Here is a 57,671-nt window from a genome sequence, read left to right as displayed (position 1 = left end):
GAAATGCAATATATATCAGGATGAAAATTAGTATGGGTTGTAAAACTGGTTTAGGATAATAGTCATTATCAGGAAAGTATCTTTTAAAAAAGTATTGGGTAAGAACGAGACCACCTATAATGTTTATAACAATAGATATAGCTGATAGTATCAGTATGGATCGTAGTACTTGGGGAGGGACCTGAACTCCTGTCCCTAGCATCTTAATGGCCGACATATCAACCTTAATATTTAATGCTACCACAATTAAAACCGATAATATATAATAGGATATTATAAAAGCCGCTACCTGCAGAACGGCTTTTTTGTATCCGGCGGCTCTTAAGTTAATAGTAAGCAGAATTCCCCCGTATATAAAACTAAATACAGAAAACCAGAATATGGCTCGTTTGGAGTATATTTCAACGTAGTCTCCTTCTGTTTCTTCTACTTTATCTTCATCAAATTCCATGGTCAAATTTATAAAAATGATGATAACTAATTTACTAATCATCATTTTTGTAAAGTGACTGAATTTGATCATATACGTAAAGCCTTTCCGCATCAGCCAACCGGGCAGCAACTGGAACTATTTAATCGCCTGCATGAATTTTTGCTAAGCGACGATGGGGATGAGTGTTTTATACTAAAGGGTTACGCTGGTACAGGTAAAACCACGATATTGGGCGCTTTAGTAAAAGCATTGCGGGAGTATAAGTATAAAGCTGTTTTGCTAGCACCAACAGGGCGTGCCGCTAAAGTGATCACTAATTATTCGGGTCGCAAGGCGTTTACCATACATAAACGCATCTACCGAAAAAAATCGGCTTTGAATCTGGATGATGGATTTGCTATAGCCGATAACCTGGCCAGTGATACGCTGTTTATTGTAGACGAGGCATCTATGATATCTGATGAGCCTGGTGGCTTGAACCGGGCATCGTTGCTGTACGACTTATTAAAGTACGTGTACAACGACAAAAACTGTAAGCTGGTATTGGTAGGTGATACCGCCCAATTACCACCTGTAGGCTCTGAAAATAGCCCTGCGCTCGACGCTGGTTTGATGAAAGATAAGTTCGGGCTAACCGTATTTAGCTACGAACTCACCGATGTACTTCGGCAGGGGAAAGATTCGGGCATCCTGTACAATGCTACCAGGATACGTGATATTATCCGAACGAAGGACATAAACACGCCCAAGGTAGTCACCAAAGGGTATAAAGATGTATTCCGGATGACAGGTGAGCGGCTTTCTGAGGGGTTGGAATACGCTTACCGGAAATATGGTTATGATCGTACCCTGATCATCTGTCGTTCCAATAAAAATGCCAACCTGTACAATGGGCAGATCAGGAACCGGATATTATACCGCGAAGAAGAGCTTACTGGCGGAGACCAGATCATGGTGGTAAAAAATAATTATTTCTGGCTGCAGGAGCAGGACGAAAGCAGTACCAATTTTATTGCCAATGGCGATATTGCCCGCATCAGAAAGGTACGCCGGATAGAAGATATGTATGGTTTCAGGTTTGCCGATGTGCAAATTGAGTTTATTGATTATGCCGAGGACCCGGTGCTGGATTGTAAAATATTGCTGGACACGCTGTACGCAGATTCGCCGGCTTTATCCCAGGCCGATCAGAAACGATTTTATGAGGAAGTGATGAAGGATTATGAGGGTATGGCCAACAAGCGCGCTATGCACAATGAATTGAAGCAAAATCCATATTACAACGCATTACAGATCAAGTTTGCTTATGCCATAACCTGCCACAAGGCGCAAGGCGGGCAGTGGGATGCGGTGTTTGTTGATCAGGGCTATGTAACCGACGAAATGATCAATATGGATTTTCTGCGCTGGTTTTATACCGCCGTAACCCGTGCCACCACAGAGCTTTTCCTGGTTAATTTTGACGGTCGGTTTTATGCTGCACCGGCAGAAGAGTAGGTAAAAGTGGGTTTACATGGTTTACACTTTTTATGGTTTACATTTATTTAATTAATTGAAAATCAATTAATTAAATATAAAATCGCCATGATAATATAAGATTTATGTTAACCGACTTTAAGCAAAGGAATTGCTAATATTTGAATGGCTCCCATTTTATCTCTATATAGAAAATATTGCTATCTTTATTTCATAATTACTTTTACAACATATCAAATCAGGATTGCCAAAAATCCGGCCTGCTAAACAGGTTATCAAAAATGCTGAGCTTCTAGCGTCAGTGTTTCGCACGAACTAATTTTTACAATATTTATTTTATTTAATCGGTAATGAAAATTACACATCTGTTAGCATGGAGCTTTTGCTGCATTTATATCTGCGCGTGCTCCAGTACCAAAGCAAATACAATTATGGATACTATAACCAATAAACAAAGAATACTTTCATTTTATAAATTAATTGTTGGCCAGCGCAAGGTTGAGCTAATCCCGGAATTTATTTGCGAAGATTATATCCAACACAATCCCACAGTTAAACAGGGGAGGGCTGGTATTATCGAAATGATCAATTATTTAAAAACCTTGCCGCCGCCGCCAGTAGGGGCAAAATCACCGATCATCAGAGCTATACAAGAAGGCGATTTGGTGGTTACGCATCTGGACATTACGTTTATGGGCAAGCGCATGGCCGTTATTGATCTATTTAAATTGAAGGATGGCATGCTTGCCGAACACTGGGATGTGATACAGGAGATGCCTGATCAAACGGGTATGGCCATCACCGCTACCAATGGTACTGCTGAAATTAATGAAAGTGCCTCTGCTATAAAAAGTAAAGAGATAGTTGAGCGGTTTTATAAGGCTGTGATCCAAAAAGTACCTGTAATTAATCTGGTAAAGCCTGACTACATAGAACATGATGCCACGGTAATTGAAAGTGGTAAAAGCCTGGATGCTTATTGGAGTGATGATAACAGTCGCCAAATTAAAATACACCGCATTATTGGCGAGGGTAATTTTGTAGTTGTTCAATCAGAATTTAAAAGAGCAGATAAGGCTTTTGTATTTTATGAAATATTTCGGGTTGAACAGGAGAAAATAGCAGAACACTGGAGCGTGAGGCAGGCCATCCCGGATGGGATAAAGCCAGCTGCGATGTTTTGATGCACTCCTGGTTGTGGATTCTGAGCGTAGCGAAGAACTATCTCTTGAATGCAGTGAAAACTATCTCTCGATCGGAGGGAGAAATCTATTCTACTATTTACACGGCTTACAAATAGATCCTTCGTTCCTCAGGATGAAAAACTTAAAAATACCCAAAAAAAAGAGGCACCCATTGGGTGCCTCTTTTTTATATTGTGGGATATTAAATTATACAGAGAAGCTTTCGCCGCAACCGCAGGTACGACTGGCGTTAGGGTTATTGAATGCAAAGCCCTTTCCGTTCAAACCGTCAGAAAAATCGAGCTCTGTACCGGCAAGGTATAGGAATGATTTCATGTCAAGTGCAAAACGGATACCCTGGTCTTCAAAAAACTGGTCGCCTTTTTTCTCTTCATTATCAAAATCAAGATTATAAGATAAACCTGAGCAGCCACCACCCTGAACAGATACACGCAGAAAATAAGAGGCATCAAGTCCTCCATCCTGCATCAGGTGATCTATTTTGCTTTTTGCTTTTTCAGTTATTGTTACCATTTTATTTTAGATTTGAGATATGAGATTTGAGACATGAGATAAACTCCCATCCAAAACTTCAAATCGATAATACATTATAGAATCAGATGTAAGTCTCAAATCTCACATCTAATATCTCACATCAAATTAATGATGTACTTTTTCGCTTTCAATTGGCGCTAAGCCGTTTTTTACGCGGAAATCATTAATAGCTGCCTTAATAGCATCCTCTGCCAAAACTGAGCAGTGAATTTTTACCGGGGGTAAAGCCAATTCTTCAACGATATCCATGTTGTCGATCTTCATGGCATCGTCAATGCTTTTGCCTTTTAACCACTCTGTAGCTAATGATGAAGAAGCGATAGCCGAACCACATCCGAAAGTTTTAAATTTTGCATCGGTGATAACATTGTTATCATCAACCTGTATTTGCAGGCGCATTACGTCGCCGCACTCAGGTGCACCTACTAAACCGGTACCAACCTTGTGGCTGCTTTTATCCAAAGTGCCCACGTTGCGGGGATTAGTATAGTGATCGATTACTTTATCTGAATATGCCATTTTCTTAGTTCTAAGTTGTTAGTTATAAGTTCTGAGTCAGGGAAATTCTAAACTCTAATTACTAAATTCTAATATATTATGTCTGTCTAGATCCGAAATCGAAATTCCAAAATCCGACATCAAAAAATTAATGTTCTGCCCACTCAATAGAGTTAAGGTCGATACCTTCTTTAAACATTTCCCAAAGTGGTGATAGTTCGCGCAGGTGAGTAACCGCTTTTTTGGTTACTTCAATAGCGTAATCAACTTCTTCTTCAGTAGTAAATCTGCCTAAACCAAAACGGATAGACGAGTGTGCCAGATCATCTGATAAACCTAAACTTTTCAATACATATGATGGCTCCAGTGAAGCCGATGTACAAGCTGATCCTGATGATACAGCAAGATCTTTCATGGCCATCATTAAGCCTTCGCCTTCTACATATTTAAAGGAGATGTTAGCTACGTGAGGTAAGCGATGTTCTTCATTACCGTTTACATAGCTTTCTTCCAATACAGTTAGTTCTTTTTGCAATTTATCGCGTAAAGCCGAAAGACGTTTTGCCTCGCTTTCCATTTCTAAACCACAAAGCTCACAAGCTTTACCTAAACCAACAATACCAGGAACGTTTAATGTACCTGAACGCATACCGCGTTCGTGACCTCCGCCGTCCATTTGAGCAGTAACTTTAACACGGGGACCTTTACGGCGTACGTATAAAGCTCCAACACCCTTAGGGCCGTATATTTTGTGTGCCGATAAAGCCAGCAGGTCAATACCATCGGCATTTACGTCAACAGGTATTTTACCAACAGCCTGTGTAGCATCTGTCATGAACAAAGCGCCATGTTTGTGGGCAATAGCAGCAATTTCTTTAACCGGCTGAATGACGCCGATCTCGTTATTACCATACATGATCGATACCAGGATAGTTTCTGGTGTCATATGGCTTTCTAATTCGGCCAGATCAATCAATCCGTCTTCTTTTACTGGCAGATAAGTAACTTTTCCTCCCAATTTTTCTACGTGTTTGCAGGCATCAAGCACAGCTTTATGTTCTGTAACCGTAGTGATAATGTGGTTACCTTTATCTTTATACATTTCAAATACACCTTTAATGGCAAGGTTATCTGATTCAGTAGCGCCCGATGTGAAAATGATCTCCTTGTCTGATGCGCCAATTAATTTGGCCACCTGCTCACGTGCATAATCAACACCCTCTTCAGCCACCCATCCAAAAGCATGGTTACGGCTTGCTGCATTACCGAATTTTTCGTTAAAATAAGGTAACATAGCTTCCAGGACCCGAGGATCCATCGGAGTTGTTGCATTATTATCTAAATAAATTGGGATATTCATATCTTAAGTATATTAACAGGAACAAAGATACGCAAGTTTTTATTTAAATTCATTCAAAACAAACGGCAAAATATTAATCCTGACTATTAATTTACAATATTTGGACATGAACAAAGTGTAGTATATAGGTATTGCTGTAAATGATATTAAAATAACGGGGAATATATATGAAAAGCTGCTAAAAGCGAAGATTTGTATTGCCAAAAGGCGAATCAAAACCAGGTATCGATAACAAACAGGTGTGTTTTGTATTGCTCAAAAGTACCGGTACTTTGCTTGTTAGCTTATGTTAGAAAATTAGCTGATGCTGAATCAAGCATTGTTTTGCGCTCAATAACAGATAGTTCTCCAATTTTGTTAGCTGATTCTCGTATCAAATAAAACTTTTAGCTTTTTGACTTTTTAATTTTGATTTTTTAATTATATTTGCGCCTCTTTTAAAAAGTACAGAAGGTATAAGTTTATATATAATGAAAAAAGATCTGCATCCATCAAACTATAGATTAGTTGTATTCAAAGACATGTCAAACGACTATTCTTTCATAACTAAATCTTGCATCGATACCCGTGAATCCGTAAAATGGGAAGACGGTAACGAGTATCCATTAGTGAAATTAGAAATTTCTCACACTTCGCACCCTTTCTACACCGGTAAAATGAAACTGGTTGATACTGCAGGTCGTATTGATAAATTCCGCACACGTTACAACAAGAAATAATTACTTGTTGAATTAAATATTTAAAAGTCGTCCGATACATCGGGCGACTTTTTTTATTTTTGCTCCATGTCTATTATCCTTTTTGACGATAACGCACGCCAAACACTACTGCCCCTTACTTATACCCGGCCCGTGGCCGACTTGCGGATAGGTATACTAACCATAGCCGAAAAATGGGCCAAGTATTTGAATACACATCATTCTTTTTATACCGCTGATTATTTGCAGACCAAGTATCCTGCTAAGATCGGTACTGATAATTTATTTATAAACGGAGCTGTTTGTCCGGACGATAACCTGCTGGAAGCTATTGATAAACTACAAACAGGCCAGGCGCTTAAATACAACGGGCAATTATTGGCTGTAAGGCTAAATCAAACAGATGCGGTTAATTTTAAGCCAGAGACTGAATTTCACAATGTTGTCAATTATTCCAATCTTTTTGTCGCTATTCGTTATCCAGAGGATATTTTCAGGAAGAACGATATTGAATTGCGTAAAGATTTTCGACTGCTTACCAAAGGTCGTTCCAGTGCAGCTGTAAGCCCCACAAACGTCATTATTGGCAACGATTTTTTCGCCGAAGAAGGCGCCGTTGCCGAATGTTCTACATTTAATACCACTAACGGGCCTATATATTTATCAAATAATACCGAGGTATGGGAAGGTACCCACATCCGCGGAGCTTTTGCTATTTGCGAACATTCGCAAGTGAAGATGGGCACAAAGATATATGGGGCTACAACGGTGGGGCCATACTCACGTGTAGGTGGCGAAATAAATAATGCGGTTATATGGGGTTATTCGTCCAAAGGACACGAGGGCTACCTAGGTAACTCTGTGCTGGGTGAATGGTGTAATATCGGAGCCGATTCCAATAACTCCAACCTGAAAAACAACTATGCCGAGGTTAAACTGTGGGATTATACTTCGCAAGATTTCCGTAAAACAGGTCTGCAATTTTGTGGTTTAATTATGGCCGACCATGCTAAATGCAGTATCAATACCATGTTCAATACGGGTAGTGTAGTAGGTGTAGGGGCCAACGTTTTTGGCGCAGGTTTTCCGCGTAACTTTGTGCCCGATTTTTCATGGGGTGGAGCAGCGGGTTTGGAGGTTTATGTTCTTAACAAAATGCTCGAAACTGCTCAGAAGGTTTTTGAACGCCGTGAACACCGTCAGTTTAATCAGATGGAGCAAGACCTACTGAAGCAAATATTTGAATTAACCGAAGAATACAGGAAATTTTAAGAGGATCCATTTGTAAAGATGCATATTTGCGTCTTTTATTTATGTTAAACTCTGCCAACTCAATTCAATAAAAACAATCAAAAAAACACCATCATGAGAAAAAAAATTGTTGCCGGTAACTGGAAAATGAATCTTGACTATAACGAAGGTTTAGGCGTATTTTCTGAAATCATCAACATGGTAAAAGATGAAGTAACCGGTACACAGGAAGCGGTTATCTGTAGTCCTTTTATTCACTTACATAGCCTGGTACAATTGGCGAAAGGATATAGTAAAGTTTCTTTAGGCGCTCAAAATGCACACCAGGCAGAATCCGGAGCTTATACCGGTGAGATATCAGCCAAAATGATCAAATCAATAGGCGCAGCTTATGTGATCCTGGGGCACTCAGAACGTCGCCAGTATTTTGGTGAAACTAATGAATTGTTAGCTAAAAAAACCGATACAGCGCTGGCAAATGACCTTCGCCCGATATTTTGTATTGGCGAAACTTTGCAGGAACGCGAAGCTAATCAGTATTTTAATATCATCAAAAGCCAGCTTGTTGAAGGTGTATTCCACCTGGATGCTGCGCATTTTTCAAAGTTAGTGATAGCTTACGAACCGGTTTGGGCTATTGGTACAGGTGTAACCGCGTCATCAGAACAAGCGCAGGAAATTCACGCGTTTATCCGCAAAGAAATTGCCACTAAATACAGCCAGGAAGTAGCCGATAATACCACTATTTTGTATGGCGGTAGCTGTAACCCTAAAAATGCGCCCGAATTATTTGCTCAGCCAGATATCGATGGTGGTTTGATAGGAGGAGCTTCTCTTAAATCGCGCGATTTTGTGGATATTGTAAAAGTATTTAATTAATTAAATTAGATATGAGATGTGAGATATGGGTATTGAGATAACAATGCACATATCAAACAGAAACAGATTTGTGATGTTAGATAAAAATAATCTCAAATCTCATATCTCCATACTCATATCTAACCATGAGGAAGCTGTTAAAAGTTATTTTACCAATCTTTATTGATTTCGGCATCTATTGGGCCGTGGTGGAGTATAATCTGCCCAGTCACCCCATGAAATTGATCGAAATAGGCGATGGTAATTTATACAGTTTAATGGCTTACTTTCACCTTTTTTGGCCCTTATTACTTGTGGTTGGTATTTTGACCCAGTACCTGATTGTAGTGCCATTATGGGATAACTATGCTGTAAAAAGCTTTAAGGCGCGATTAATTATCGGGATATGTATTGCGGCGGTTTGTATTGCTTTTGCAGGTTCCATCAGTTATATCATATGGGATCAGGCGGATGGAACTGCGCCGTTTTATAGCTTTTGGTGGTATCTTTCAGAAATTCAACTTTTTTACTGGGTGTTTACCTTTGTTATCCTGTTTTTGATCGACAGGCGTAAGTTTGTTAAGCCATCGGCTCCGGCAGAGGTTGAAGTTGCGGCATAGGGCCCGTCGCTATAATGATTTATCAATTATTAATAATGAACTATTACGAATTACTTTTTACCACCATCACTACCGAAGATTATCAGCAGGATTTATTGATTAATGCCTTGGGTGAGATTGGTTTTGATACTTTTGAAGAGCTGGAATTTGGTTTCAAGGCATACATCCCTACCGATGATTTTAATGAGGAACAACTCAATGAGCAATTACTGCCATACCGCGAGATGTTCACTTTTAGCTATGAGATAGTGTTTATCCCGCAGAAAAATTGGAACGAAGTATGGGAGAGTAATTTTGAACCCATAGAAATAGGGGATAAGATATATGTAAGGGCTACTTTTCACCCTGCCAGGCCCGAGTTTCCTTATGAGATTGTGATCGACCCAAAGATGGCATTTGGTACAGGGCATCATCAAACCACTTCGATGATGCTGGAGTTGATATTGGAAAATGATTTTGCCGGTAAAAAAGTACTGGATATGGGCTGCGGAACAGGTATTCTGGCTATTATGGCTGCCAAACTAAATGCTGCCGAAATTACTGCAATTGATTATGATCCGGTATGTTATGACAGTACTATCGAAAACTCAGCCCTTAATCACACTGTTAATATCATCCCATTATGTGGGTCAAAAGAAGCAATCCCTGATGAACAATATGATATTATCCTGGCTAATATAAACCGGAATATCCTTCTGGATCAAATGGAACGTTACGCTCAGGTATTAAAGCAGGGAGGAGAGATCTATTTCAGCGGATTTTATGAATCGCCTGATTTGGAGATTATTACTGATGAAGCCAGGAAGCATGGCCTGAAATATATTACCCATAAAAAAACAAATGATTGGGTAGCTGCTAAATTTGTAAAGTAGTTATTTAAAATGCCGCTGTTACTCGAATAATAACAGCGGCATTTTTATTAATACCCCAAAGTAAATCTGCGTTTTATAAACTGGTTGTTTTCCAGCTCGTCGATAACGGCTACTGCCAGATCCTCAATAAGAATATTGTTTTCACCCTTTTCATTAAACACCGGCTGATCGGTACCTAAACGGAATTTCCTGGTGGGTTCGCCATGTGCATCAGGGTGCATGTTGATAGCCGGACTTAAAAATGTCCAATCCAGATTTTCTTCCTTACGCAGGATATTCAAATAATCTCGGGCTGCCGAAGCGCCGGGTTTGTATGCTGCCGGAAAGTTAGGAGAGTCGACCAATTGAACACCAGGAGCAATTTCCAGGCTTCCGGCCCCGCCAATAACCAATAAACGTTTAACACCAGATTGCTTTACCGCTTGTTGGATAGCTTCGGAACCTGCAATAAAATCATCATAAATATTAGGGTTTGCCCATCCTGAATTGTAAGCGCTTACTACGGCATCATGGCCTTTAAGTGCTTCGGCTAAGCTATCTATATTGAATATATCAACTGCCTTTAATGTTAGTTTATCATTGGTTATATCCAACTTTTTTGGATCACGGGCAATAGCGGTTACTTCATAACCACGTAATAATGCTTCATTTAAAATGGTTTGGCCAACATTACCAGTGGCGCCTATTAGTGCTATTTTCATAATGGAATTGTTTTTATATGTAATTAAATTTGTTACAGTTTTGTTTAAAAAAAGTTATTTAAATTTTTGACTGAAGTCAGCCAGTGTAATTTTTGTTAATTTACTAATGATAGCTGTATCTACTTCAGCAGCTAAATCATCCAGATGTTGATTGATTTGTCGGCCAACAGCACAGGCAGGATTAGGTAGATTTTTAGCTTGGCCTAATGCCGGATGGCTTTTTACTGCCTTATATACATCGGATAAGGCAATATTATTCGGCGCTTTCCCGAGGCTATAACCACCTGTTTTTCCTTCTTTACTATTAATCAATCCGTAATTGCGCAGGTTACGTATCTCTTTACGTACCAATGCCGGATTAATGTTAATGCTGCCAGCAATATATTCAGACGATAAAAGTTCATCATTAGCCTGGTCAAGTAGGGTAAGAATGTGAATTGCTATCTGAAATTGCCCGTTCATCTGTAATTAAAAAAGTTACAGTACAAAAGTAGAATTTATATTTTTATAACCTCTGAAATTTTCATTATATTATCATTAAATTACATTTTAATGATAATCAATAACTTAATTAAGAATTAATGTGCTGATTTAATGATTGTTAAGAATACACTTTTGCAAAAAGAGATACCCTTAAACGAATATTGTTTAAAAAAGTTTCACTTTTAAATAAAAAAAAATGCAAATTAGTTGATAATTAGCGTAATAATAAATACTATTGCAAAGTAATTAACTTTCGCGAAACCTAACTATTACTATTATTAAACTCACATGAAAACACTTGGGAAAAAAATCAGACTGTTACGTCATCAAAAGGGGTGGAGCCAGGAAGATGTTGCCAAACGATTGGATATCTCTATTCCAGCCTTTTCAAAGATTGAAACTGGAATAACTGATATCAATTTATCGAGGCTTGAACAAATTGCAACTTTGTTCGAAATGTCTGTAGTTCAACTTCTTACATTTAATGATGCCGAGCAGGATCAAAAATTTGTCAATGAACTTGAAACCGTTAACAAACGGTTGATGGATCGGGAAACAGAAGTTATTGATCTGCAAAAAAAGGTAATCGAGCTATTTGAAGAGCTGCGGCATTCAAAAGCTACTGCATAATCTAAGGCCCGGTGTAATGCCGGGCTTAGTTAAAAAATGTAACGCATTGTTAAATGCTTTTTGCCAAATGTAGCCCCAACTGCACTGTGTATGGCAATCATTTTCTCATTAAAATCGCCAACCCACGATAATTCCAGTTCGTCATATTGCTTTAAAGGCAAAACGTATTCCTTTAATTTAATAAATATGGCCGACTCTAAGCCATGCTTCTGAAATTTCTGTTTAGTACCCATAACAATAGCCCGCATCCGCGACACTCCTTTCCAGCGATAATACAGAAATTTGAGTTTGCCTATCAAATTTAACTTTCCGTTAAGTGGTTTAAGCATTTGATTGGCGTCCGGTAAAATGATAATAAATGAAGCCGGTTCGTCGTCGATATAGGCAAACCATATTAGCTTTTCGTCCATCAACGGCTTCATTTTCTCAAAGCTTTCGGCTATAGTAGCATGCGTTATGGGGACAAAATTATCAAAATCGCGCCAGGCATCATTGTATATATCTATAAAATCGGCTGCAAACTTTTCCATTTCCTTTACCTTGAAATGCCTGAAATCATATCCTGGTTTCTGAATTACCCAATTGGCAATTTTAGTGAACCTTTCTGAAAATGGCTTATGCACATCCAGGTGGTTGGTGATCTGTTCATAGAGTGTTTTAAAACCATATGATTCAAAAAAGGCTTTATAATAGATAGGATTATAATTCATCCCATAGGAAGGATGGGTAAAGCCCTCCACCAGTAAGCCCCAGAAGTTATCATTTTCACCAAAATTAATAGGGCCATCCATAGCTTGCATACCATTATCCTGTAACCATTTTTTAGCAGTATCAAACAATAAGAAAGCAGCATCCTGGTTATCAATACATTCAAAAAAGCCCATACCGCCAGTTGGCTGCTCATAATGATATGCTTTTTTGTTATTGATAAATGCGGCAACACGACCAATTAACTGGTTATTATGATCGGTCAATATCCAGCGTGTGCATTTTCCATCCTGATGAAAATTGTTTTTTGCCGGATCAAATACGGCCTCAATATCGTTATCAAGCGGACAAACCCATGTTTTATCATTTTTATAGATAATACGGGCTATGTTTAAGAAGGCTTTTTTTGAGGTTTTGTCTTTTACTTCTGTAATGGTCATAGGATGTTGCTGGAGGGCAAATATAAAAAAAGCATTCAGGGCATGCCACTGAACGCTTTTGTAACTGGGTATGTATCTTAATAATTAAAAGTCGTCGTCGTCGTCATCGTCAAATGATTCGTATCCTCCTCGGCCCAAATCATCATCTAATGGCTGATCATAGTCATCCTCATCTTCGTCAATCTCTTTTTTCTTTTTCGGAGTAAGCGATTGATCATCATCGTCATCATTTTCGTCTTCTGAGTTGTCGATCTTTTTAGTGCTCGGTTTTTTTGGCGTTCCCATTGTAACGGATTTTTTTAGTAAAACTTTATCAATATAATTTAAATCGGCCTTAGGTTGTTTTCTTACTTCTGGCGACTAATTCAGTAGTAAAAATAATTAAAATCATTTTTATTAAAAATATCTTTTAAAATTATTCTGTTTGTTCGCCTATGGTTGCGGTATTAGTTGTAAAATCCTTAATTTGAGGTAATTCATCTATACTATTTATACCAAAATAGTCCATAAACATGTTGCTGGTACCATATAGAATAGGTTTTCCAACACCTTCCGACTTTCCAATGATGGCAATCAATTCTTTTTCCAATAATTTTTGTATCGAGTAATCGCAATTTACACCGCGTATCTGCTCAACATCAGTTTTGGTTACCGGCTGCTTGTAAGCAATAATGGCCAGGGTTTCTAAAGCTGCCTGGCTTAACCTTTTTTTAGAACGCTGCAGCTGCAATAAATTAATAACCGGATGATACTGCTTCTTGGTCAGAAACTGGTAACTATTGTTGATTTTGACCAGCTCAATAGCCAGACTATCATCATTGTATTTGCTTTTGATAGCGATTAAACTTTCATTTACCTCATCAACAGTGAAATCACGTTCAAACGCAGCTTGCAGGCAGTACATGATCTCCTCCATGCGAATGCCCTGTTCCGACGCGAAAATTAATGCCTCTATATGATGCTCCATTTGTTCAGTTACGTGTTTTGAGGTTCGTGTTGCGTGTTGAAATAAAAGAAATCAAGTTATAAAATTTAAAAGATTGATCCAGTCCCCGAGCCTCGTAACTCACAACCCGAACCCGGTATTAATAATTTATAACCTGTTCTTCAATTTCGGCGGGAATATCGCGCCAATCGTATTTTTGTGTACGCAGTTGTGGTTCAAAACCAGCTTCTTTGATAGAATCCTGGATACCTTTAGCAGTAAACCGGTGAGGTGCACCTGCAGCAGATACTACATTTTCTTCGATCATGATAGATCCAAAGTCATTGGCGCCGGCATGTAAACATATTTGTGCCACTTGTTTACCCACAGTAAGCCAGGAGGCCTGTATATTCTTGATATTAGGCAGCATAATGCGGCTTAGGGCTATCATGCGGATATATTCGTCGCCGGTTACGTTGTTGGTGATACCGCGTACTTTACGTAGCAGCGTGCCATCGTCCTGGAACGGCCAGGGGATAAAGGCCACAAAACCATGGGCGCCTTCAGGTTTTTCTGATTGTACCTCCCGAATCCAAACCAGGTGCTCAAATCGCTCTTCTATAGTTTCAATGTGCCCAAACATCATAGTAGCCGATGTAGGCAGATTAAGCTGGTGGGCCGCACGCATCACATCCAACCATTCTTTACCACCGCATTTACCTTTCGATATCAAGCGGCGAACGCGGTCATTCAGGATCTCGGCACCTGCACCAGGCAATGAATCCAGGCCGGCTTCTTGCATAGCTCTCAGCACATCAACATGAGCCATGCCTTCCAGTTTAGCTACGTGTGCTATTTCCGGCGGACCTAATGAGTGTAGTTTTAGCTTAGGGTACAGCTGTTTCAATTCCCTGAACAGGTCAGTATAAAACTGAAGACTAAGATCGGGATGATGCCCACCCTGCAGCAGCAATTGATCGCCACCATAACGAAAAGTTTCCTCGATCTTCTTTTTATAAGTCTCTATATCAGTAATGTAGCTATCCTCATGCCCGGGCCTGCGGAAAAAGTTACAGAACTTGCAATTGGCTATACAAACATTGGTGGTATTTACATTACGGTCTATCTGCCAGGTAACCTTGCCATGCGGAACCTGCTTTTTACGCAGCTCGTTGGCAGTATACATCAAATCGGCAGTAGAGGCATTGTTATATAAGTAAACTCCCTCGTCCTGGGTTAAAAAATCAAATCGCAAAGCGCGTTGCAACAGATCGGCTGTGTTCATTTAACAAAGATAAAGCTTTAGATGATGAATAGTTTCATGTGGCGGATAAGATTGACAAATTAATGAGTTTGCCTTTTTTGAAACTTATTTTTATAATACCAGTCATCTTAGAAAACTTTCCATAAGAGAAACCTTTTTAAACCTCTAATTTTAACACTTTTCGACTCTAAAACGGTGTAAAAAATGCTTAAAATTCATTCAAAACCATCGATTTTAACACTTTTTAACAAATTTTAACACGGTTTTAACGTGTTTTAGAAATTTTAAAAAGTATTAATTTACTGATTATCAAATAGCTATGCATAAGGCGGTCGATTTTTATTGCCTTTTTATCCTTAACTAAACAGCCCGGTTCTCTTGGAGTAGAGAACCGGGCTGTTGTTTTATACAATATACCAAAAATTTATCAGATAACTGTAATTAAGCTACGAGCAGGATACTTGCAGTAGCAAGTGTCTGATTATTATTTGTAATTTAAGAATTTTGATAACCCATTTATATATACTTCACGTACTTTAGTGTTTGGTTATGATTAAGTCATGAATAATGAAAGAACTTATAAACTGTTTATCAAAATACAGTACACTTAGTGGGCAGCATATGGAATTGATAACCAATAAGGCTAAGTTATTAAGCTTAAAAAAGGGCGATTGTTTTTTAGAAGTTGGCCGGGTAGCTAAACAACTTGGGTTTGTAATGGAAGGAGTTTTAAGGGTTTGTTGGTATAACAACAGTGGCGAAGATATTACAAGAGCATTTATTCCGGAGCATCATTTCGCACTAAACATTTCAAGTTTTAATAATGAAACGCCGTCTGAAGTTTGTTTTGAGGCTATTTCCAATTGCAAATTGCTGGTTTTTTCCAAAAAAGACTTGACCGAACTGTCCAATACAATTCCTGATTGGAATGGTATTCTTTTAAAAATTACCGCTACTGCATTAACCAATAAATCAAAAATAAGCCAAAATATGCTTACGCAGGATGCAACAACACGATACCTGGAATTTTTGAAGATTTATCCAGGCCTGACAAACCGAATACCGTTATCGGCTCTTGCTTCTTATCTGGGAATTAAGCAATCTTCTTTAAGTCGCATCAGAAAAAATATCACTTAATTTTTTGCCATTTGGCAAAAAAAATGCCCTGAGGTAGTCTCAATTTTGGTGTTTCTAAAACTAATGAAATGCTAAAGAACTTCACGACAGCCACAGAAGAAAATCAGGCTAACATCAATAACTGGAAAACCAGGCCATTTAACCGCTGGTCTTTTCATCATGTTAAAAAGTTTATTCCATCAATAGCCATCGCGAATGATATTCACCATCAAAATTTGCTGGAAAATGCTCCCGTATCCATAAAGGGATTTATACTTAAACAACTGTTGAAGGCTACGGCAACTGACGCCATAGTTATTCTTCATAAAGGTAAAATTGTATATGAAACCTACGCGAATGGGAATGATGAACATACCCCGCATATCCTGATGTCTGCTACTAAGGCGGTGGTTGGGCTTGTTGCAGGTATCCTGGAACATAAAGGCGAAATCGACCTGAACGCTCCCGTTTCCGCATATATTCCACAAACTATTGGAACAGTTTATCAGCAGGTAACCCTGCGTCAACTATTGGATATGCGTGCAGGGATAATATTGGATGAAGATCAGCAAAAGCAATATGATGTCGCGACAAATTGGGAGCCGATAGCTGAAGGAAATGAACCTTTGGGTTTGCACGATTTTTTTACCCGGTTGAAGCCATCCGGAAAATCAACAGATCACAATTTTAGTTATGTATCCGCCAATACCGATCTGTTAGGCTGGGCCATTGAATGTGCTACCGGACGCTCATTTAATACACTGTTGAGCGATCTGATCTGGAAGCCAATGGGGGCTGAAAATGAGGCCTATATAACGGTTGATAAAGACGGGGCACCAAGATGTACAGGAGGGCTTTGCACAACTGCCCGCGATTTTGCCCGTATAGGCCAACTTATTATAAACGGGGGGATGCATAATTCGACGGAAATTATACCCCCATCATTAATAAATGATATTGTAAGCAATGGTGATGGTGATGCCTGGGCCAGTGGCCAATGGGGTAAAGCTTTTGCACCTATCAGCAAAAATATGAGCTATCGTAATGGTTGGTATATGATTAATGATGAGCCACAAATGATGTTTGCTATGGGTATTTATGGACAAAACCTTTTTATTGACCGGGCTAACGATATGGTTATTGCCAAGTTCTCGTCATGGAAAGAACCAATAGATTATATAGCGTTGCCTTTAACGCATCAACTGGTTAAAATCGTCAGAAGCTCTTTAATGATTTAAGATATTTGTCCGCTCTTGCGCTCGTTTGCAACGAGTGCTTAACCTGGGTTTGCGTTTTAAACGCAAGGGCGATGTAATCGCTCCTCCACAATAAGCACTCGTTGCAAACGAGCGCAAGTAGAAGGCCCTCACTCCCGATAGCTATCGGGAGTGAGGGTGGGATGAGGTTTACTTCACCTTCAACGTATTATTACTCCTGTTCAAATCAGGCAGCGCGTTGTCCGGGTCAACCGTTACGCTTTCGGCTTCCTGGGTGCCGGGCAGTGTAAGGGTGATTTGTTTGTTTTGGAGCCAGGTCTCAACCGGCAGGTAGGTGCGTTTTTTGCTGCCGTCTTTATATTTTACTTCGATGGTGAAGGGCATGGGTAGTTTTTCTTTGTTTACTACGGTAATGCTTACACCTTTGTTATCTACCTGTTTGGCATCAATCAGAGCCAGGTCGAGTGTCCAGTTGTTGTAGAACCAGCCTTTCCAAAACCAGCTCAGGTCTTCGCCGGCGCCGTTTTCCATCGAGCGGAAAAAATCATCGGGTTGCGGGTGTTTGTAGGCCCATTGGTGGATATAATTGCGGAAAGCATAATCAAATCTATCTTTCCCCAGGATCTGCTCGCGCAGCAAAACCAAGCCAAAAGCCGGTTTAAAATAGGTGAGGGGATGACGGTATTTTTCGGCAAGACCATCAGCCGCGGTCATGATGGTTGGTGAGCCGGGAGCGGTGATGAATGGAATGATCTCATCGGCTGGATTGCCGCCTTTTTCTGCATACTCGCTGTCGCGTTTAGGGGCAAACTCACCTTTATTAAAAGCGTCGGAAGCGTAAACATCGATGAAAGTGTTAAATCCTTCATCCATCCAGGCAAAACGGCGCTCGTCTGATCCTACGATCATCGGGAACCAGTTGTGGCCTATCTCGTGTGCGGTTACCCAGTACAGTACAGCGCCTTTGTCGGTAATGCCATCAAACACAATACCCGGATATTCCATACCACCGGCAATACCGGCCTCGTTAACGGCAACGGGATAGGGGTACACAAACCATTTTTCGGAGAAATACTCGATGGATTTTTTGAGGTATTCGGTTGCACGGCCCCAGGCATCGTTACCATAGCTTTCGGCCGGATAAACGCTCATCGCCAGCGATTTTTTACCCTCGGGTAAGTTCACCCTTGCAGCATCCCAAATAAAAGCTTTGGATGCGCCAAAGGCTACATCGCGGGTGTTGAGCATTTTAAAATGCCAGGTAAGCGTACCCTTTTGCACCGGGCGACTTGTCGGATCGTTCACCTCGGCCAAATCACGGATCATGATGGTTTTGTCGCTGTTGCGGGCGGTTTCCAATCGTGCTATTTGTTTAGCGGTCAATACTTCCTTAGGATTCTGTAATTCGCCAGAGCCGGCTACAATCATATCCCAGGGAACGTTTACGCTGTAATCGATGTCGCCATAATCCAGGTAAAACTCCCCACTGCCCAAAAATGGCAGGGTATCCCAGCCGCGGCTGTCGTCATACACGCACATGCGCGGGAACCACTGGGCAATTTCGTAGATCTTGCCGTTTTTGGTGTCGGTATAATCGGTACGGGCACCAAAAGCACCGGGAATGGTATAATGGTATTTGATTTTGAGGCGGATGCTGCTTTTGCTAGATACGGCTTTTGGCAGGCGGATCTGCATACGGGTATCGCTGATCATGTATTTTACTTCTTTGCTCACACCAGCTTCTTCTATGGCAACAGATTCAATCTGGTAACCATCGGTATGATCGGCTAGCTTGGGTGCAAAACCGGTTACAAAGTTGGAGCGTGCATCTTTTTTATAGGTATTCTGATCCAGCTGTACCCACAGAAAAGGTAAAGCGTCCGGACTGTTGTTAATATAGTCGATAGTTTCGGTACCGCCGATGGTTTTGGCTGCGGTATCCAGTTTAACGTTCAGCGTATAGTTAGCCCGGTTTTGCCAGTATCGTGGCCCTGGATTGCCATTGGCCGAATGAAAGTCATTACCCTTATCGGTATAAAACTGTGGCGAAAAAGCTTCGGCAGGATTATAGTTGGAGGTAGTATCGTCGGGATTGATCTTTCTTTTCTGCGCCTGTGCCGAAACAGCAAACAGGGCCAATAAGGCAAAGCAGGTAAATTTTAATTTCATGTAGGGATTTTAAGGCCACAATATACAAAGGATGGAGGTATTTTTTTGCGGAAGTTTTAAAATGATGGTGAAGACTTACCCGATATGCGCTTACCGGGATCAGTCTGTTCTATTCACGCAAATTCATTTTTTTAATTCTAGTTTATGGAAATGCCTATCAAATTGCATCATAGTATAAAATAAATACCATGACACCAATTCAAAATATCAGCATACCGGAAGCCTGCCACGAATCATGGCTGCAAATGACCCCGGTTACCCAAGGCAGGCATTGTCAGCAATGCTGCAAAACAGTTACCGATTTCACGGTGATGAGCAATCAGGAGATCATCAATTACTTATCAACAAGCCATGATGTTTGCGGCAGGTTTGGCCAGGAGCAATTGGGCAGTCTTAATAACCGGCTTGATATAGAAAATCTACAGCCTAACAGGTGGCGAAGATGGATAATGCTCGTTGGATTGCTCGGGCAAACCATGGTATATAAGGCCGTAGCACAAACCAAGGCTCCGCAGATGGTTACTCAACAGACTAAGCCGGCATCAAACAACATCATACTGGGCAAAGTAGCCGCGCCAGACACCAGTAAAAAGGTGAGGGTAAGCGGACAAATTACAGATGAAAATCATAGGCCGTTGTCAGACGTAACGGTAAGGATTAAGGGATCGAATACTAGTGTGCTAACCACCGCAGATGGTAAATTTGTTTTGTTTGGAGTTAAGGTAGCTGATGTATTAAATGTTTCCTATATTGGATTTATTACACAGGATATTACCCTTAACCCGGCAACAAAGCAAACCCATAATATTGTGATGAAAGAGGACTCTCATCTCATGGGTGAGGTTATTGTTACAAATCGCCCATCGTTCACTAAAAGAACATGGAATAAAATAAAACATATCTTTTAATCAATCCAGCATCCCGGCCAAAACACCTTCCTTTAGCGAATTGGTACACATCAAAACTTTTGAGATAGCCAGTTTGTGTATAATAAACCGGGTAATAAGTGATGCCACTACGATCATATCTACCCGTACGGGAATAATATTCTCATTCGCTGCCCTTTGCAGGTGAGTGCTTTGTACAATTTTATTGGTTTCGATCAGGAGTTCTTCATGGTCAAAGCTATAGGTTGGGGTGGTTTTGAGATTGAAGGAATGACCTTTCTCTGTTTCGATGAGCGTGGCAAAGGATTCAAATACGCCAGAGGAACCGATCAGCGTATCCAGGTCGTGGCCTTCAATCGCACTAAACAGATCGGTGAGGTTATCCTGCAGGTAAACATCCAATGCTTCGATAGATGCAGGCGGGATAGGATCTGTACGATGGAAAAGATCCATGAGGCGGGCCGCGCCAATTTCAAAGCTTTGTTTCCAGGTGATATGATCGGCATTACCCAGTATAAATTCCACGCTGCCGCCACCGATATCCATGATGAGTGAATTTTGGGTCGATAAGCAACCGCTGATCTTTACCCCATCATAAATAAAACCTGCTTCCTGATCGCCATTGATAATCTCGATGCTGATGCCGGTTTTTGCTTTTACCTCGTTGATAAAATCCCTGCCGTTTGATGCGCTGCGCAGGGCTGATGTAGCCATCGCCCGCACCTGTTGTACACCGTTAACACTAATCTGCTCCTGAAACTGTTGCATGGTTTTTATACCGCGCTCAAATGCTTCGGGTAAAATATAGCCTTTGTTAATGCCGCCTTCGCCCAGTTTTACGGGCTCTTGGTCATGTGCAATTTCGTGATAATTGTTTATCATACCCTCGGCAATTAACAGGTGGAAGGTATTGGTACCCAAATCCATTACAGCAACGCGTTTACTCATGAGGCTAAGATAAGGCTGAAAGCCCAAAGCTCAAAGCCTTTTGAGCTCAAAGCAAAAAGCCGAAGGCTTAAAGCTTTTTTGAAATGCTTTTTGCTTTGAGCTTTCCGCTTCCTTATTCTTTATAAAAAAACCATTTGCCCAGTTCTTTAAAGTTTACTTTTTTGCCGTACATCAGAATACCAACACGGTATATGCGGGCCGCTACATAGGTAGTGAACAGGAAACCAACAACCATTAAACTCATGGATAAGGCTAATTGCCATACGGGCGGATCAAAGGGTAAACGTACCATCATGGCCACAGGGGCAGTAAATGGTATAATAGAAAGCCAAACCGCCAACGCGCTATCAGGGGCCCTGAACAAAACAGATACCGATAAAATATAGGTGAATAATAGCGGCATAGTGATTGGGAACATAAACTGCTGTGTTTCTGTTTCGCTATCTACCGCCGAACCTACCGCTGCAAATAAAGCGCTGTATAGCAGGTATCCTGTTAAAAAGTAAAACAGGAAGCAACCCAGTATATACCCAAAAGGAATGGTTTGAATTACGGCCATGGCGCTCACCATAGGGCTTTGCGGGGTATTAAAAACATGTCCTGCTATTTTTGATGATATAACTGATAAAATAATCCAGGCGCTAAATTGCGTTAAGCCTACCAGGCCTACACCAATAATTTTACCCAGCATCAGTTGAAATGGCTTCACTGACGATATAATCACTTCGATGATACGACTGGTTTTTTCTTCTATTACCCCACGCATTACCTGGCTGCCATAAATAAAAAGTGCCAGGTAAATGAATATGGCACAGGCTATACTGATGGCTATGTTAGGGCCTATGTTGGCATCTTTGTCGCCTTTGTCGGTAATTTCCACAGCGTTAACAGAAATATCGGCTTTCTTAATAGAATGGATCACTGCCGTATCTATATGATGCTGGATCATGCTGTTATTGAAATCAATATCGTTCATCTGTTTCTGGATCTCATCGGTAAGCTGCAGCGGCGATTTCTTTTTGGCAAATATTTGAATAGCCCCTTGCTTGTTATAATCTGCCGGGATGTATAAAGTAGAGATGTTCTCATCTTTTTTCGACATCGCTTTGGCCTCATTAATATCCTGATGAACAAGCGTGAATTTTATATTGGGTACATCCTGCAGCTTTTTGGCGAAAATACCGCTGTTGTCGACCACGTTAACCACCTGCAAATTGGTTAATTGAGTGCTGTTTTTAGCTATGAGGGCAATAGCGCCACCCATCACCAAAATGAGCAGGGGCACCACGAATATCATAATAATGAACGATTTTTTCCTTACCCTGGTGAGGTATTCTCTTTGTATAATGAGCAAAACTTTATTCATGGTTAAGGTTTTAAGTTTACTTTTTCAATAAATATCTCGTTCATGCTGGGTATTACTTCCTGCAGCATGTTGATGTGGGTTTGAGGGATGAGGTATTGCAGTACATCATTGGAGGTGCGGCCACCATGAAGTTTGATGCGGATGGTATGTCTGTCTTCATCACTGATGGTTTCGCCGATGATGTCGAATGGTTGTGCGCCGTTAAAGCTTAATGGATTGCCCGAATACTCCACCAGGTATACCTCATTACGATACGAATTACGGATGTGTTTAACCTTGCCATCCAATATTTTATGTGATTTATGGATAAGCGCTATCGAGTCGCAAAGTTCCTCTACCGATTCCATACGGTGGGTAGAGAACAGGATGGTAGCGCCCTTACGGTTTAGCTCCAGGATTTCATCCTTGATCACTTCGGCATTTACGGGGTCGAAACCGCTGAAGGGTTCATCCAGGATGATCAGGTCTGGCTCATGCAGTACAGTTGCCACAAACTGGGCCTTTTGCTGCATGCCTTTGGATAGCTCTTCTATTTTCTTTTTCCACCAGCTCTCCATATCCAGTTTTTTGAACCAGAACTTGAGGCGCTTATTGGCTTCATCGCGACTTAAGCCTTTCAAGCGAGCCAGGTAGATCATCTGCTCGCCAATTTCCATTTTTTTATACAAACCGCGCTCTTCGGGCAGGTAACCGATGCGTTCGATGTGCGATTGATTGAGTTTTTGCCCATCAAAATACACCTCACCAGAATCGGGTGCCGTGATCTGATTTACAATGCGGATGAGGGAGGTTTTACCTGCACCGTTCGGTCCCAAAAGCCCGAATATTTGTCCGCTTTCCACTTCCAGACTTACATCGTCCAGAGCCCGGTGACCAGCGTACTGTTTAACAATATGGCGTATGCTTAACATTTAATTGGTTTATGATGTTAATAGTACGCTTTAGATACAGGCAGTTTCAAAATGTTACAGCAATGCAGGCAATGGGAAATTTATGCTGCATAAATGGCCAAAAGTTTATTTCTTTTCTGAATTGTCTTCGTATCCGGTAAAAAAAGGACCTTTCTTAATTGTTTCTTCTACATAGTTAAGCCGATCCTTCATTTGATTTAGGATAATAAGTACCGCTATTAACGGAAGTATGTTGGCCATGCCAGCATAGCTATATATATGGCGCATAATATTCGTTGTATGAGGCCCGGCACCCATATAATTTATCATATATGAAGCATAAAATGGCGCAATTATAACGATGATACATGCGGCCAGTGATGCTACTCCGAAAAATACAAATGAAGATTTAAGGACAGGATCTTGCATTCTGGTTAACTGGATAGATAAATATACTAATATGACAAAGCGGATGATCTCTATGATTCCATAGTAATATCCTACATACAAATAGCTGTGATGAAGTTTAGAGAATACGAGCATGGACAGCGCCATATTCAGTACAAAATTAATCAGTTCAAAACCGATAAAGACTTTAAATGCTATGAGTATATCATTTTCCTCCCTTAAAAATTTCAGAATGCCGAGCAGGTAGATGACAATAATAGTAAAAGTAGCTATGAATAAAATAGTGAACAGGTATCGTATATAAGCGGCAGTTGCTATACCTGTTGCATCTAAAAAGGGATTGAGTAATAGAAGAACAATCTTTAAAAAAACAATGAAGATAATAAAGCGGATTGATTTAAGGCTGATCATAAGGCGATGGTTTAAACGGCAATTTATAAACTAAATGTTTGCTAAACAAAACCATCAACTATTATTAAAATTGGTTTAAGCTGAATTTCAATATTTCAATAGCTTCTTTTTGCCTTGAAATGATCACATACATATAGCCATTATAAACAATGGTGTGCGGATAACCATACTGACCACCTTTCCATAAACCTTCTTTTTTCAGGTGATAAGGTTCATCGGCAATAATGTAATTTTTATCAAAAGTTTCACCGTTTTGGGAGAGTGACAATACCAGCGGGTTACGGGCGTAGTGGTGCAGCGTATCCGGGATGCCTACGTAATAAAAACGCTTATTTGACAGGCGACCGAAATGAAATTTGCTATCGTTATCAGAAAATGCGGTTTCCACCGGTCGCGACCAGCTTTGGCCCTTATCCTTGCTTTCGGTAAGCCACAGGTGGCCCTTCCAGCCCTTACCGGTAACGCGCAGCAGCATGTGCAGTATATGGTCGTCGGTTTCAAAAAAGGAGCCCTCACATAGCGGGGGCAGGCCCAGTTTGGTGGCTGGGGCATAAAAGGCAGCAGAGTTATCCTGGGTGTATAACGAATTGGGGTAAAAACTGCTGATTTTCCAACCCGAAATACCCTTAGGATCATCGGTATATGGGAACATAAAATTACCACTGATAATGAGCCGGCCGCTTTGGGTAGCCTCGGGGCCATGGTTGGGGATCAATGGTACGTGCATATCTATCGCACTGCTCCAATGGATGCCATCGGTACTGGTTTTGGCCCACAGGTGCGTGTTTTGCCGGTGTTTGGTGTATTCGCCATAATAGGCTACCAGGGTTCCTTTGTATTGATATAATCCGGCAGCGGTAAGCACGGTGAGTGTGTCTTTAAATTTTCCGGGCGATGCCAGCACTTCAGGCTTCGACCAATGCACAAAATCTGTAGAAGTAGCATAAACTACCCGCTGGCCTGGTGAATCCTCATCAATAAGCCCGTTGCTCCATATCGCTATAAAGCGATCCTTGAAATGGATAATAGAAGGGTGATGATTATATAACCATTCCTTATCAGGCGAGTAAATCATGCTCCGCTCAATTTTTAAATGGGGTACACCGGCTTCAGTTTGGTAATTATTGCGTATGGATGGTGCTTGGGCGAAAAGACAATCGCAAGAGAGGAATAAGGCTATACTTAGGATAAGTTTTAACGATTTACGCATAACTCAATAATAAGTAATACAGCCAAGGTATCAAAATCAAAAAAGCTCAAAATCATAATGATCCTGAGCTTTTTTATATGCTGTCAGCTTTAGGCCTTCTGCTTTTAGCTTTTATTCAAAATATTCCTTCATCCGGTCAAAGAAGCTTTTTTCGTTTTTGCCTGGATTGGGTTTAAAGTTTGGTGAATCCTGTAGTTTTTCCAACAGCTCGCGTTCTTCGCGGCTCAGTGCCTTTGGTGTCCATATATTGATATGCACCAATTGGTCGCCACGATGGTAAGAGTTCACTTCAGGCACGCCTTTGGCTTTTAGGCGCAGTATTTTACCTCCTTGTGTTCCCGGATCAATTTTGATCTTGGCTTTGCCGTCAATGGTTGGCACTTCTACAGTGGTACCTAGGGTTGCATCCACAAAATTTACGTGCAGGTCATATATTATATTGTTGCCATCGCGTTTCAGTGTTTCGTGCGGGATCTCTTCGATCAGGATAATCAGATCGCCCGGTACACCGCCACGTGGGGCAGCGTTACCTTTGCCGCTCATGCTCAGCTGCATGCCTTCGCTTACACCAGCAGGAACGTTAATGGTGATCAGTTCTTCGCCACGAACCACGCCATCGCCATGACAAACAGTACATTTTGACAGTATGGTTGAGCCTTCGCCATTACAGGTAGGGCAGGTGCTGGTAGTCTGCATCTGGCCCAGTATGGTATTGGTTACCCTGCGCACCGCGCCAGAGCCACCGCATGTTTTACAGGTTTGGAATGATGCTTTATCCTTAGCGCCCGAACCATCGCAGGTTTTACAAACGATCTGTTTGTTAACTTTGATCTTCTTTTCGGCGCCATTGGCTATTTCTTCGAGGGTTAAACGTACTTTGATGCGCAGGTTGCTGCCACGTGCCACGCGCCTGCCAGCACCGCCACCTTGACGGCCACCGCCAAAAAATCCTTCGAACGGACTGCCACCGCCAAAAATATCACCAAACTGGCTAAATATGTCGTCCATATTCATACCCTGACCGCCATAACCACCACCATTTGGTGACGAGGCGTTGGCCGAATGACCAAACTGATCATAACGCTGGCGCTTTTCGGGGCTGCTCAGTACTTCATAAGCTTCGGCAGCTTCCTTGAATTTTTCTTCCGCCTCTTTATCGCCCTGGTTTTTATCCGGGTGATATTTAATAGCCATTTTACGATATGCCTTTTTTATCTCGTCGGCATCGGCTCCTTTGGCGACTCCCAGGATATCGTAATAATCTCTTTTAGCCATAATTTTTTATTTCGGATTTCGAAGTTTCGATTTCGGATTTAATATGTTGTTAATTTTTATTTTTGATATTAGGACAGATGATCAATTGAATATTTAAATCGCAAATCGAACATCCCAAATCCGAAATCAATTTACGCTCCTACAATTACTTTGGCAAAACGTATTACTCTGTCTTTCAGGTAATAGCCTTTTTCCATTTCGTCTATCACTTTGCCTTTCAGGTCATCGGTAGGGGCGGGTATATTGGTAATAGCCTCATGCAGGTCGGCATCAAAAGGTTCGCCAATCGCTGTCATTTCTTTCAGCCCTTTTTGAACCAGTATGTTTTTTAGTTTGTTCTGTATCAATGTAACACCCTCTTTAACAGGGGCCACATCTACAGCATTTTCCATAGAACGTTGTGCACGCTCAAAATCGTCCAGAACAGGTAGCAAAGCCACTAAAAGTTCTTTACCTTCTGTTTCACGGGCTTCCGCGCGCTCTTTGATGGTACGTCTTCTGAAGTTGTCAAATTCGGCATATAAGCGCAGGTATTTGTCGTTTGCCTGTGCCAACTCTTCTTTCAATTTGTCTTCGGCAGATACAACTTCTGCTGTAGTTGCTTCAGTAGTTTCGGTCTGAGCTTGTTCCTGCCCGTTCTCGTTTAAATTTTCTTGTTCTGCCGTATTCATATCTTGAGTGTCCGTATTTTCTTTCTTCTTTTTCTTCAACATATCGTTAAATTTCATAGCTGATAGTGCCAATCAAGTATCCTGCCATTAGCATAAAGCCGACAAGCTGTCAGTGGTATGTTTTAATATCAGGAAGGAGTGACACGTTTTATGCAGGGGTGACAGGATGACCGTTGATTTTTTTGATGGCGTTGATTCCTTTTCTGGCGAGTTATTGATTAACGCAAAGAGACACATGTGATGTGTCTCTACGTCAAAAAATCAGCGTCATCAACGTAATCATTAATAATCAACGGTTAAATTTCCGCGTCTTCCAGAACTTTACCGTTCTCGCATTTGATAATGCGTGATGGGAAAGCACGGATGATATGATAATCGTGCGTAGCCACCAATACCGCTGTGCCCGACTGGCTGATCTGTTTTAACAGCAGTACAATTTCTTCGGATGTTTCAGGGTCAAGGTTACCGGTTGGCTCATCGGCCAGGATAATTTCGGGATCATTTAACAGGGCGCGGGCAATTACAACACGTTGCTGCTCACCGCCCGATAGCTCATGCGGCATTTTCTTTAATTTGGAACGTAAGCCTACTTTTTCTAATACATCCAAAGTACGGTCGGCAATCAGTTTTTTATCTGTCCAGCCGGTGGCTCGCATCACAAACAGTAGGTTTTGTTCGATAGAACGATCGGTAAGTAATTGGAAATCCTGGAAAACAATACCCAGCTTGCGACGCAGGTAAGGGACTTCGCGACTGGGTAATTTGCTCAACTCGTAACCACAGGCATGACCGGTACCAGTTTTGAGGTTCAGATCACCATAAATTACTTTAAGCAAACTGCTCTTGCCCGATCCGGTTTGGCCAATGAGCCATACAAAATCGCCTTTATCAATATGCAGGTTAACGTTTGACAGTACCAGGTGCGACTGCTGAAAAATATCAACATTGTTTAGCTTAATAATAGAATTTCCGATCATCTTTTTTTATAGCTCTAATTTTAAGATCTGTCCAAAAGGCAGATCCTTGATTATATTCATAATATATTCGGCCTTATCAGCCAGTCCAACCTTATCCAGTGATTTATCAGGCCTGTCAACCCTGAAATAAGCCAGTAGCGTAAACTTATCATCACGCAGCTGTACATAATCGGGTATTTTGGCAACGCCTTTTACTTTTATAATATACATGTTAGTTCATGGTTCATGGTTCATGGTTCATGGTGCCCAGTCGCTTTCGCTATGATCTATGAACTATCAACTATATGCTACCTCACCAAAGGTATTGTTATTTTAAAGATTTGCCAAGAAATCCATTGTATCAATGCCATCGGCATAATCCCATAAAGCGGGTTGCTGGCTCTGGCCAAAACCTACCACCTGGCTTTGTACATCAATAGTCGCTTTGGTGACAATACACTGCAGGTTTTCGCTTTGTTCGGCCAGTAATTGCTGCGCTGCCTGCAAATCGGTATAATGACTATAATATACCACGGCCAGGGGCGATGCTATACGTTCGTCTTCCTTGGCCATCAAAAAGCCGTTGTCAAAATGCTTGTCGCTGTTTACCAGGTAAATGGATTTGTTGTAATCGTAATTGTTACTGTATTTGTGGTGGTGAATGATGGTTTTAAATTCCTCTATCGACTCAAAAAAGAAATTAAAAATATAACCTTCAGGTACCAACAACTTTGATACATTGCGACAGCCCAACCCATAATAATCGAAAATATCATGACCCAGAGCAAATAGGTCTTCGGCAGTTTCATTGCCGGTGAGCAGGGCTATGCTGTTACGGTTTTTGCGGATAATGTTGGGTACTTTGCCAAAATAATAGTCGAAATACCTGGAGCTGTTATTGCTGCCGGTAGCTACGATGGCATCGAAATCGGTGAGGCGTTCGATAAAACTGAACTGATCGGCGAAACTGCTATTGATATCAACCAAACGCTGCAGTACATGTTTTATCAAGTATGCATCCTGCGATGATGTTTTGATGAGCGCGTGGTTGCCTGTGGCCAGCACACAAAGTACATCGTGGAAACCTACCAGCGGGATATTACCGGCCAGTATGAGCCCCACTTTTTTGGGTTGGGCTTCGCCCGAAAGGTTATATTTGGAGAGCCAGGTAGTTAAATCGGCCTCGTTGAGCATTTTGCCAATGGCGGTAACGGCACGTAAAACACTTTCTGGTGTAAACCAGGCATTGTGGTACTGTTCGTCGTTGATAATGGCCATTAACTGCTCATCAGGTTCGGCTAACTGCTTTCCTAAGACTGAAAATGAATTTATTGCGTTTTTTATATTAATTTTTGACATATATATGGTAAGGTTTTAAACCCCGAAACCCTTTTTTTGTTATATTTGTGCGCTTGTTAATTTCAGGCAAAGTTAATTGAGAATATTAGATATTTAGAAATATGGCGATTAAAATCACCGATGAATGCATAAACTGCGGAGCCTGCGAACCGGAGTGCCCCAATAATGCCATTTATGATGCAGGCGCGGCATGGCGCTTTAGCGATGGTACAGGGCTTAAAGGGGTTATTGATTTTGGCGATGGTAACACATTAAATGCCGAGGAATCACAAGCTGCCCTTTCTGATGATATATATTACATTGTACCCGATAAATGTACCGAGTGTGTTGGTTTTCACGATGAGCCACAATGTGCTGCAGTATGCCCTGTAGATTGTTGTGTAGATGATGAAGATATCCGCGAAAGCAAAGAAGAATTGTTAGCTAAGAAAGACTGGCTGCACATTAACGAATAGATGTGAGATATTAGATTTGAGATATGAGACATAGAAAAGGGGAACAGCATGCTGTTCCCCTTTTCTATGCTTTATAAATGTTAAGCGATCTGTGAGGACACAGATCGCGGGGAGAGGATGTTTTTTAATGTCTCAAATCTCATATCTGACATCTCATGCTTATTAAAGATCCAGTTCCATGTGGATATTGGCACGGGTATAGGGTGATGCGACCGCCTGAAACTCTTTAAAGCCATATTTTTTATATAAGGTGATGGCAGGGGTAAGCTTAGTGTTTGAACCGAGCCAAATGCGTGTGCCTTCCAATTCTTTGATTTTGACTATAGCCGCTTCCATGAGCGCATTACCAATTTTACGACCCTGGTATTTGGGACTTACCGCCATTTTGGCCAGCTCGTATTCTGTAGGGCCGGTTTTGATAACCGCGCAGGTACCCACAACATCGTCATCAATATGCGCGAAAAGTATCTCGCCGCCATCGGCAAGGATATAATCTTCGGGGTGATTCAATTGCTCCAAATCATGCTCTTCTACCGTAAAATAAGTATTGATCCATTCTATATTCAGGTTTTTAAAATGGCGGGCATATTGGGGCTCATAGGTGGTTACCGTTACGGGGTTATTACCCTGCGGATTAAACATTTCCTGAAAACGCTGGTAGTACGGTTTTTCGTTAAGTTGTGCTTCTGTTTCCATAATGGCGCTTAGTAAATTATTTTGTTGACTATTAAATAAAGATTTATTGAGGGCCAGGATCTTGGCCCATACCCGCTCAAATTTGGGCAGGGAAGCTTTACCTTTCTCTGATAAACGAAGTATGCGCTTGCGGCTATCTGAAGCAGATTTTACCGATTCAATAAAACCCAGTTCTTCCAGCTCTTTTGCGAGGTGAATAACACCCGGGTGGGTGCAACCGAGTTCTTCGGCAATTTCGGTTACGGCTGCTTCGCCCTGCTTGCTGATCAGGTAGTAAAGGGTAAAATATTTAGGTTCAAAATTCAGTTGCTCATCTTTATAAATCAAAACAACATCTTTTGCAAAGTATTCGTAAAGCCGTTTGAGCCTTGCTCCAACGGCTAGTTCTTCTAAATCATCTATTAAACTCATAGTAGTTACGTAAGTACTTACAAATATATAAATTATTTTTATTTCTATATTTGTTTTTCACTATTATAAATGGAATACGGTATTTGTAATCTGGCGGTTATTCCGCTGCGTGCCGAAGCTAATGACCGCAGCGAACAGGTATCGCAGGTATTGTTTGGCGAAGCATTTGAGATCATAGAATGGAGCGAACGCTGGGTAAAGATCATCACCGAAAGTGATGGCTATGAGGGCTGGATTGGTCGCCTGCAGTTTGCTATGCTCGGTCATATCGCTTACAAGAATCTGAAGCATACCAAACCACCGTTAACCTATAGGGCAGTAACGCAAGCCTGGAAAATAGTTGATAACAGTGTTGTTTATTTACCCGCGGGTAGTTCTCTTGCTTTTCTGGAAGGTACCACCTGCCGCATAGGTAACGAACGTTTTGAGATCATCGGTGAGATAGGTGAGCGGGAAGATATAGCCACAACAGCTAAATCATTTTTAAACTCTCCATATCTATGGGGTGGCCGTACTCATTTTGGTATTGATTGCTCGGGGTTCACCCAAGTGGTTTTTAACTTGAATAATATCAGGATCAAACGTGATGCCAGTCAGCAGGTACAGGAAGGTGTCCTTGTGGAAAATATTGAAGAAGCTCGCTTAGGCGATCTGGCTTTTTTTAACAACGAAGCAGGCAAAGTAACCCACGTAGGTATTATGATGAACAATGAATACATCATCCATGCCTCCGGAAAAGTTAAAATTGATACGATAGATAAAGATGGCATCTATTCGCAAGAGCAGAAACGCCATACGCATAAGTTTCATAGTATTAGAAGGTTTATGTAGTACAAAGAGGATGTCATGTTGAGCCCCGTCGAAACATGGTGGGGAGACCTTTACGCGCGAGTCTTCGACAAGCTCAGACTGACAGGCCTTATTGGATGATTTTTCCTCAATCAAATTTAATATCCCACACCACCACCTTTTTATCGTCGCTTACAGATAGGAGCTGATCGCCGTTCCAGGCCAGTTTGTTAACCGATAATACATGCCCCGGATGTCCTTTTTCGCGACTAATGATCTTGTATAGTTTAAAATCGTCGGCCCCCCAAATCTTGATGCCTTTATCCATGCTGGCTGTGGCAAAATAGGGCTTTGTGGGATGAAACAGGATATGATTTATGGCAAATAAATGTGCGGGGATATTTTTAATAGGCTGATACGTAGCACTATCCCAGATCTTGATCTGCGCATCGCGACCACCTGATGCCAGGTAGGCACCATCGGGACTATAAGCCAATGTAAAAACCGACATGGTATGGCCGTGTAATGATTTGAACAGGGCGTAATCTTCCAGGTCGTAAATTTTGATGGAATTATCCCGACAGGCAAAAGCCACCTGTTTTTCGTTGGGTGAAATGGCTATACACCTAATGGTATCTGCCGATGCTTTGATGCTATGTACTATCTCCAGGGTGTCCAGGCTCCATACCGAAACAGTACCATCTTCAGAGGCCACCAGCAGCTCTTTTTTATGAGGAACGGACTTGATATCAAAAATTGGTTTCAGATGGTGCTGTAGCGATTTAATGACCTTTTGCTGTATAAAATCAAACACCAGAACCTCGCCGCTACGCAAACCGGTAAACAGCAGGGGGTAACCCGCCGGACAATGAATAGCATAAATAGAAGCCCTCACCGGGAACATCACTTTTATAAAAGTATGGTCATGCAGGCTCCATTCCACCAGTCCCTTATCGTTGCCGCCGGTAAATAGTATACCCGGCTTTTGCGAAAGTTCCAACGTGAAAATGGGATTGCCATGCCCGGTCAATTCTGCTATTTTTTCTGCGGTCATTTTATGAGTTCATAGTTAATGGTTCATGGATCATAGATGGGGAAATTAGTAATCAGGCTTTCGCTATGAACTATTATCTATGAACCATGAACTAAAAAGCTTACTTATGTCTTCCTTCTAAATTCTTAGCTATTGTTTTCAGGTCGAGACCTTTTTCGCGCAGGAGTACCAATAAATGAAATACGAGGTCTGACGATTCATTGATCAGGTCTGTTTCGGTTTCGGCCAGGGCCGCTATAACGGTTTCCACGCCCTCTTCGCCTACTTTTTGGGCTATTTTATTGAGGCCCTTGCTGCGCAGTTTGTTTACGTACGAGCCTTCAACAGGGTTCTCGTACCTGTCGGCAATGATGTTCTCCAGTTCCAGAATAAAGTTCTGGTTAAATTCCGTTTTAAAACAGCTGCGTGAACCTGTATGGCAAGTTGGGCCATCGGCTTTAACTTTGATCAACAGGGTATCGCTATCGCAATCGATGCTGATGTTTTTTACATGCAGAAAATTGCTGCTGGTTTCGCCTTTTGTCCACAAGCGTTGTTTGGAGCGGGAAAAGAAGGTTACTATATTTTCCTGTACGGTTTTATCGTAGGCTTCCTGGTTCATATAACCCAGCATCAGCACTTCAAGCGTTTGCTCATCCTGTATAATCACCGGAACCAGTCCGTCGGTTTTGTTGAAATCGATATTCATTTTTTATCAGTTGTGAGGTAGGAGTGTGCGAGGTACGGAGAGCCAGAGCGGATTAGCGAGTTTGTATATCATACACAGTTCTATTCTCGCTCTTCGCACGGCACACCGACACTTAAATTATATCCTTACCTCAATATTATTACTTTTTAAAATAGCTTTCAAGTCGGGTATTAATATTTCACCATAGTGAAATACAGATGCCGCCAGCGCCGCGTCGACATTTGTTTTTTCAAAAACATCCACAAAATGTTGTACAGCGCCTGCTCCACCCGAGGCTATTACCGGGATGTGAACCGCATCGTTAACAGTTTTTAGCAAACCGTTGTCGAAACCGTTCTTGGTACCGTCATGATCCATGGAAGTGAGCAGTATTTCGCCTGCACCACGGCTTTCTGCTTCTTTTATCCATTCCAGTGTTTGGCGTTCTGTTGGCAGGCGACCACCATTTAAATGGACAATATTTTTATCATCAATGCGGCGGGTATCAACCGCTATCACTACAAACTGAACACCAAATGCTTTAGCCAGTTCATCAATGAGGGTAGGGTTACGCACCGCGGCGGAGTTGATAGATATTTTATCGGCACCGGCATTTAACAGGGCGTCGGCATCGGCAATTTCGTTGATGCCACCGCCTATGGTAAAGGGTATATTGATCTGGCGTGCTACTGATTTTACCAGCTCTACCATAGTTTTGCGGCGCTCCACAGTCGCGGTAATATCCAGGAAAACCAGTTCGTCAGCACCCTGGCGCGAATAGTTCCAGGCCAGTTCCACCGGGTCACCAGCATCGCGCAGGTCAACAAAGTTTACACCTTTTACCGTGCGGCCGTCTTTAACATCAAGACAGGGGATGATTCTTTTAGAGAGCATGCTTTATTTTAATATGTCATTGCGAGCGTAGGGTGGCAATCTCCTAACTATAATGAGGAGATTGCTTCGTGCCTCGCAATGACATGTGAATTAGTTTGAAAGGGGGCGTTTTAAATCGATATCAACGATTCCAAGTTCCAGTTTTTGACGTCTTCGATGGAGATGTGACCTTCGTAAATGGCTTTGCCCACTACGCATGACTCGACTTTAAGGCGACTCAACTGTTCGATATCTTTCATGGAACTTACACCGCCCGAAGCAATCAGCTTAATAAAAGGTGAATGATCCAACAGTTTTTCGTACAGCTCGATACCTGCACCACCCAGTTTGCCGTCTTTATTGATGTCGGTACACAGAAAGCGGAAAAAGCCCAGCGCTAAACATTTATCAACGTAATCCATCAGTTTAATGGGCGAACTTTCCATCCATCCTGAATATTTGATCACCTCGTCGAGCACATCGATGGCTATAACAACTTGGTCTGAGCATTTATCGCGACCGCAGATAGAGGAGCCTAATTCGGGTAAAAAATCGGGGTTGGTAAGGGCTTGTGTACCCACAATAACGCGATGAACGCCGGCATCTATCAACTCTTTCACTTTGTCAATGCTGCGGATACCACCGCCGTATTGCACTTTCATATCGGTTTTGCGGATCACATCAAACAGGTATTGCTGGTTGCTGAAGTCGTTTTTGGCGCCGTTAAGGTCAATAATATGGATGAAATTGGTACCATTACTTTGGTAGCGCTCAATCATTTCTTCCAATGTAACATCGTATTCTGTTACCTGACCATAATCGCCTTCACGCAAACGCACCACCTTTTTATTCAATATGTCAATAGCAGGGATAATGTACATGTCTTTTATAGTTTAGAGAAGTTAGTTAATAATGTTTCGCCGTACACTCCTGATTTTTCGGGGTGAAACTGTACGCCATAAAAATTATCATGCCAAATTGATGCCGAAAATTCGGTGCTGTAATTGGCTGATAATAACGTGTATGTTTTGTCATACTCAATAAAGTATGAATGTACAAAGTAAAAATGTGAACCCGACGGTATATTTTTAAATAACGGGTTGTCTTTTTCAGGATACACCTGATTCCAGCCGGTGTGCGGCACTTTATAATCGGCACTATCCTGAAATCTTAATGTTTTGATTGGGAAGATATTTAACAGATCGGAATTGCCTTCTTCGGAGTAGGAGGTAAGCAGCTGCATGCCCACACAAATTCCTAAAGTAGGCTTTTTAAGTTCCTTAATAGCAGGTACCAAACCTGTTTTCTCCAGCTTATCCATGGCCGCGCCGGCATGCCCAACCCCGGGAATAATATAGCGGTCGAACTTTTTAAAATCCTCCTGGCTATTGATAAAGCCATAAGGAATGCTCAGCCGCTCCAAAGCCGCGGTTAAAGAAAATATATTACCTGCGCCGTATAAAATTATACCTGTCATTTTTTTGTTTAGAGTCAAGATATAAGAGTCAAGAATCAAGAAAGAAAAACATCTTGCCTCTTGATTCTAATCTCTTGTCTTTCTTATAGTACCCCTTTAGTACTTGGTAAAACCATCTTATCTACATCACGTTTTACGGCCATTTTTATTGCCTTGGCAAACACTTTAAATATAGCCTCAATTTTGTGATGCTCATTTTGCCCTTCGGCTTTAATGTTCAGGTTGCATTTAGCTGCGTCTGAGAATGATTTGAAGAAATGGTAAAACATTTCTGTTGGTACATCGCCCACTTTTTCGCGGTTAAATTCAGCTTCCCAAACTATCCAGTTACGACCGCCAAAATCAATGGCTGCTTGTGCCAGACAATCGTCCATAGGCAGGCAAAAACCGTATCGTTCAATACCTTTTTTATTACCTAAAGCTTCCGCAAAAACTTCGCCTAAGGCAATGCCGGTATCTTCAATGGTATGATGCTCGTCGATATGCAGATCGCCTTTGGCAATTACTTCCAGGTCGATGCTGCCGTGGCGAGCTATCTGATCCAGCATATGATCAAAAAAATGCAGACCGGTTGATACTTTGGCTTCGCCGGTACCATCCAAATTTATTTTAATGTAGATGTCAGTTTCCTTAGTGGCACGACGGTGTTCAACCACACGCTGGCCCAATTTCAGGAACTCGTAGATTTGTTTCCAGTCGGTAGTTTCCATGGCAATGGTATCGCCGATATGATCGGCTTCGGTAAACTCAGCACCACCCAATCCCGATTCATTATTGATCCAGATGGCTTTGGCGCCTAAGTTACGGGCCAGCAGTACATCGTTTTTACGATCGCCGATGGTAAACGAACCTTGCAGATCGTATTTCTCGGTATCGAAATATTGGGTAAGCAGTGCAGTGCCCGGTTTACGGGTAGGTGCTTTTTCGGCCGGGAAAGTACGGTCGATCACGATGTTATCGAACTTAACACCCTCGGCTTCAAATGTTTTCAGGATAAAATTATGCACTGGCCAAAAGGTGTCTTCCGGGTAAGATGCTGTACCCAAACCATCCTGGTTGGTGATCATCACCAGTTCAAAATCAAGCTCTTTGGCAATTTTGGGCAGATAAGTTAAGGCGCCGGGATAAAATTCCAGTTTTTCAAAAGAATCGATCTGCTCATCGGCAGGTTCTTTGATCAGGGTGCCGTCGCGGTCAACAAATAATATTTTTTTTAAATTACTCATTTAAAGTTTTGTAGGGTTTGGAGTAAAGTGGTGTTTTCATCAGGCGTACCAACAGTAATGCGCAGGCAGCCTTCGCAAAGCTCCACTTTGGAACGGTTGCGTATAATGATGCCTTTGCTCACCAGATAATTGTAGATCTTGTTGGCATCGGTTGTTTTCACGAGGATAAAGTTAGCATCCGATGGGTAAATATCCAGCACAAAATCAAAATTCTTGAGTTCGAGCACCAGCCTGTCGCGCTGTGTAAGCGTTTCTTTGATCCAGCTATTGATCTGGTCGATATTGGACAATGCCTCCAACGCCAGTTGCTGGGAAGCTTCGTTCACATTATAAGGCGGTTTCACCTTGTTCATCACCTCAATGATCTCCTCGCTGGCAAAGGCCATACCCACACGTAAACCAGCTAATCCCCAGGCTTTTGACAGGGTTTGTAAAACGACCAGGTTGGCATATTCGGTCAACTCCTGTATAAAAGTCTTTTGGCGACTGAAATTGATATAAGCTTCATCTACAATTACCAGGCCGTTAAAATTGGCCAGCAGGGTTTCTACATCGGCACGGTTAATGGAGTTACCGGTTGGGTTATTGGGTGAACAGATAAAGATGAGCTTGGTATGTTCGTCGATAGCTTCGGCAATGCCTTCCAGGTTAAGTTGATAATCTTCGGTGAGCAAAACCTTGCGAGCCTCTACATCATTAATATTGGCCGATACCTGGTACATGCCATAAGTAGGGGGCACGATGATTACATTATCTACACCCGGATTGCAGAAACTGCGGAAAAGGATGTCGATAGCCTCATCACTGCCGTTGCCTACAAAAATATTGCGGGGTGGTACGCCTTTAATTTCGGTGATTCGTTTTTTTAACTGGTACTGTAGAGGGTCGGGATAGCGGTTAAACTGCTGGTTAAGCGGCGACCCGAACGCGTTTTCGTTAGCATCCAGAAAAACACTCGCCTCACCCTGGTACTCATCACGTGCAGAGGAGTAGGGGGTAAGGTTTTTGATGTTTTCTCTGAGTATATTGTTGATATTGTACATTATTCTTTCAAACTTTTCCTGTCATTCTTAGCGTAGCGAAGAATCTAATCGCCGAATAGATCCTTCGTTCCTCAGGATGACAAATTTTTAATTATTGTTAGTCCTTATACTTACCGCATTCCTGTGCGCATGCAAACCCTCCAACTCGGCCAAAATTTCAACACTTGGGCCAATGTTCTGAATCCCTTCACGGGTGATATGCTGAAAGGTGATCTTCTTGACAAAGGAATCAACTGATACACCTGAGTAGGCCCGGGCATAGCTGCTGGTTGGCAAGGTATGGTTGGTGCCCGATGCATAGTCGCCTACGCTCTCTGGTGTTAAATTACCCAGGAATACCGAGCCGGCGTTAATGATAAAGGGAACGATCTCTTTCCACCTTTCGGTAGCTAGTATCAAGTGTTCAGGTGCGTATTGGTTACTGAAATCCATCGCTTTCTCTAAAGTGGAGGTAACCACGATGTAGGAGTTATCAATAGCCAGTTTGGCTATTTCGGCACGGGGTAAAGTGGGTAACTGTTTCTCCACTTCGGCCAGTGCTTCCTGTGCTATTTTGGCAGAGGTACACACCAATACCGACTGACTATCAATACCATGCTCTGCCTGTGCCAAAAGGTCGGCGGCGATGTAAGCCGGTGTAGCAGTTTCGTCCGCAATCACCAAAACTTCTGACGGGCCCGCGGGCATATCAATAGCCGTTGTAGTGGTCGATTGGATAATAGTTTTTGCTTTGGTAACAAACTGATTACCAGGGCCAAATATCTTATCAACTTTAGTGATGCTTTCGGTTCCGTAAGCCATGGCAGCTATAGCCTGTGAACCACCAGCCAGGTATATTTTATCGATACCCAATAGCAAGGCTACATAAGCTATAAAAGCATTCACCTTGCCGTTTTTTTGCGGCGGCGAACACACCACAATTTCATGACAGCCGGCTATGCGGGCCGGGATACCCAGCATTAAAAAGGTACTTGGTAAAACAGCAGTTCCCCCAGGAATATACAGGCCAACTTTTTCAATCGGCCTTAACTCGCGCCAGCAGGTAACGCCGGGCATGGTTTCAACCTTATCTTCAGTTTTTACCTGTGCCCGGTGGAACTTATAGATGTTATTGTATGCCGTTTCCAGCGCGGCTTTTTGCTCGGCAGATACCGACTCGGCCAGTTCTTCCAGATCGGCTTTGTCCAGGTACAGGTTGCCTAATTCAACCTTGTCGAATTGCTTGGCATAATCATACAGGGCACGGTCACCATGCTGCTGTACATTATCAATAACTTCCTCAACAATGGTGCGGATCTCATTAGCCGGGTCAACATTACGCTGAACCAGTTTCTGGATATCGGTGCTACTTAAATCTGAATAATTATATAGTCGCATATAAGCCCCCTCTAAATCTCCCCCGGTAGGGGAGACTTTTTGATTTTATGTTTAATAGCCCCAATTAATTAAAGCCCTCCCTTCCGGGGAGGGTTTGGGAGGGGCTGGCCGCCCTACAATATTATCTTTTCAATTGGCATTACCACAATGCCTTGCGCTCCGGCTTGTTTCAGCTGACTTATCCTGTCCCAGAAATCGCGCTCAGGGATTACCGTGTGCACCGCCACCCAGTCGGCCTCAGCCAATGGCACTACCGACGGACTTTTTACGCCCGGTAATAAAGCGGTTACTGCTTCAAGGTTACCTACATGAACGTTAAGTACCACATACTTAGTTTCTTTGGCACGCAAAACAGATTGGATACGCTGAATCAATTCCTGTACCAGGTGGTTATCTTCGATGGTTTTGCAGCCGATAAGTACAGCCTCTGATGACATTACATCGGCAAATGGTTTCAGTCCGTTGCTTTTTAGGGTACCACCAGTTGAAACCAAATCGCAGATAGCATCGCTCAAACCCAGACCAGGAGAAATCTCCACAGAGCCGGAAATAGTACGGATATCTGACTGAATGCCTTGCTCTTTAAGGAATTTACCTAAAATAACAGGGTAGGTAGTAGCGATAGCTTTGCCATTCAGGTCGCTCAGGTTTTGAATATCGTTGTTGTTGGGTACGGCTATTTTTAGTGAGCATTTGCCAAAACCCAAACGTTGCAGGTAGCTTACCTCTACTTCGGTTTCCTGTATCACGTTTTCGCCTACGATACCCAGATCGGCAATGCCATCCTGAACGTATTCGGGAATGTCATCATCGCGCAGGAAAAGGATCTCTAAAGGGAAGTTGGAAACGGGGGAGATAAGCGAGCTTTTGTAATTTTCGAAATTTAAGCCGCAATTTTTTAATAATTCAACAGATTTTTCGTTGAGACGACCAGATTTCTGGATCGCTATTTTAAGTGTTTTCAAAAGATTGAATTTAAGAAACTATGATAAAAAAGAGTATAAACGGAGGTTGTTATTTCGCGTAGAAACATACATATTAGCTGATCACCACATGGTGGTGATGCAGATGAAGATGATGTAGTGCGATGCCGTTCATTTTTATATAGTAAAACTATGGATTAGCTGTCGCAAATATAGACAGATGTTTTTTAAATCAAAATTTATTTTGATTTCGGATTTCGGATTTCGGATTTCGGATTTCGGATTTCGGATTTCGGATTTCGGATTTCGGATTTATTTTAAAATTTAGGATTCAATGGATCTATTTTCCAATTCGTAAATCCGAAATCGAACATCCCAAATCCAAATTACTCCTCATACTCGTAAATAGCACCTTCTTCACCAAAATCCTTGATCAATTGGAGTGATTTTACTTTTTGGATATCTTTTAGATTGATCAGCTCCGGGTTTTCCAGTACGTTGAACCAGATGAGGTAAAAATGTTTCTTTTTGTAGAAACTGGCAATGTCTTTTTTAAAGAACCTATGCGGCACCAGGTATGACGACATGCCCGAGAAGAAATAAACAGCCTCATGCGCATCGGTATAAATGGTAACCTTTGGCTTAAACATGCTTTTATCAATCTGTTTCAGATAAGCGGCAAAAGGCGATTCGAGCCAGCTATCATCAGTGTAACCGGGATTACCATATTGGTCGGCTATCTGGTCGCTGTAGCGGGCTTTGTCAATCAAAAACTCTTTGGTTACAAAACCCAGCATCATTATTATAAATATAGCGGCCACTATGCGGTTGGTAGTTATATTGGTGATCTTCTTGAGGATGAGCAAGCCCCAACTGGTATAACCCCAAAGCGCCGGAATAAAAATAGGTGCCAATAAACGGTGATTGATACGCTCGTAGCGCGAAAAGGTGGAGGAAATGAGAATGAACAAGCCATAAACCAAAGCAAAGGTAATGGCCAGATTTTCAAAACTATCCAGCTTGCGGCGATAGTAATTGTAAGCCAGCGCCGCTATAAAACCCAGTAACATGATGGTAGCAATCGGCGTAGCCAGGTAATATTGATTTGCGGTGAAGCCCATCCAGTCGCACATCACAGTACCAAAATAGTACAGGTTTTTACCAAAGGAAGTGATAGAAGGCTCCCGAGGCCCGGTCGTAGTGCCAGACATAAAGGCATTAAACAACAGGTTACTCACCAGCAGCGATATACAAACCAATCCATATATAATAATATGGATTATCTTCTTTTTAAGCGGAAGTACCCGATCCAGCAGTAAAAGCAAACCGCCGGTGCCCACAATGGTAACCGCGGCATAACGGGTAACACAGCCTATGGCAGCAATAATGGCGGCTACTAATAGCGGTTTAAGGGTGTGTTTTAAAAGATATTGCCTGAAGGCTACCAGGAACATCAGGGTTTCGAGAATAAACAAAGTCTCAGACCATAAATAGGAGTATACCTGCAGCAAGGCTGGGCTTAGTATAATGGCCACCAGTATCAGCCATTTATAAATGCGCGATGTAGGCACAAAGCGGTGCATAATCCACCCACTGAAGTATATTAAGGTGGCAAACATCAACCCGTTCAATACCGATCCAAAAATAACCGGATCAATACGGGTAATGAATTTGATAGCGCCCAGGAAAATAGGATAGAATACCGGGAAATCAACTATGGGCAGGTGATTAAACGTTTGCAGCGTGCCGTTGGTGTTCAGACTACGGGCAGCGCTCACATACATTATCGAATCTGGTGAAATACCGATACCGCTATAACTGCAAAATATACGCACAGCAAAAAATCCAAGCAGCGCGGCTATAAAAGTATCGTAGTTTTTTAAATAGCGGTTTAGTTGCATGTGTGATGTTGCTGGTTAATAGTGGTAAAAGTTGTACAGGCCAAAAATGTTTTAAAAAAGTTTAAACCAGCCCCCTCTAAATCTCCCCCGGAAGGGGAGACTTTTGGAAGATATTTTAAAGCCCTCCCTTCCGGTGAGGGTTGGGTGGGGCTCTTAATTAATCAAATCCAGCACCGTACTTATCGGCTGATCGCTGTCTATTAATATACCTTTAACACCGGCGGCTGTTCCGGCTTCCACATCACGCTCACGATCGCCAATGAAATATGACTTTGACGGATCGATATCATATTTGGCAATACCTTGTAATAATAAACCCGGTTTGGGCTTGCGGCAATCACAATCGCCGGTAAACAAGGGATGGTGCGGGCAATAAAAAAAGTCGGTTATCTCTACACCGTGTTCGTGGTAGGTTTCTTTCAGCAGACTATGCATTTTAGCGAGCTCCTCTTCGGTATACCAGCCTTTGGCCAGGCCACCCTGGTTGGTTGCTACCAACAAAATGTAACCGCGATCCTGCAGGGTTTTCAGTGCTTCAAAATTATCCAGGATATGAAAATCCTCCAGACGGCGCACATAGTCGCCCATTTCCTGGTTAAGTACCCCATCACGATCTAAAAAAACGGCTTTATTTTTTGCTGGCATCAGTTTTAAATTTTGTGCGAAGTTAACAATTCTAAAATTTAGGTTAAATGTAGCCTTAACGTAGATGATACACTATTTTAAATTGAAGGTTATCCTATAGGATACATAGATAAATTGCACAAAATTAAATTCTGTTATAATAATAATTACCGCTGCTATAACTGAATATTGCTTTGTTTGTGCAACTTTATATCGATTCTAAATAACAAAATGCCGTGTTTGATTTAGGTAATCATAATAATCTATATTTTTTGTTATGGATTTGTTAAATGAACATTGCTTTGGTAATGGATTTTTTAGAGATTTTGAAAAATAACCGATGATTTTATAATTTATGTAGTATTTAGTAATTTCGTAGTTACACCCTTTTTATAAAACTGGTTTAAATTTTACGATGAATCAAACTGAGAGCCACCAGGGCCTTTACCGGCCAGAATTTGAACACGACTCCTGCGGAACAGGATTTATAACCAATATTAATGGTCATAAATCATACCAGATCATTGATGACGCGTTGACCATGCTCGAGAACATGGAACACCGCGGCGCTTGCGGATGCGATCCTGAAACCGGCGATGGCGCGGGTATATTAATACAACTACCACATGAATTTTTCATGGAAGAATGCTCAAATCTGGAGATCAGCCTGCCTGAACCCGGTGAATACGGTGTGGGGATGATATTTTTTCCGAAGGATTCGGCACAAAAGAAAGCCTGCCGCAATGCGATCACCAATGCTATTGAAAAGCTGGGCCTGATCAAATTAGGTTACCGTAAGGTAAATGTTGACTCAATGGCCGTTGGCGAAACCGCCCGTCAGGCCGAACCGGATGTGGAGCAGATTTTTATTGCCCGTCCTGGAAGCATTACCAATGCCGATGATTTTGAACGTAAACTGTTTATATTAAGAAGGTATATTAACAAAACCATCGTTGAAACTATTCCCGGCGCTGGTGAACATTTTTATTTTACATCGTTATCATGTAAAACCATCGTTTACAAAGGGCAGGTTACTACCTATCAGCTGCGTAAATACTATTCAGATTTGAACGATCCGCGTATCGCATCTGGCTTTGCCATGATCCACTCGCGTTTCTCTACCAATACCTTTCCGTCATGGAAACTGGCGCAGCCATTCCGCCTGATTGCTCATAACGGTGAGATCAATACCCTTACCGGTAACCTCAACTGGTTCTATTCTGGCTTAAAATCTTATGCTTCGACCTATTTTAGTGCCGAAGAGATGGAAATGATCATGCCGGTGATCGACAATAACCAGTCCGACTCTGCTTGTCTGGATAATATCATCGAGATCTTACTACACTCCGGTCGTTCATTGCCACATGTGATGATGATGCTGGTCCCTGAAGCATGGGATGGCAACGAGCAGATGGATCCGGTTAAAAAAGCATTCTACGAATACCACGCTACGTTAATGGAGCCATGGGATGGTCCTGCCGCTATCTGCTTTACCGATGGTAAACTTGTCGGTGCCGTGCTTGACCGTAACGGTTTACGTCCGCTGCGTTATGTGATCACCAATGATGGTCGTGTAATTGCCGCTTCCGAAGCCGGTACTTTAGCTATTGATGAGAGCACCGTGTTACGTAAGGGTCGTTTACAGCCAGGCAAAATGCTGCTGATTGATACCGAGCAAGCCCGCATTATTACTGACGAAGAGATTAAACAACAAATTGCCACACAGCAACCTTATGGCCGCTGGCTGGAGAATTATAAAATAAACCTGAGCGAACTGGCCGAACCACGTCTGGCATTTGCCAGTCTTTCGGAGCCTGCCGTGTTCCGTTATCAGCAGGTTTTTGGTTACAGTCGTGAGGATATTGATACCATCATTAAACCGATGGCGGTTGACGGTAAAGAGCCTATAGGTTCTATGGGGACGGATGTGCCATTGGCTATCCTGTCTGATAAACCACAACACCTGTCAAGCTATTTTAAACAATTTTTTGCCCAGGTTACCAACCCGCCGATAGATCCTATCCGCGAGCGTTTGGTGATGAGTTTAGCTACCTTCATCGGTAACAACGGTAACCTGTTGGATGAAGATAAAATGCACTGCCATTGCGTAGTGTTAAAACACCCGATATTAAAAAATCACCAGTTAGAAAAACTACGCAGTATTGATACCGGCCTGTTTCATGCTAAAACCCTGCAAACTTATTTTAATGCCGATGGCATGCCGGGGTCGTTGGAAAAAGGTATAGCCAGGCTTTGCCGCTATGCTGAAGACGCGGTCGATGATGGTTTTGAGGTATTGATCCTTTCAGACCGTGCCATTGATTCTGAGCATGCGCCTATACCATCGTTGCTGGCCGTATCTGCCGTACATCACCACCTGATCAAAAAAGGTCGTCGTGGCGCTGTAGGTTTGGTTGTGGAAACCGGCGATGCCTGGGAAGTACACCACTTTGCCTGCTTGCTGGCCTTTGGTGCAACAGCTATTAATCCTTACCTGGCACTATCAACCATTGAAACTGTTAAAAACAATGGCAGCCTGGAAACCAGTCTGGACATCAAATACCTGCTTAAAAACTATGTGAAATCGGTAAACGATGGTTTGTTGAAGATCTTCTCCAAAATGGGTATCTCTACTTTGCAATCATACCACGGTTCGCAGGTGTTTGAAATATTGGGTTTAAACCAATCGGTGGTCGACCGTTATTTCTCTGGTGCAGTTACTCGTATTGGTGGTTTAGGACTGGATGAAATTGCACGCGAAGCCCTTTGCAAACACCGCATTGGCTTTAGCGCCAAAGCGGCAGATAATTTACTGCCCGAGGGTGGTATCTACCAGTGGAAACGCAGGGGCGAGGCTCACTTGTTTAACCCAACTACCGTACACTTATTACAGCATGCTACCCGTACCAATGATTACGAGGTATATAAAAACTACGCTAAAGTAATTAATGAGCAAACCGAAAAGCATTTCACCATCCGTGGGCTGCTTGATTTTGCCCATCACCGTGAGGCCATCAGCATTGATGAGGTTGAACCGGCCGAAAACATTATGAAACGCTTTGCAACAGGCGCCATGTCATTCGGTTCTATCTCGCATGAAGCGCACAGCACCATGGCTATCGCTATGAACCGTATAGGCGGTAAAAGTAATACCGGCGAAGGCGGTGAGGACGAAATGCGTTACGAAGTATTGCCAAACGGCGATTCTATGCGTTCGGCTATCAAACAGATCGCTTCGGCACGTTTTGGGGTGACTTCCAATTACCTGACCAATGCCGATGAACTACAGATAAAAATGGCCCAGGGTGCAAAACCGGGCGAAGGCGGACAATTACCTGGTCATAAAGTTGATGACTGGATCGCAAAAACCCGTCACTCAACACCGGGCGTTGGTTTAATATCTCCGCCGCCGCACCACGATATTTATTCTATCGAGGATCTGGCGCAACTAATTTTCGATTTAAAGAATGCTAACCGTGCCGCACGTATCAACGTAAAACTGGTTTCAAAAGCCGGTGTTGGTACTATTGCCGCGGGTGTTGCCAAAGCTCACGCTGATGTTATCCTGATTGCGGGATATGATGGTGGTACAGGCGCATCGCCTATAAGCTCAGTAAAACATGCGGGCTTACCATGGGAGCTTGGTTTAGCCGAAGCTCACCAAACACTGGTACGCAACAAATTGCGCAGTCGTGTGGTATTGCAAACAGATGGTCAGTTAAAAACCGGCAGGGATTTGGCTATTGCCGCCCTGATGGGTGCCGAAGAATGGGGTGTGGCTACTGCTGCTCTTGTTGCCGGTGGCTGTATTATGATGCGCAAATGCCACCTGAACACCTGCCCGGTAGGTGTGGCTACACAGGATCCTGACCTGAGAAAATTATTCTCGGGCAAGCCTGAACACGTGGTTAACCTGTTCAAGTTTATGGCAGAAGAACTTCGTGAGATCATGGCCGAATTGGGCTTCCGTACCATTAACGAGATGGTGGGCCGCGTTCAGTTCCTGAAAGTAAAAGACCACCTGGATAACTGGAAAGCTAAAAAGATCGATCTTTCTGGCATCCTGCACCCGGTAAACAATACCAAAGGCATGACCCTGTACAACAGCGAAAGCCAGGATCATGGCATGGCCGATATACTGGACTGGAAACTGGTTGAAAGTGCCAAAGCTGCTTTGGAAGATAAAACCCCGGTATTCGCTTCATTTGATGTGATCAATGTTAACCGTACCATCGGTACTTTGTTATCAAACGAGGTATCCAAAAAATACGGATCAGCAGGATTACCGGATAATACTATCAACTATAAATTCAAAGGCTCGGCCGGGCAAAGTTTTGGCGCGTTTGCCACCAAAGGTTTATCTTTTGAGCTGGAAGGCGAGGCTAATGACTATGTAGGTAAAGGTTTATCTGGAGCACAGCTGGCTATTTACCCGGCAGGCAACTCCACATTTGTACCGCAGGACAATATCATCATTGGTAACGTGGCCCTGTATGGCGCTACGTCCGGCGAATTGTTCATCGGCGGTATGGCAGGCGAGCGTTTCGCGGTACGTAACTCGGGTGCTACAACAGTAGTTGAAGGCATAGGTGACCATGGTTGCGAATACATGACCGGTGGCCGCGCGCTGATACTGGGACAAACAGGCCGTAACTTTGCGGCAGGTATGAGCGGCGGTATAGCCTGGGTATATAATCCAGAGGGTACTTTTGCCGAAAACTGTAACACGGAGATGGTTGATCTTGATCCGCTATCGTTACAAGATTCGGAGCAGATACAAACTTTGTTACGCAAGCACATCAGCCTAACCGGCAGCAAGCTGGCTCAACAGATTCTGAATAACTGGGCGCAAGCATCTACACAGTTTGTAAAAGTGTATCCAAAAGAGTATAAAAAAGCAATAGAGAAATTACAATATCAAACAATAGGCTAAATTTCAATGGGAAAACCAACAGGATTTCAGGAGTTTAACAGGGAATTACCAACCAAGGTTCCCGCTGCTGAACGCGTAAAAAACTATAAAGAGTTTGTTAATTTATATACAGACGAAAAGCTGAACCAGCAATCGGCCAGGTGTATGAATTGCGGTATTCCGTTTTGCCATTCGGGATGCCCGCTGGGAAACATCATCCCTGAGTTTAACGATGCGGTATATCGTAAAAACTGGGAAGAAGCGTACCATATTTTATCATCAACCAATAACTTCCCTGAGTTTACAGGCCGCATATGCCCCGCTCCGTGTGAGTCGGCATGTGTGTTGGGTATCAACAAACCCGCTGTAGCTATTGAGGAAATTGAGAAACATATCATCGAGATCGCTTACCAGAAAAACCTGGTGAAACAAACCGCACCGCTGGTTAAAACCGGTAAAAAGGTAGCTGTGGTAGGTTCAGGTCCGGCAGGACTGGCTGCAGCCGCGCAGTTAACGAAAGCAGGCCATGCCGTTACCGTTTACGAACGCGATGATAAGCCAGGAGGTCTGTTACGTTATGGCATCCCCGATTTTAAATTGGAAAAATGGGTTGTAGAGCGCCGTGTTGAGGTGATGGAAAAAGATGGTGTTGTATTTAAATGCAACAGCGAGGTTGGCGTTAATGTTGCTGCTGATGAACTGGTACGTAATAACGACGCCGTAGTATTGGCAGGTGGCTCAACCGTACCACGTAACCTGAACATCCCGGGGCGTGAGTTAAAAGGTATCCACTTCGCGATGGACTTTTTGAAACAGCAAAATAAACGCGTAAGCGATATCCAGGTTCAGGGTGAAGATATATTAGTTACCGGAAAAGATGTAGTAGTAATTGGCGGTGGCGACACCGGTTCTGATTGCGTGGGTACATCAAACCGCCAGGGTGCAAGCTCTATCAAACAGTTTGAGGTGATGTTTCAGCCGCCTGAACAACGTACTAAGCATATGCCATGGCCTACTTATCCCATGGTGATGAAAACCACCAGCTCGCACGAAGAAGGCGCTGATCGCTTCTGGGGTGTAAACACACTGGAGTTTTTAGGCGACGAAGAAGGTAACCTGAGAGCGCTTAAAGTAGTTGATGTAGAGTGGGAGCAGGATTTTCTGGGTCGCCCGGTAAAATTCAATATCGTGGAAGGTTCTGAGCGCGAAATACCTTGTCAGCGTGTATTCCTGGCTATGGGCTTTTTACATCCACAGCATGTAGGTGTAATACAGCAATTAGGTGTAGAGCTGGATGAACGTAAAAATGTAAAAGCGAAAGAAGGTGTTTACCGTACCAACGTAAGCAAAGTATTTACCGCAGGCGATATGCGTCGTGGGCAATCATTGGTGGTATGGGCCATATCTGAGGGCCGCGAAACAGCCCGCAAGGTTGATGAGTTTTTGATGGGGCACTCTGTGCTCGAAAGCAAAGACGCCGTTAATCAATTTGATCAAGTATTTTAATTAGTGTTCTAATTTGAATTATAAATCCAAATCCAAAAGCCGGGTTCTTGAAAAAGACCCGGCTTTTTTGGTTGAAAAAGATTGTCATCTCGATACGAGGAACGAGTGAGAGATCTTTTACGTTGTTCAGTCGCATGCAGAATATTTCTCCTCGTACCTCTTTCGAAATGACAATTGTTTTTTTGTTTTACAAACCTGGCTGCATCCCGGTGGCAATACCTATCCGGTTCCAGGCATTGATAGCGATGATGGCTATGATTACCTGTGCCAGGTAATGTTCATCTAAGATGCTTGCGGCAGCTTCGTAGGTTTTGTCTGATACATGGTTTTGTATGAGGGTAACTTCTTCGGTTAAAGCGAGTATGGCACGTTCTTCTTCGGTAAAAAAAGGCGTCTCGCGCCAGGCGTTCAGGGCGTAAATGCGTTGTTCGGTTTCACCGGCTTTACGGGCATCTTTAGTATGCATATCAATGCAATAAGCGCAGCCGTTTATTTGTGAAGCACGTATTTTGATTAGTTCTTTATGAGTTTTGGTTAAGCCGGTACTATTCAGATAATGATCAAAACCTAACATGGCTTTGTATGCTTCTGGCTCTAATTTGGGGATGACGATTCTTGGTTTCATTTTCTTTATGTTTTTGTGATACCCAAAGTTGCGCACAAATACGGCCCCAAAAAATGAATCAAGATTAATAAATAGAGAGCTGGTTAAACTTTTTTTGCCCGTATCTTACTCATAAACTGTGGCGTAAAACCCAGGTAAGATGCCAGCATATATTGCGGTATGCGCTGTATAAAATCGGGAAAAAGGCTGCTGAAATGGCGGTAACGCTCTTCGTCGCTCATGCTGTAAATGTATTCGATGCGCTTTTGAGAAGCGGTAAAGGCTCTTTGCTGCACTATCCGGAAGTAACGTTCAAGCCGTGGGACTTTTTCAAAAAGTTCTTCCAATTTGAGTTTACTGATGCTGATGACCTCGGAATTTTCGACCGCCTGGATGTAATAATTGGAAATTTTATTGCTCTCCAGGCTGCCATATTCGCTCATCCACCAGTTTTCAATAGCAAACTGGGTTATTTGTTCGTTAAGTTTTTTGTTGATGAAATATAGTCGCAGACAACCTTTGCTCACATAATACAGCTCACGACAAACCTGATCGGGTTGCAGTAAAAAAGCTTTTTTCTTAACCTGCTTTACAGATACAACCGAATTGATCAGCTCCACATCGGTATCATGAAGCTCTATGAATTTTTTGATATGGGTGGTAAGGTTGTCCAACATAACGTTCATTCGAAGATAATGATAACAAACCAAAATGTCATTTCGATACGAGGAACGAGTGAGAAATCTTATACGTTGTTTAGGCGGGCGCAGAAGATTTTTCGCTATAGCTCAAGAGACAGTTTCTCTCTCCGTTCGAAATGACAATTTTTCTATTACGCCTTCTCTACATATTTCTTTAGCATACGCCCTACAATCTCGGTCCAGCCGGCGGTAAAGCTTTCTCTCGCGAAATCTTTTAGCGGCGGGAAGGTTTCCAGGCCGGTATGCGTTAGTACAAGCCTGGTTTTATCGCCTTCGGGGAATAATTCCCAGGTAACTACGGAATCTCCCTCGTAATCTTGATATCGCCAGGTGTGCGATAGTTTTTTGCCTTCAATAACCTCAATTACCCGGCACAGATGTATGTATGTTTTTTCCTCGCTTCCACCAGTGAAAGTAAATTCAAAACCCACTACCGGTTTAAAATCAGGTATGTCAAAATACCATTTCTTCATTTGGTTGTTATCGGTAATAGCCTGCCAAACGCGCTCAGCAGGGGCATTGTAAACTCGGTCGATCACAAAGGGTTGTGCGCTCATAAATGCTCATTTTTAGGTTTATAATTTATGTTTAGCTTTCAGCTTTATGCATTTTGCTTTTAGCTTCTATTTTTCTTTATCCAGAAAATCGCCCAACGCATCCAGTTTCTGCATCCAGAATTGGCGATATTGTTCGGCCCAGTCTGTCACCTCCTGTAGCTGGCGCAAATCGGCCTGACAAAACCGTTCGCGGCCCTGTTGTTTAATCACCAGCAAACCGCATTCGGTTAATATTTTAATATGTTTTGATACCGCTGGCCGACTGATGTCAAAATTATCGGCCAGGGCGTTTAAATTCATGTTATTGTGGGCAATCAAATTGATGATCTCGCGCCGGGTAGGATCGGCAATGGCCTTAAAAACGTCTCTCTGAAGCATAGTTAATAGTATTTGAAACCTTTAGGTTACAAATATAAATGAAACCTTTTGGTTACGCAATAGGAAAATAAAAAAACTGAACAAGTAACAATTGGGATGGATAGCCTGATTATAGATGCTTTGTTAAACCAGATGGATTAATTTTTGTTAAACTTTAAGTGTAAACCACAAGTTAATCGTAAATGAAGCAGATAGCAGGAATATTAACAGGATTGATAGCCCTGGTTTTAATACAGGGCTGCACAGGTAGTCAGCATCCCAATAATTATAATGACAAGCCATTGGTGGATGATAAGGGGCTGGTTTTTCTGAATAGCGGAACGGAAACAGGGCTTACTATGATCAAAATTTCGGGTTTGCCGGTATCAAACTCTAAAAACCAGCAGGTTATCCAGTTTGCCCAAAAGATCAACGGGGATAATACAAAGCTTGTTGCCGAGCTGAAAAAAATGAAGACCGATAACTTTGTAAGCTCTGAAGATTCAATAAGTGACAAACATCAGCAAATGATAAGCCGGTTAGCGAAAATGCATGATGCCCCATTTGACAAGGTCTGTTTGCAGGAAATCATTAATGGGCAGCAACAGCTTATCAGTTTATTTGAGCACGCCACACATAACGGCAATGCCAATGTGGTGGATTTTGCCAAGATCAAATTACCCGATTTACGGGCAAGACTGGAGTCGGAAAAGACTTTGATTACCGTATTAAAATAACTTCAGTTGTTGCTGTACCGGCGGTTTGGCCCGGCCCATTACCGTGCGACCGCCATATTTCCAGGAATCCTCACGCTCACGGGTTATTACCTGCTCAAAATTGGCGTTGGGGGTGAAATCCTTTTCGGCGTTTTCGGCTATTTTCGACAGGCGTTTGATGGCTTCGTTCTTTTCCGATTGGCCTATTTTAGCCTTGTAAATCGCGTTTTGCAAGGTGCTGATGGTTTCGTCATAAACCTTGGTAGGCACGGGGAAAGGGTGACCATCCTTACCGCCATGCGCAAACGAAAACCTGGCCGGATCTTTAAAACGCGACGGTGTACCGTGGATTACTTCGCTCACCAGGGCCAGCGACTGTAAAGTCCGCGGTCCTAATCCCTGCAACAATAGTAACTCTTCAAAATCGGCGGGCTGCTTTTCATGAGCCAGCCACAGTACAGCGCCCAGCCTCTTTAGATCGACATCTTTGGCGGTAACGTGGTGGTTGCGTGGCATCACCAGTTTGTTGATCTCCCGCAGCATCTGATCCGGATGTTCGGCGGCTATCTGCATCACCCCATTTCGGGAGCTATCGGCCTGCTTATCGGTCATGTTGAGGATAAGGCCATGATTTTGCCCATAAATAAACGTATGCGGATCGTTAACAAAAGAGGTTAACTGTTCCGAATGCCAGTGATACCTGCGTGCCGTACTGCTGGCATCGCTCATACCCTGCTGAACCACTGCCCATTTACCGGTATCGCTCAGTATAAAATTGTGGAGGTATAACTGAAAGCCATCCTGTATGGCGGTGTTATCCACCTTGGCGCTCAGCTTGCTACACTTAACCAGGTGGTTACCATCGAGCCCTATGGTTTCGCTGATCTTCATCAACTCAGCCGGGGTTTGTTTGGAGTATTTGCCCTTACCGCCGCAAATATAAATACCCAGTTCGCGGCTATGCGGATTAATGGCGCGTTTGAGTGCGCCCATCACTGAGGTGGTAATACCCGACGAATGCCAATCCATACCCATCACTGCACCCAGGCTCTGAAACCAGAATGGATCGCTCAGGCGACGGAGTACCTCATCTTTGCCGTAATCCATCACAATATTCTCCACAACGGCAAGGCCTAGTTTAGCCATACGCTCGGCAAGCCATTGCGGCACATAACCATAATGTAAGGGCATGTCGGCACTCCCGGATCGTTTCATGCTAACAAAGTTAGTAAAAAAGACCGTTGATTTTTTTCTGAACCTTGATTTTCCTGATTGTAGGATTTCTTGATTTAATCAGTGTTTTTAGAAGCCAGGGATGTGCGATTCCTTCCCTCTCTCGGGGAAGGGGCAATGTCATTAAGTTAAGCACATGGATCCCCACCTAAATCCTCCCCGGTAGGGAGGACTTTAAAAAATTGAAGCTAAGTCTCCCCTTCCGGGGGAGATTATTACATGAGGGCTTCGCCGTTTAGAGGGGGCTTTTGCGGAATTGCTTTTGCGTTTCCCCTTAACTTAATGACATTGTGGGAAGGGGAGGAAGGGGTTTCATCAACTATGGTTTATCGCTTTTATAAACCCCTCCCTGCCTTTGCGCTCATGTCAACTGCACCCATCCCGTGGGGAGGGAACTTATCAAAGCATATCGATCAGCGAAATCAACGTAATTAGAAGAAAAATCAGCGGTCTAGTCAGCTTCTGTTTCCTGCAAATACATTTCGTCAATGTCTGCGGCGTATTTCTTTTCGATCACCTTGCGTTTGGCTTTCATGGTGGGGGTTATCTCCCCATCGTCCATGCTGAAGGGGTTGCGTTTTACCTTGAATGCTTTGATGCGTTCAAACTTGGCCAGTTCATGGCTCAGCTTGCGCAGGTCCTGGCCAATCCAGTCAACCAGTTCTTTATCTTCAATAAACACATCTGGCTGTTCAAAAAATGCGTCTTTGAGGCCAAAAGTTTCCTGCATGGTTTCGCGCGATGGAACGATGATCGCCGTGATATACTCACGTTTATCACCCACTAAAAATATCTGTTCAATTTTAGGACTTTTGAGATAGGTATTCTCTACCGGGGTAGGGTATATATTTTTACCATAGGCATTCACGAGCATGTTCTTCAAGCGGTCGGTTATTTGAAGGTTACCGCGATAAAACCTGCCAATATCGCCGGTATGGAACCAGCCGTCTTTATCAATCACAGTAGCGGTTTCCTCGGGTTTGTTCCAGTAGCCTTTCATTACACAATGCCCGCGTACAATGATCTCCCCTTCTTCCGATTCCAGATCTTCCTTAAAGTTATCGTGCGTTTGTATGGTATAAATATGCTGCGTTTCTACATTTTGAATAGCAACCTCAATACCCGGAATAATACGGCCAACGGTGCCATATATTACACGGTGATATTCGGTAACGGCCATAACCGGCGATGTTTCTGTTAAGCCAAAGCCTTCCAGTATCACAATGCCCAAATCGCCAAAAAACTCGCCAATGTTGCGTGGCAAAGCGCCGCCTCCAGATACCATGAACTTGAGGCGACCACCGGTTTTCTCCTTAATCTTGCTGAATACCAGTTTTTCGGCAATTTTATGCTGATTTTTTAAAATGATACCCGGTTTTTTATCGGCCTCTTTAACCAAGCGGTATTTTTTGCCGATTTCCAGAGCCCAAAGGAAAATTTTTGATTTTACGCCTCCGGCTGATGTACCATTTTTGATAGCCTTATCATGGATACGTTCCAGTAATCGCGGTACGCAGCATAGTACGGTTGGTTTTACCTCGGCCATGTTTTTGGCCAGCAGTTCCAGGCTTTGTGCAAAGGCTATGGTACAACCTTTCGACAGGCAAATATGGTAAGTGGCCGTACGCTCAAATACGTGTGACAGTGGCAGAAACGAAAGGAACAGATCTGTTTTTTCGATATACGGAATCTGGATCAAGCTGTTGATCACGTTTTGGGTAAGATTATGGTGCGTCAGCATAACTCCCTTAGGGATACCCGTAGTGCCCGATGTATAGATCAAGCAGGAAATATCGGTGGTTAAAATAGCTTCGCGTGCAGCGCCGATGGCATGTTTATACTGATCAACCAGGGCAAGGCCTTCCTGTATCACCTGATCAAAGCCTACAACGCCTGCATTTAGGTTCAGTTTGTCGCTGAATTTTTCAAAATCATCAAAAGCCGGTATAATGCGGATCAGCGACTCGCAGTTATTGGCAACTCTTAAAACTTTCCTTAAAAGAAAGGGATTACCCACTAAAATGGTTTTAGCACCAGAATCATTGAGGATGTATTCAATCTCACTTTCACTAAGCGTAGGATAAATGGAGGTGTTAACAGCGCCTATCTGTTGCAGGGCCTGGTCATAATAAACATAATCCGGACCGTTCTCGATAATGAGCGAAAGACGGTCGCCTTTTTGCACGCCCATGCGCAGGAACCAGGCCGATATGGCGTCTATTTTCTCTAATGCCTGTTTATAAGTGATTTCAACCCAGGTATCTTTTACCTTGTGCATTAAAAAAGTATGACTATCGGGATGGACATTGGCTACAACGTTGCGTATAAAACCGGGAATAGTTGAAGATTCAATTAACTGGCTCATTAAATTAAGAAGGATTTACAAACATCAAACTTATGTTTTTTATGGGTAAAACTCAAATGAAATGCTGTATATCCCCACTTTTGGGGAGAAGGGGGCTGATGTGATGGATTAGGCGGCGCGTAATCATAAAAAATACTTGTCATTCTGAACGGAGTGAAGAATCTAATAGCCGACAGATTCTTCACTCCGTTCAGAATGACAAAGCGGGTACCTATTTTACCAAACCTGTATCACCTGCCCGGTTAACGCACCAAACACGCTTTTGTAGTAGGCATTCGTTACTCTATCCATAGTTACAGGGATATGACCCGGAAAGTAGGAGAAGTAGCCAGGAGCATCTTCTACCACGCCGGCGCTTATGGCATTGATACGTACACCATTTTCCAACTCAATAGCCGCGGATTTGGTAAACGCGTTAATTGCTCCGTTCACTGCTGCCGGGTTTACACCAAGTAAAATAGGATCGTCTGATAAAATACCGGAGGTAAGGGTAAATGATCCTTTAGCGTTTATATAATGCTGACCGATCAATACCAGGTTTACCTGTCCGCGTACTTTGCTTTGCAGACCGATGTCGAAATCTTTGATGGTCATGGTTTTGAGCGGGCCAAAATACGCGTTGCCGGTAACGCTGATTAAGGCATCAAAATTGCCTGTCTGTTTGTAAAATGCCTCGATAGATTCGGTACTGCTGATATCTACCTGGATATCGCCGCTTTTGGAGCCTGCGGTAATGATCTCATTCTCGCCGCGAAGAGCCTCTGTTACTTTTTTGCCTATAGTGCCGCTGGCACCTACAATAATTATTTTCATACAGGATACTGTGTTTTTTAGGAATTGACGGTTTTGGTTTAAATATAAAACACCGCAGTTTAAGGATAAAATTTTATAGAAAAATGATAGCCGTGTCAAGAAAGTAAAACAGGGACGGGAATTTTGAAAGAGCGAAGAGCAAAATTTACTAATTCTTTGTTATCCTGAGGAACGAAGGATCTATTCTGCGTGAGACGAAGTTGAATAGTAGATCCTTCGTTCCTACCCATGACATACTTAATTAAGCAGGTACAAGTTTCATATCTAATTCGAGGGCTAACTTTTCTAAGCGCTTCTTTTTCTGCTGGATAAGGATCGTTTGATAGGCCTCCATACCTCTTTCAACGAACTCGTTTCCCTTGACGATCAGGCGCCAATATTGAGCGGCAAGTTTTCTTGCAGTAGCCTTTATGGCGACTGCCGGCCCTTTACGTCCCCTTAGCCGCCTGGCAAACGCACCCCAGCCAATGTATTTGCTGTTCAGCAAGCCCTGGGCCATTTGTTTGAAGATCTGACCGACGGCAGGTTTACCCTTACTTTTACTTTTGTTCT

The 57,671-nt window shown here is 42.5% G+C and carries 56 protein-coding genes and 1 pseudogene (1 of these 57 running past the window's edge); 16 read left to right on the top strand and 41 right to left on the bottom strand.

The genetic code is table 11. From position 1 onward, the window contains the following. Positions 1-451, bottom strand: the 5' portion of a protein-coding gene (locus tag BW976_RS26245) for a hypothetical protein (protein ID WP_139332432.1). Its footprint begins 14 nt before the window's first position; 451 of the gene's 465 nt are visible here — the first part of the coding sequence; it begins with the start codon at positions 449-451; its stop codon lies beyond the left edge, outside the window. Between the two features lie 54 nt (positions 452-505). On the opposite strand from BW976_RS26245, the gene BW976_RS26240 reads away from it, so the two are divergent. Both BW976_RS26240 and BW976_RS26235 read left to right on the top strand, forming a co-directional pair. After that, positions 506-1,930 (top strand): ATP-dependent DNA helicase, encoded by a 1,425-nt coding sequence (locus BW976_RS26240; protein ID WP_076378191.1) that lies wholly within the window; start codon positions 506-508, stop codon positions 1,928-1,930. Positions 1,931-2,340: 410 nt separating this feature from the next. After that, complete coding sequence (locus BW976_RS26235) at positions 2,341-3,093, top strand: nuclear transport factor 2 family protein (RefSeq protein WP_175614185.1); 753 nt, start codon at positions 2,341-2,343, stop codon at positions 3,091-3,093. A gap of 207 nt (positions 3,094-3,300) precedes the next feature. Here the strand turns inward: BW976_RS26235 and BW976_RS26230 are convergent, their stop codons facing one another. The 3 genes from BW976_RS26230 to BW976_RS26220 all read right to left on the bottom strand — a co-directional run bounded on the left by BW976_RS26230 (position 3,301) and on the right by BW976_RS26220 (position 5,506). After that, a complete protein-coding gene (locus BW976_RS26230; protein WP_076378187.1) occupies positions 3,301-3,627 on the bottom strand; it encodes a HesB/IscA family protein in 327 nt (108 codons plus the stop codon). Between the two features lie 126 nt (positions 3,628-3,753). Next, positions 3,754-4,167 (bottom strand): Fe-S cluster assembly scaffold IscU, encoded by a 414-nt coding sequence (gene iscU, locus BW976_RS26225; RefSeq protein ID WP_076378185.1) that lies wholly within the window; start codon positions 4,165-4,167, stop codon positions 3,754-3,756. A 127-nt stretch (positions 4,168-4,294) separates the two neighbouring features. Beyond that, on the bottom strand, positions 4,295-5,506 hold the full coding sequence (locus BW976_RS26220) for an IscS subfamily cysteine desulfurase (RefSeq protein ID WP_076378183.1): 1,212 nt from the start codon (positions 5,504-5,506) through the stop codon (positions 4,295-4,297). A 470-nt stretch (positions 5,507-5,976) separates the two neighbouring features. On the opposite strand from BW976_RS26220, the gene BW976_RS26215 reads away from it, so the two are divergent. The 5 genes from BW976_RS26215 to prmA all read left to right on the top strand — a co-directional run bounded on the left by BW976_RS26215 (position 5,977) and on the right by prmA (position 9,805). Continuing rightward, a complete protein-coding gene (locus BW976_RS26215) occupies positions 5,977-6,225 on the top strand; it encodes a type B 50S ribosomal protein L31 (protein WP_076378181.1) in 249 nt (82 codons plus the stop codon). Between the two features lie 66 nt (positions 6,226-6,291). Continuing rightward, positions 6,292-7,476: a GlmU family protein gene (locus tag BW976_RS26210; RefSeq protein ID WP_076378179.1), complete on the top strand. Its 1,185-nt coding sequence runs from the start codon at positions 6,292-6,294 to the stop codon at positions 7,474-7,476. A 93-nt stretch (positions 7,477-7,569) separates the two neighbouring features. After that, positions 7,570-8,334 (top strand): triose-phosphate isomerase, encoded by a 765-nt coding sequence (gene tpiA, locus BW976_RS26205; RefSeq protein WP_076378177.1) that lies wholly within the window; start codon positions 7,570-7,572, stop codon positions 8,332-8,334. Between the two features lie 125 nt (positions 8,335-8,459). Continuing rightward, positions 8,460-8,933 carry a hypothetical protein gene (locus tag BW976_RS26200; protein WP_076378175.1) on the top strand — a complete coding sequence of 158 codons (474 nt, stop codon included), beginning with the start codon at positions 8,460-8,462 and terminating at the stop codon, positions 8,931-8,933. Positions 8,934-8,968: 35 nt separating this feature from the next. Next, the gene (prmA, locus tag BW976_RS26195) at positions 8,969-9,805 is read left to right on the top strand and encodes a 50S ribosomal protein L11 methyltransferase (RefSeq protein WP_076378174.1); all 837 of its coding nucleotides are present in this window, start codon (positions 8,969-8,971) and stop codon (positions 9,803-9,805) included. Positions 9,806-9,852: 47 nt separating this feature from the next. Here prmA and BW976_RS26190 read toward each other — a convergent pair whose 3' ends face one another. Further along, positions 9,853-10,506 carry an NAD(P)-dependent oxidoreductase gene (locus tag BW976_RS26190; RefSeq protein WP_076378172.1) on the bottom strand — a complete coding sequence of 218 codons (654 nt, stop codon included), beginning with the start codon at positions 10,504-10,506 and terminating at the stop codon, positions 9,853-9,855. A 54-nt stretch (positions 10,507-10,560) separates the two neighbouring features. Beyond that, positions 10,561-10,968 carry an Rrf2 family transcriptional regulator gene (locus BW976_RS26185; protein ID WP_076378171.1) on the bottom strand — a complete coding sequence of 136 codons (408 nt, stop codon included), beginning with the start codon at positions 10,966-10,968 and terminating at the stop codon, positions 10,561-10,563. Positions 10,969-11,277: 309 nt separating this feature from the next. Between BW976_RS26185 and BW976_RS26180 the strand changes: the two genes are divergently transcribed. Then, positions 11,278-11,619, top strand: a complete 342-nt coding sequence (locus BW976_RS26180; RefSeq protein ID WP_076378169.1) for a helix-turn-helix domain-containing protein — start codon at positions 11,278-11,280, stop codon at positions 11,617-11,619. A gap of 29 nt (positions 11,620-11,648) precedes the next feature. Here the strand turns inward: BW976_RS26180 and BW976_RS26175 are convergent, their stop codons facing one another. The 4 genes from BW976_RS26175 to mqnC form a co-directional block, all read right to left on the bottom strand. Continuing rightward, a complete protein-coding gene (locus BW976_RS26175) occupies positions 11,649-12,767 on the bottom strand; it encodes an N-acetyltransferase (protein ID WP_076378167.1) in 1,119 nt (372 codons plus the stop codon). 84 nt (positions 12,768-12,851) lie between these two features. Continuing rightward, a complete protein-coding gene (locus tag BW976_RS26170) occupies positions 12,852-13,052 on the bottom strand; it encodes a hypothetical protein (protein WP_076378165.1) in 201 nt (66 codons plus the stop codon). A 130-nt stretch (positions 13,053-13,182) separates the two neighbouring features. After that, complete coding sequence (gene scpB, locus BW976_RS26165; RefSeq protein WP_076378163.1) at positions 13,183-13,734, bottom strand: SMC-Scp complex subunit ScpB; 552 nt, start codon at positions 13,732-13,734, stop codon at positions 13,183-13,185. A 118-nt stretch (positions 13,735-13,852) separates the two neighbouring features. After that, complete coding sequence (gene mqnC / locus BW976_RS26160) at positions 13,853-14,977, bottom strand: cyclic dehypoxanthinyl futalosine synthase (RefSeq protein WP_076378161.1); 1,125 nt, start codon at positions 14,975-14,977, stop codon at positions 13,853-13,855. Positions 14,978-15,577: 600 nt separating this feature from the next. Here mqnC and BW976_RS26155 point away from each other — a divergent pair. Together BW976_RS26155 and BW976_RS26150 are read left to right on the top strand one after the other, a co-directional pair. Continuing rightward, entirely contained in the window at positions 15,578-16,093 is a 516-nt protein-coding gene (locus BW976_RS26155; protein ID WP_245834788.1) for a Crp/Fnr family transcriptional regulator, read from the top strand. A gap of 68 nt (positions 16,094-16,161) precedes the next feature. Next, positions 16,162-17,310, top strand: coding sequence for a serine hydrolase domain-containing protein (locus tag BW976_RS26150; RefSeq protein WP_076378157.1), 1,149 nt, complete (start codon positions 16,162-16,164; stop codon positions 17,308-17,310). Between the two features lie 168 nt (positions 17,311-17,478). Here the strand turns inward: BW976_RS26150 and BW976_RS26145 are convergent, their stop codons facing one another. Then, positions 17,479-19,458: a M1 family metallopeptidase gene (locus BW976_RS26145; RefSeq protein WP_076378155.1), complete on the bottom strand. Its 1,980-nt coding sequence runs from the start codon at positions 19,456-19,458 to the stop codon at positions 17,479-17,481. A 188-nt stretch (positions 19,459-19,646) separates the two neighbouring features. Between BW976_RS26145 and BW976_RS26140 the strand changes: the two genes are divergently transcribed. Continuing rightward, on the top strand, positions 19,647-20,366 hold the full coding sequence (locus BW976_RS26140; RefSeq protein ID WP_076378153.1) for a carboxypeptidase-like regulatory domain-containing protein: 720 nt from the start codon (positions 19,647-19,649) through the stop codon (positions 20,364-20,366). On the opposite strand, the gene BW976_RS26135 is transcribed toward BW976_RS26140, so the two are convergent. The 10 genes from BW976_RS26135 to BW976_RS26090 form a co-directional block, all read right to left on the bottom strand. Continuing rightward, entirely contained in the window at positions 20,367-21,293 is a 927-nt protein-coding gene (locus tag BW976_RS26135; protein WP_076378151.1) for a Ppx/GppA phosphatase family protein, read from the bottom strand. 112 nt (positions 21,294-21,405) lie between these two features. Continuing rightward, positions 21,406-22,659, bottom strand: a complete 1,254-nt coding sequence (locus BW976_RS26130) for an ABC transporter permease (RefSeq protein ID WP_076378149.1) — start codon at positions 22,657-22,659, stop codon at positions 21,406-21,408. A gap of 2 nt (positions 22,660-22,661) precedes the next feature. Continuing rightward, on the bottom strand, positions 22,662-23,570 hold the full coding sequence (locus BW976_RS26125; RefSeq protein ID WP_076378147.1) for an ABC transporter ATP-binding protein: 909 nt from the start codon (positions 23,568-23,570) through the stop codon (positions 22,662-22,664). 105 nt (positions 23,571-23,675) lie between these two features. Beyond that, positions 23,676-24,368, bottom strand: coding sequence for a hypothetical protein (locus tag BW976_RS26120; protein WP_076378145.1), 693 nt, complete (start codon positions 24,366-24,368; stop codon positions 23,676-23,678). A gap of 64 nt (positions 24,369-24,432) precedes the next feature. Next, on the bottom strand, positions 24,433-25,578 hold the full coding sequence (locus BW976_RS26115) for an exo-alpha-sialidase (RefSeq protein ID WP_076378143.1): 1,146 nt from the start codon (positions 25,576-25,578) through the stop codon (positions 24,433-24,435). A gap of 111 nt (positions 25,579-25,689) precedes the next feature. Further along, entirely contained in the window at positions 25,690-26,853 is a 1,164-nt protein-coding gene (dnaJ, locus tag BW976_RS26110; protein WP_076378141.1) for a molecular chaperone DnaJ, read from the bottom strand. A 131-nt stretch (positions 26,854-26,984) separates the two neighbouring features. Beyond that, positions 26,985-27,581 (bottom strand): nucleotide exchange factor GrpE, encoded by a 597-nt coding sequence (locus tag BW976_RS26105; protein ID WP_245834787.1) that lies wholly within the window; start codon positions 27,579-27,581, stop codon positions 26,985-26,987. Positions 27,582-27,820: 239 nt separating this feature from the next. Continuing rightward, entirely contained in the window at positions 27,821-28,501 is a 681-nt protein-coding gene (locus BW976_RS26100; protein WP_076378139.1) for a cell division ATP-binding protein FtsE, read from the bottom strand. A gap of 6 nt (positions 28,502-28,507) precedes the next feature. Beyond that, entirely contained in the window at positions 28,508-28,711 is a 204-nt protein-coding gene (locus BW976_RS26095) for a fructose-6-phosphate aldolase (protein ID WP_076378137.1), read from the bottom strand. A gap of 102 nt (positions 28,712-28,813) precedes the next feature. Continuing rightward, entirely contained in the window at positions 28,814-29,839 is a 1,026-nt protein-coding gene (locus BW976_RS26090; RefSeq protein ID WP_076378135.1) for an acyl-CoA reductase, read from the bottom strand. A 101-nt stretch (positions 29,840-29,940) separates the two neighbouring features. Here BW976_RS26090 and BW976_RS26085 point away from each other — a divergent pair, with 101 nt between their 5' ends. Beyond that, complete coding sequence (locus tag BW976_RS26085; protein ID WP_076378133.1) at positions 29,941-30,294, top strand: 4Fe-4S dicluster domain-containing protein; 354 nt, start codon at positions 29,941-29,943, stop codon at positions 30,292-30,294. A gap of 162 nt (positions 30,295-30,456) precedes the next feature. Here the strand turns inward: BW976_RS26085 and BW976_RS26080 are convergent, their stop codons facing one another. After that, a complete protein-coding gene (locus BW976_RS26080; protein WP_076378131.1) occupies positions 30,457-31,401 on the bottom strand; it encodes a bifunctional helix-turn-helix transcriptional regulator/GNAT family N-acetyltransferase in 945 nt (314 codons plus the stop codon). Positions 31,402-31,470: 69 nt separating this feature from the next. Between BW976_RS26080 and BW976_RS26075 the strand changes: the two genes are divergently transcribed. Next, on the top strand, positions 31,471-32,232 hold the full coding sequence (locus BW976_RS26075) for a C40 family peptidase (RefSeq protein ID WP_076378129.1): 762 nt from the start codon (positions 31,471-31,473) through the stop codon (positions 32,230-32,232). A 106-nt stretch (positions 32,233-32,338) separates the two neighbouring features. On the opposite strand, the gene BW976_RS26070 is transcribed toward BW976_RS26075, so the two are convergent. From BW976_RS26070 to BW976_RS26020, 11 genes are all read right to left on the bottom strand, one after another. Further along, entirely contained in the window at positions 32,339-33,244 is a 906-nt protein-coding gene (locus BW976_RS26070) for a WD40 repeat domain-containing protein (protein ID WP_076378127.1), read from the bottom strand. Between the two features lie 100 nt (positions 33,245-33,344). Next, on the bottom strand, positions 33,345-33,932 hold the full coding sequence (gene hisIE, locus BW976_RS26065) for a bifunctional phosphoribosyl-AMP cyclohydrolase/phosphoribosyl-ATP diphosphatase HisIE (RefSeq protein ID WP_076378125.1): 588 nt from the start codon (positions 33,930-33,932) through the stop codon (positions 33,345-33,347). A gap of 117 nt (positions 33,933-34,049) precedes the next feature. Beyond that, positions 34,050-34,805 (bottom strand): imidazole glycerol phosphate synthase subunit HisF, encoded by a 756-nt coding sequence (gene hisF, locus BW976_RS26060; protein WP_076378123.1) that lies wholly within the window; start codon positions 34,803-34,805, stop codon positions 34,050-34,052. A 110-nt stretch (positions 34,806-34,915) separates the two neighbouring features. After that, entirely contained in the window at positions 34,916-35,665 is a 750-nt protein-coding gene (locus BW976_RS26055) for a 1-(5-phosphoribosyl)-5-[(5-phosphoribosylamino)methylideneamino]imidazole-4-carboxamide isomerase (RefSeq protein ID WP_076378121.1), read from the bottom strand. Between the two features lie 5 nt (positions 35,666-35,670). Then, entirely contained in the window at positions 35,671-36,261 is a 591-nt protein-coding gene (gene hisH, locus BW976_RS26050; protein WP_076378119.1) for an imidazole glycerol phosphate synthase subunit HisH, read from the bottom strand. Between the two features lie 83 nt (positions 36,262-36,344). Next, positions 36,345-37,487, bottom strand: a complete 1,143-nt coding sequence (hisB, locus tag BW976_RS26045; protein WP_076378117.1) for a bifunctional histidinol-phosphatase/imidazoleglycerol-phosphate dehydratase HisB — start codon at positions 37,485-37,487, stop codon at positions 36,345-36,347. Next, positions 37,484-38,530: a histidinol-phosphate transaminase gene (hisC, locus tag BW976_RS26040; RefSeq protein ID WP_076378115.1), complete on the bottom strand. Its 1,047-nt coding sequence runs from the start codon at positions 38,528-38,530 to the stop codon at positions 37,484-37,486. Before hisC ends, hisB begins: the two co-directional genes overlap by 4 nt. Positions 38,531-38,617: 87 nt before the next feature. Next, positions 38,618-39,907 (bottom strand): histidinol dehydrogenase, encoded by a 1,290-nt coding sequence (hisD, locus tag BW976_RS26035; protein ID WP_076378113.1) that lies wholly within the window; start codon positions 39,905-39,907, stop codon positions 38,618-38,620. Between the two features lie 113 nt (positions 39,908-40,020). Continuing rightward, positions 40,021-40,872, bottom strand: a complete 852-nt coding sequence (hisG, locus tag BW976_RS26030) for an ATP phosphoribosyltransferase (protein ID WP_076378111.1) — start codon at positions 40,870-40,872, stop codon at positions 40,021-40,023. A 344-nt stretch (positions 40,873-41,216) separates the two neighbouring features. Further along, the gene (locus BW976_RS26025; protein ID WP_076378109.1) at positions 41,217-42,731 is read right to left on the bottom strand and encodes a hypothetical protein; all 1,515 of its coding nucleotides are present in this window, start codon (positions 42,729-42,731) and stop codon (positions 41,217-41,219) included. A gap of 153 nt (positions 42,732-42,884) precedes the next feature. After that, positions 42,885-43,376, bottom strand: coding sequence for a D-glycero-alpha-D-manno-heptose-1,7-bisphosphate 7-phosphatase (locus BW976_RS26020; protein WP_076378107.1), 492 nt, complete (start codon positions 43,374-43,376; stop codon positions 42,885-42,887). Positions 43,377-43,770: 394 nt separating this feature from the next. On the opposite strand from BW976_RS26020, the gene gltB reads away from it, so the two are divergent. After that, on the top strand, positions 43,771-48,288 hold the full coding sequence (gene gltB / locus BW976_RS26015; protein WP_076378105.1) for a glutamate synthase large subunit: 4,518 nt from the start codon (positions 43,771-43,773) through the stop codon (positions 48,286-48,288). Between the two features lie 6 nt (positions 48,289-48,294). Then, complete coding sequence (locus BW976_RS26010; protein ID WP_076378103.1) at positions 48,295-49,773, top strand: glutamate synthase subunit beta; 1,479 nt, start codon at positions 48,295-48,297, stop codon at positions 49,771-49,773. 187 nt (positions 49,774-49,960) lie between these two features. On the opposite strand, the gene BW976_RS26005 is transcribed toward BW976_RS26010, so the two are convergent. The 4 genes from BW976_RS26005 to BW976_RS25990 form a co-directional block, all read right to left on the bottom strand. After that, entirely contained in the window at positions 49,961-50,398 is a 438-nt protein-coding gene (locus BW976_RS26005) for a carboxymuconolactone decarboxylase family protein (RefSeq protein WP_076378101.1), read from the bottom strand. An 83-nt stretch (positions 50,399-50,481) separates the two neighbouring features. Beyond that, positions 50,482-51,063, bottom strand: coding sequence for a Crp/Fnr family transcriptional regulator (locus BW976_RS26000; protein ID WP_245834786.1), 582 nt, complete (start codon positions 51,061-51,063; stop codon positions 50,482-50,484). 146 nt (positions 51,064-51,209) lie between these two features. Beyond that, positions 51,210-51,635, bottom strand: a complete 426-nt coding sequence (locus tag BW976_RS25995; protein ID WP_076378097.1) for an SRPBCC family protein — start codon at positions 51,633-51,635, stop codon at positions 51,210-51,212. Between the two features lie 66 nt (positions 51,636-51,701). Next, entirely contained in the window at positions 51,702-52,013 is a 312-nt protein-coding gene (locus BW976_RS25990) for an ArsR/SmtB family transcription factor (RefSeq protein WP_076378095.1), read from the bottom strand. Between the two features lie 182 nt (positions 52,014-52,195). Here BW976_RS25990 and BW976_RS25985 point away from each other — a divergent pair, with 182 nt between their 5' ends. Beyond that, positions 52,196-52,729 carry a DUF4142 domain-containing protein gene (locus tag BW976_RS25985; RefSeq protein WP_076378093.1) on the top strand — a complete coding sequence of 178 codons (534 nt, stop codon included), beginning with the start codon at positions 52,196-52,198 and terminating at the stop codon, positions 52,727-52,729. On the opposite strand, the gene BW976_RS25980 is transcribed toward BW976_RS25985, so the two are convergent. The 4 genes and pseudogenes from BW976_RS25980 to BW976_RS29600 form a co-directional block, all read right to left on the bottom strand. Further along, on the bottom strand, positions 52,721-53,923 hold the full coding sequence (locus BW976_RS25980) for a DUF763 domain-containing protein (protein ID WP_076378091.1): 1,203 nt from the start codon (positions 53,921-53,923) through the stop codon (positions 52,721-52,723). The two genes, BW976_RS25985 and BW976_RS25980, sit on opposite strands and share 9 nt — an antisense overlap. Before the next feature lie 469 nt (positions 53,924-54,392). Further along, positions 54,393-56,306, bottom strand: a complete 1,914-nt coding sequence (locus tag BW976_RS25975; RefSeq protein WP_076378089.1) for an AMP-dependent synthetase/ligase — start codon at positions 56,304-56,306, stop codon at positions 54,393-54,395. 216 nt (positions 56,307-56,522) lie between these two features. Next, positions 56,523-57,119 carry a short chain dehydrogenase gene (locus BW976_RS25970; RefSeq protein ID WP_076378241.1) on the bottom strand — a complete coding sequence of 199 codons (597 nt, stop codon included), beginning with the start codon at positions 57,117-57,119 and terminating at the stop codon, positions 56,523-56,525. A 241-nt stretch (positions 57,120-57,360) separates the two neighbouring features. Beyond that, positions 57,361-57,671 (bottom strand): annotated as a pseudogene (locus BW976_RS29600) (hypothetical protein); the annotation flags it as partial.

Source organism: Mucilaginibacter lappiensis, assembly GCF_900155965.1.
Classification (GTDB): domain Bacteria; phylum Bacteroidota; class Bacteroidia; order Sphingobacteriales; family Sphingobacteriaceae; genus Mucilaginibacter; species Mucilaginibacter lappiensis.
This window is presented reverse-complemented; position numbering and strand designations above follow the sequence as displayed.

Bases quoted from the DNA above. Each gene is read 5' to 3' on its own strand.
- BW976_RS26080 (WP_076378131.1), bottom strand. From the start codon at position 31,401: ATGAGTTTAATAGATGATTTAGAAGAACTAGCCGTTGGAGCAAGGCTC.
- BW976_RS25990 (WP_076378095.1), bottom strand. From the start codon at position 52,013: ATGCTTCAGAGAGACGTTTTTAAGGCCATTGCCGATCCTACCCGGCGC.
- BW976_RS26090 (WP_076378135.1), bottom strand. From the start codon at position 29,839: ATGTCAAAAATTAATATAAAAAACGCAATAAATTCATTTTCAGTCTTA.
- BW976_RS25995 (WP_076378097.1), bottom strand. From the start codon at position 51,635: ATGAGCGCACAACCCTTTGTGATCGACCGAGTTTACAATGCCCCTGCT.
- BW976_RS26135 (WP_076378151.1), bottom strand. From the start codon at position 21,293: ATGAGTAAACGCGTTGCTGTAATGGATTTGGGTACCAATACCTTCCAC.
- prmA (WP_076378174.1), top strand. From the start codon at position 8,969: ATGAACTATTACGAATTACTTTTTACCACCATCACTACCGAAGATTAT.
- BW976_RS26115 (WP_076378143.1), bottom strand. From the start codon at position 25,578: ATGCGTAAATCGTTAAAACTTATCCTAAGTATAGCCTTATTCCTCTCT.
- BW976_RS25970 (WP_076378241.1), bottom strand. From the start codon at position 57,119: ATGAAAATAATTATTGTAGGTGCCAGCGGCACTATAGGCAAAAAAGTA.
- BW976_RS25975 (WP_076378089.1), bottom strand. From the start codon at position 56,306: ATGAGCCAGTTAATTGAATCTTCAACTATTCCCGGTTTTATACGCAAC.
- BW976_RS26000 (WP_245834786.1), bottom strand. From the start codon at position 51,063: ATGAACGTTATGTTGGACAACCTTACCACCCATATCAAAAAATTCATA.
- BW976_RS26175 (WP_076378167.1), bottom strand. From the start codon at position 12,767: ATGACCATTACAGAAGTAAAAGACAAAACCTCAAAAAAAGCCTTCTTA.
- mqnC (WP_076378161.1), bottom strand. From the start codon at position 14,977: ATGAACACAGCCGATCTGTTGCAACGCGCTTTGCGATTTGATTTTTTA.
- BW976_RS26215 (WP_076378181.1), top strand. From the start codon at position 5,977: ATGAAAAAAGATCTGCATCCATCAAACTATAGATTAGTTGTATTCAAA.
- BW976_RS26230 (WP_076378187.1), bottom strand. From the start codon at position 3,627: ATGGTAACAATAACTGAAAAAGCAAAAAGCAAAATAGATCACCTGATG.
- BW976_RS26005 (WP_076378101.1), bottom strand. From the start codon at position 50,398: ATGAAACCAAGAATCGTCATCCCCAAATTAGAGCCAGAAGCATACAAA.
- tpiA (WP_076378177.1), top strand. From the start codon at position 7,570: ATGAGAAAAAAAATTGTTGCCGGTAACTGGAAAATGAATCTTGACTAT.
- BW976_RS26140 (WP_076378153.1), top strand. From the start codon at position 19,647: ATGACACCAATTCAAAATATCAGCATACCGGAAGCCTGCCACGAATCA.
- BW976_RS26130 (WP_076378149.1), bottom strand. From the start codon at position 22,659: ATGAATAAAGTTTTGCTCATTATACAAAGAGAATACCTCACCAGGGTA.
- BW976_RS26125 (WP_076378147.1), bottom strand. From the start codon at position 23,570: ATGTTAAGCATACGCCATATTGTTAAACAGTACGCTGGTCACCGGGCT.
- BW976_RS26190 (WP_076378172.1), bottom strand. From the start codon at position 10,506: ATGAAAATAGCACTAATAGGCGCCACTGGTAATGTTGGCCAAACCATT.
- gltB (WP_076378105.1), top strand. From the start codon at position 43,771: ATGAATCAAACTGAGAGCCACCAGGGCCTTTACCGGCCAGAATTTGAA.
- hisF (WP_076378123.1), bottom strand. From the start codon at position 34,805: ATGCTCTCTAAAAGAATCATCCCCTGTCTTGATGTTAAAGACGGCCGC.
- BW976_RS26010 (WP_076378103.1), top strand. From the start codon at position 48,295: ATGGGAAAACCAACAGGATTTCAGGAGTTTAACAGGGAATTACCAACC.
- BW976_RS25985 (WP_076378093.1), top strand. From the start codon at position 52,196: ATGAAGCAGATAGCAGGAATATTAACAGGATTGATAGCCCTGGTTTTA.
- BW976_RS26070 (WP_076378127.1), bottom strand. From the start codon at position 33,244: ATGACCGCAGAAAAAATAGCAGAATTGACCGGGCATGGCAATCCCATT.
- BW976_RS26105 (WP_245834787.1), bottom strand. From the start codon at position 27,581: ATGAAATTTAACGATATGTTGAAGAAAAAGAAGAAAGAAAATACGGAC.
- BW976_RS26020 (WP_076378107.1), bottom strand. From the start codon at position 43,376: ATGCCAGCAAAAAATAAAGCCGTTTTTTTAGATCGTGATGGGGTACTT.
- BW976_RS26185 (WP_076378171.1), bottom strand. From the start codon at position 10,968: ATGAACGGGCAATTTCAGATAGCAATTCACATTCTTACCCTACTTGAC.
- hisC (WP_076378115.1), bottom strand. From the start codon at position 38,530: ATGTACAATATCAACAATATACTCAGAGAAAACATCAAAAACCTTACC.
- BW976_RS26120 (WP_076378145.1), bottom strand. From the start codon at position 24,368: ATGATCAGCCTTAAATCAATCCGCTTTATTATCTTCATTGTTTTTTTA.
- hisD (WP_076378113.1), bottom strand. From the start codon at position 39,907: ATGCGACTATATAATTATTCAGATTTAAGTAGCACCGATATCCAGAAA.
- BW976_RS26145 (WP_076378155.1), bottom strand. From the start codon at position 19,458: ATGAAATTAAAATTTACCTGCTTTGCCTTATTGGCCCTGTTTGCTGTT.
- BW976_RS26180 (WP_076378169.1), top strand. From the start codon at position 11,278: ATGAAAACACTTGGGAAAAAAATCAGACTGTTACGTCATCAAAAGGGG.
- BW976_RS26085 (WP_076378133.1), top strand. From the start codon at position 29,941: ATGGCGATTAAAATCACCGATGAATGCATAAACTGCGGAGCCTGCGAA.
- hisH (WP_076378119.1), bottom strand. From the start codon at position 36,261: ATGACAGGTATAATTTTATACGGCGCAGGTAATATATTTTCTTTAACC.
- iscU (WP_076378185.1), bottom strand. From the start codon at position 4,167: ATGGCATATTCAGATAAAGTAATCGATCACTATACTAATCCCCGCAAC.
- hisB (WP_076378117.1), bottom strand. From the start codon at position 37,487: ATGAGTAATTTAAAAAAAATATTATTTGTTGACCGCGACGGCACCCTG.
- BW976_RS26100 (WP_076378139.1), bottom strand. From the start codon at position 28,501: ATGATCGGAAATTCTATTATTAAGCTAAACAATGTTGATATTTTTCAG.
- BW976_RS26200 (WP_076378175.1), top strand. From the start codon at position 8,460: ATGAGGAAGCTGTTAAAAGTTATTTTACCAATCTTTATTGATTTCGGC.
- dnaJ (WP_076378141.1), bottom strand. From the start codon at position 26,853: ATGGCTAAAAGAGATTATTACGATATCCTGGGAGTCGCCAAAGGAGCC.
- BW976_RS26210 (WP_076378179.1), top strand. From the start codon at position 6,292: ATGTCTATTATCCTTTTTGACGATAACGCACGCCAAACACTACTGCCC.
- BW976_RS26025 (WP_076378109.1), bottom strand. From the start codon at position 42,731: ATGCAACTAAACCGCTATTTAAAAAACTACGATACTTTTATAGCCGCG.
- BW976_RS25980 (WP_076378091.1), bottom strand. From the start codon at position 53,923: ATGAAACGATCCGGGAGTGCCGACATGCCCTTACATTATGGTTATGTG.
- BW976_RS26055 (WP_076378121.1), bottom strand. From the start codon at position 35,665: ATGTACATTATCCCTGCTATTGACATATTGAATAAAAAGGTGGTGCGT.
- BW976_RS26170 (WP_076378165.1), bottom strand. From the start codon at position 13,052: ATGGGAACGCCAAAAAAACCGAGCACTAAAAAGATCGACAACTCAGAA.
- scpB (WP_076378163.1), bottom strand. From the start codon at position 13,734: ATGGAGCATCATATAGAGGCATTAATTTTCGCGTCGGAACAGGGCATT.
- BW976_RS26235 (WP_175614185.1), top strand. From the start codon at position 2,341: ATGGATACTATAACCAATAAACAAAGAATACTTTCATTTTATAAATTA.
- BW976_RS26150 (WP_076378157.1), top strand. From the start codon at position 16,162: ATGCTAAAGAACTTCACGACAGCCACAGAAGAAAATCAGGCTAACATC.
- BW976_RS26075 (WP_076378129.1), top strand. From the start codon at position 31,471: ATGGAATACGGTATTTGTAATCTGGCGGTTATTCCGCTGCGTGCCGAA.
- BW976_RS26220 (WP_076378183.1), bottom strand. From the start codon at position 5,506: ATGAATATCCCAATTTATTTAGATAATAATGCAACAACTCCGATGGAT.
- BW976_RS26095 (WP_076378137.1), bottom strand. From the start codon at position 28,711: ATGTATATTATAAAAGTAAAAGGCGTTGCCAAAATACCCGATTATGTA.
- hisIE (WP_076378125.1), bottom strand. From the start codon at position 33,932: ATGAATATCGATTTCAACAAAACCGACGGACTGGTTCCGGTGATTATA.
- BW976_RS26155 (WP_245834788.1), top strand. From the start codon at position 15,578: ATGGAATTGATAACCAATAAGGCTAAGTTATTAAGCTTAAAAAAGGGC.